The 57,671-nt window shown below is 41.1% G+C and carries 54 protein-coding genes (1 of these 54 running past the window's edge); 39 read left to right on the plus strand and 15 right to left on the minus strand.

Annotated features, from left to right (window positions below; translation table 11 throughout):
- Positions 1-317 precede the first annotated feature (317 nt).
- The 4 genes from ABMY41_RS09620 to ABMY41_RS09635 all read right to left on the minus strand — a co-directional run bounded on the left by ABMY41_RS09620 (position 318) and on the right by ABMY41_RS09635 (position 5,642).
- Entirely contained in the window at positions 318-614 is a 297-nt protein-coding gene (locus ABMY41_RS09620; RefSeq protein WP_063529932.1) for a hypothetical protein, read from the minus strand.
- A 118-nt stretch (positions 615-732) separates the two neighbouring features.
- On the minus strand, positions 733-1,572 hold the full coding sequence (locus tag ABMY41_RS09625; protein ID WP_287243503.1) for a ribonuclease E inhibitor RraB: 840 nt from the start codon (positions 1,570-1,572) through the stop codon (positions 733-735).
- A 193-nt stretch (positions 1,573-1,765) separates the two neighbouring features.
- Positions 1,766-4,177, minus strand: a complete 2,412-nt coding sequence (locus ABMY41_RS09630; RefSeq protein WP_349274563.1) for a TonB-dependent receptor — start codon at positions 4,175-4,177, stop codon at positions 1,766-1,768.
- Positions 4,178-4,373: 196 nt separating this feature from the next.
- Positions 4,374-5,642, minus strand: coding sequence for an amidohydrolase family protein (locus ABMY41_RS09635; RefSeq protein ID WP_349274564.1), 1,269 nt, complete (start codon positions 5,640-5,642; stop codon positions 4,374-4,376).
- Between the two features lie 147 nt (positions 5,643-5,789).
- Here ABMY41_RS09635 and ABMY41_RS09640 point away from each other — a divergent pair, with 147 nt between their 5' ends.
- From ABMY41_RS09640 to ABMY41_RS09650, 3 genes are all read left to right on the plus strand, one after another.
- Positions 5,790-7,613, plus strand: a complete 1,824-nt coding sequence (locus tag ABMY41_RS09640; RefSeq protein ID WP_130167588.1) for a DUF885 domain-containing protein — start codon at positions 5,790-5,792, stop codon at positions 7,611-7,613.
- Between the two features lie 79 nt (positions 7,614-7,692).
- Positions 7,693-8,190: a YcgN family cysteine cluster protein gene (locus tag ABMY41_RS09645; RefSeq protein WP_105173481.1), complete on the plus strand. Its 498-nt coding sequence runs from the start codon at positions 7,693-7,695 to the stop codon at positions 8,188-8,190.
- Complete coding sequence (locus tag ABMY41_RS09650; protein WP_054552060.1) at positions 8,190-8,714, plus strand: RNA methyltransferase; 525 nt, start codon at positions 8,190-8,192, stop codon at positions 8,712-8,714. The genes ABMY41_RS09645 and ABMY41_RS09650 overlap by 1 nt, the downstream gene beginning before the upstream one ends.
- 26 nt (positions 8,715-8,740) lie before the next feature.
- Here the strand turns inward: ABMY41_RS09650 and ABMY41_RS09655 are convergent, their stop codons facing one another.
- Together ABMY41_RS09655 and ABMY41_RS09660 are read right to left on the minus strand one after the other, a co-directional pair.
- A complete protein-coding gene (locus tag ABMY41_RS09655; protein WP_349274565.1) occupies positions 8,741-10,477 on the minus strand; it encodes a hypothetical protein in 1,737 nt (578 codons plus the stop codon).
- 75 nt (positions 10,478-10,552) lie between these two features.
- Complete coding sequence (locus tag ABMY41_RS09660) at positions 10,553-11,320, minus strand: hypothetical protein (RefSeq protein WP_349274566.1); 768 nt, start codon at positions 11,318-11,320, stop codon at positions 10,553-10,555.
- Between the two features lie 169 nt (positions 11,321-11,489).
- Between ABMY41_RS09660 and ABMY41_RS09665 the strand changes: the two genes are divergently transcribed.
- Complete coding sequence (locus ABMY41_RS09665; protein ID WP_349274567.1) at positions 11,490-13,175, plus strand: M1 family metallopeptidase; 1,686 nt, start codon at positions 11,490-11,492, stop codon at positions 13,173-13,175.
- A gap of 59 nt (positions 13,176-13,234) precedes the next feature.
- Here ABMY41_RS09665 and ABMY41_RS09670 read toward each other — a convergent pair whose 3' ends face one another.
- Together ABMY41_RS09670 and ABMY41_RS09675 are read right to left on the minus strand one after the other, a co-directional pair.
- The gene (locus tag ABMY41_RS09670; protein WP_349274568.1) at positions 13,235-14,188 is read right to left on the minus strand and encodes a carbohydrate kinase; all 954 of its coding nucleotides are present in this window, start codon (positions 14,186-14,188) and stop codon (positions 13,235-13,237) included.
- The gene (locus ABMY41_RS09675; protein ID WP_349274569.1) at positions 14,188-15,405 is read right to left on the minus strand and encodes an AGE family epimerase/isomerase; all 1,218 of its coding nucleotides are present in this window, start codon (positions 15,403-15,405) and stop codon (positions 14,188-14,190) included. Before ABMY41_RS09675 ends, ABMY41_RS09670 begins: the two co-directional genes overlap by 1 nt.
- A 137-nt stretch (positions 15,406-15,542) precedes the next feature.
- On the opposite strand from ABMY41_RS09675, the gene fucP reads away from it, so the two are divergent.
- The 20 genes from fucP to ABMY41_RS09775 all read left to right on the plus strand — a co-directional run bounded on the left by fucP (position 15,543) and on the right by ABMY41_RS09775 (position 41,654).
- Entirely contained in the window at positions 15,543-16,814 is a 1,272-nt protein-coding gene (gene fucP, locus ABMY41_RS09680) for an L-fucose:H+ symporter permease (protein WP_062565610.1), read from the plus strand.
- Between the two features lie 346 nt (positions 16,815-17,160).
- Entirely contained in the window at positions 17,161-19,050 is a 1,890-nt protein-coding gene (locus ABMY41_RS09685) for a methyl-accepting chemotaxis protein (RefSeq protein WP_304637769.1), read from the plus strand.
- A 19-nt stretch (positions 19,051-19,069) separates the two neighbouring features.
- Entirely contained in the window at positions 19,070-20,149 is a 1,080-nt protein-coding gene (locus ABMY41_RS09690; RefSeq protein ID WP_258535939.1) for a diguanylate cyclase, read from the plus strand.
- Positions 20,150-20,755: a DsbA family protein gene (locus ABMY41_RS09695; protein ID WP_349274570.1), complete on the plus strand. Its 606-nt coding sequence runs from the start codon at positions 20,150-20,152 to the stop codon at positions 20,753-20,755.
- 176 nt (positions 20,756-20,931) lie between these two features.
- Complete coding sequence (locus ABMY41_RS09700; RefSeq protein WP_054552068.1) at positions 20,932-21,684, plus strand: DUF3450 domain-containing protein; 753 nt, start codon at positions 20,932-20,934, stop codon at positions 21,682-21,684.
- Between the two features lie 10 nt (positions 21,685-21,694).
- Entirely contained in the window at positions 21,695-23,062 is a 1,368-nt protein-coding gene (locus tag ABMY41_RS09705; protein ID WP_349274571.1) for a MotA/TolQ/ExbB proton channel family protein, read from the plus strand.
- A 3-nt stretch (positions 23,063-23,065) separates the two neighbouring features.
- Positions 23,066-23,593, plus strand: a complete 528-nt coding sequence (locus tag ABMY41_RS09710) for a MotA/TolQ/ExbB proton channel family protein (protein ID WP_054552070.1) — start codon at positions 23,066-23,068, stop codon at positions 23,591-23,593.
- A gap of 45 nt (positions 23,594-23,638) precedes the next feature.
- Positions 23,639-24,052, plus strand: a complete 414-nt coding sequence (locus ABMY41_RS09715; protein ID WP_036971869.1) for a biopolymer transporter ExbD — start codon at positions 23,639-23,641, stop codon at positions 24,050-24,052.
- A gap of 12 nt (positions 24,053-24,064) precedes the next feature.
- The gene (locus ABMY41_RS09720; RefSeq protein ID WP_175080703.1) at positions 24,065-24,670 is read left to right on the plus strand and encodes an energy transducer TonB; all 606 of its coding nucleotides are present in this window, start codon (positions 24,065-24,067) and stop codon (positions 24,668-24,670) included.
- A 17-nt stretch (positions 24,671-24,687) separates the two neighbouring features.
- Entirely contained in the window at positions 24,688-25,995 is a 1,308-nt protein-coding gene (locus ABMY41_RS09725; RefSeq protein WP_251601907.1) for a hypothetical protein, read from the plus strand.
- Between the two features lie 290 nt (positions 25,996-26,285).
- On the plus strand, positions 26,286-30,386 hold the full coding sequence (locus tag ABMY41_RS09730; RefSeq protein ID WP_349274572.1) for a hypothetical protein: 4,101 nt from the start codon (positions 26,286-26,288) through the stop codon (positions 30,384-30,386).
- 65 nt (positions 30,387-30,451) lie between these two features.
- Entirely contained in the window at positions 30,452-33,142 is a 2,691-nt protein-coding gene (locus tag ABMY41_RS09735) for a TonB-dependent receptor (RefSeq protein WP_349274573.1), read from the plus strand.
- A 393-nt stretch (positions 33,143-33,535) separates the two neighbouring features.
- Positions 33,536-34,432, plus strand: a complete 897-nt coding sequence (gene yegS / locus ABMY41_RS09740; RefSeq protein ID WP_349274574.1) for a lipid kinase YegS — start codon at positions 33,536-33,538, stop codon at positions 34,430-34,432.
- Positions 34,433-34,551: 119 nt separating this feature from the next.
- The gene (gene asd, locus ABMY41_RS09745) at positions 34,552-35,694 is read left to right on the plus strand and encodes an aspartate-semialdehyde dehydrogenase (protein ID WP_349274575.1); all 1,143 of its coding nucleotides are present in this window, start codon (positions 34,552-34,554) and stop codon (positions 35,692-35,694) included.
- 61 nt (positions 35,695-35,755) lie between these two features.
- Positions 35,756-36,367: an FMN-binding negative transcriptional regulator gene (locus tag ABMY41_RS09750; protein WP_349274576.1), complete on the plus strand. Its 612-nt coding sequence runs from the start codon at positions 35,756-35,758 to the stop codon at positions 36,365-36,367.
- 285 nt (positions 36,368-36,652) lie between these two features.
- The gene (locus ABMY41_RS09755) at positions 36,653-38,611 is read left to right on the plus strand and encodes a methyl-accepting chemotaxis protein (protein ID WP_251601919.1); all 1,959 of its coding nucleotides are present in this window, start codon (positions 36,653-36,655) and stop codon (positions 38,609-38,611) included.
- Positions 38,612-38,768: 157 nt separating this feature from the next.
- Positions 38,769-40,307 (plus strand): EAL domain-containing protein, encoded by a 1,539-nt coding sequence (locus ABMY41_RS09760; RefSeq protein ID WP_251601921.1) that lies wholly within the window; start codon positions 38,769-38,771, stop codon positions 40,305-40,307.
- Positions 40,308-40,370: 63 nt separating this feature from the next.
- Positions 40,371-40,805 carry a GNAT family N-acetyltransferase gene (locus tag ABMY41_RS09765; RefSeq protein ID WP_349274577.1) on the plus strand — a complete coding sequence of 145 codons (435 nt, stop codon included), beginning with the start codon at positions 40,371-40,373 and terminating at the stop codon, positions 40,803-40,805.
- Between the two features lie 174 nt (positions 40,806-40,979).
- A complete protein-coding gene (locus ABMY41_RS09770) occupies positions 40,980-41,360 on the plus strand; it encodes a VOC family protein (protein WP_251601925.1) in 381 nt (126 codons plus the stop codon).
- Positions 41,361-41,366: 6 nt separating this feature from the next.
- Positions 41,367-41,654, plus strand: coding sequence for a hypothetical protein (locus ABMY41_RS09775; protein ID WP_349274578.1), 288 nt, complete (start codon positions 41,367-41,369; stop codon positions 41,652-41,654).
- Between the two features lie 291 nt (positions 41,655-41,945).
- On the opposite strand, the gene ABMY41_RS09780 is transcribed toward ABMY41_RS09775, so the two are convergent.
- A complete protein-coding gene (locus tag ABMY41_RS09780) occupies positions 41,946-42,752 on the minus strand; it encodes an ion transporter (protein WP_349274591.1) in 807 nt (268 codons plus the stop codon).
- 88 nt (positions 42,753-42,840) lie between these two features.
- On the opposite strand from ABMY41_RS09780, the gene ABMY41_RS09785 reads away from it, so the two are divergent.
- The 8 genes from ABMY41_RS09785 (at position 42,841) to ABMY41_RS09820 (ending at position 45,895) form a co-directional block, all read left to right on the plus strand.
- The gene (locus ABMY41_RS09785) at positions 42,841-43,047 is read left to right on the plus strand and encodes a hypothetical protein (protein ID WP_054563817.1); all 207 of its coding nucleotides are present in this window, start codon (positions 42,841-42,843) and stop codon (positions 43,045-43,047) included.
- Positions 43,040-43,312: a hypothetical protein gene (locus ABMY41_RS09790; protein ID WP_251601929.1), complete on the plus strand. Its 273-nt coding sequence runs from the start codon at positions 43,040-43,042 to the stop codon at positions 43,310-43,312. The genes ABMY41_RS09785 and ABMY41_RS09790 overlap by 8 nt, the downstream gene beginning before the upstream one ends.
- A 2-nt stretch (positions 43,313-43,314) precedes the next feature.
- Positions 43,315-43,761, plus strand: a complete 447-nt coding sequence (locus tag ABMY41_RS09795; protein WP_349274579.1) for a hypothetical protein — start codon at positions 43,315-43,317, stop codon at positions 43,759-43,761.
- 59 nt (positions 43,762-43,820) lie between these two features.
- On the plus strand, positions 43,821-44,015 hold the full coding sequence (locus tag ABMY41_RS09800; RefSeq protein ID WP_036971837.1) for a YwbE family protein: 195 nt from the start codon (positions 43,821-43,823) through the stop codon (positions 44,013-44,015).
- Positions 44,012-44,539, plus strand: coding sequence for a DUF4240 domain-containing protein (locus ABMY41_RS09805; protein WP_062565591.1), 528 nt, complete (start codon positions 44,012-44,014; stop codon positions 44,537-44,539). Before ABMY41_RS09800 ends, ABMY41_RS09805 begins: the two co-directional genes overlap by 4 nt.
- A 100-nt stretch (positions 44,540-44,639) precedes the next feature.
- Positions 44,640-44,882 carry a hypothetical protein gene (locus tag ABMY41_RS09810; RefSeq protein ID WP_349274580.1) on the plus strand — a complete coding sequence of 81 codons (243 nt, stop codon included), beginning with the start codon at positions 44,640-44,642 and terminating at the stop codon, positions 44,880-44,882.
- 154 nt (positions 44,883-45,036) lie between these two features.
- Positions 45,037-45,453 (plus strand): DUF805 domain-containing protein, encoded by a 417-nt coding sequence (locus ABMY41_RS09815; RefSeq protein WP_349274581.1) that lies wholly within the window; start codon positions 45,037-45,039, stop codon positions 45,451-45,453.
- A 49-nt stretch (positions 45,454-45,502) separates the two neighbouring features.
- Positions 45,503-45,895 carry a DoxX-like family protein gene (locus tag ABMY41_RS09820; RefSeq protein WP_349274582.1) on the plus strand — a complete coding sequence of 131 codons (393 nt, stop codon included), beginning with the start codon at positions 45,503-45,505 and terminating at the stop codon, positions 45,893-45,895.
- Here the strand turns inward: ABMY41_RS09820 and ABMY41_RS09825 are convergent.
- Entirely contained in the window at positions 45,873-46,769 is an 897-nt protein-coding gene (locus tag ABMY41_RS09825; protein ID WP_251601946.1) for a LysR family transcriptional regulator, read from the minus strand. The genes ABMY41_RS09820 and ABMY41_RS09825 overlap by 23 nt on opposite strands.
- Positions 46,770-46,889: 120 nt before the next feature.
- Here ABMY41_RS09825 and hutH point away from each other — a divergent pair, with 120 nt between their 5' ends.
- The 5 genes from hutH (at position 46,890) to ABMY41_RS09850 (ending at position 51,831) form a co-directional block, all read left to right on the plus strand.
- Complete coding sequence (gene hutH, locus ABMY41_RS09830) at positions 46,890-48,383, plus strand: histidine ammonia-lyase (protein ID WP_175081512.1); 1,494 nt, start codon at positions 46,890-46,892, stop codon at positions 48,381-48,383.
- Between the two features lie 11 nt (positions 48,384-48,394).
- Positions 48,395-50,395, plus strand: coding sequence for a urocanate hydratase (locus ABMY41_RS09835; RefSeq protein ID WP_054563828.1), 2,001 nt, complete (start codon positions 48,395-48,397; stop codon positions 50,393-50,395).
- Between the two features lie 121 nt (positions 50,396-50,516).
- Complete coding sequence (locus ABMY41_RS09840; RefSeq protein WP_349274583.1) at positions 50,517-50,927, plus strand: GFA family protein; 411 nt, start codon at positions 50,517-50,519, stop codon at positions 50,925-50,927.
- A gap of 122 nt (positions 50,928-51,049) precedes the next feature.
- Positions 51,050-51,442, plus strand: coding sequence for a hypothetical protein (locus ABMY41_RS09845; RefSeq protein WP_349274584.1), 393 nt, complete (start codon positions 51,050-51,052; stop codon positions 51,440-51,442).
- A 26-nt stretch (positions 51,443-51,468) separates the two neighbouring features.
- Complete coding sequence (locus tag ABMY41_RS09850) at positions 51,469-51,831, plus strand: hypothetical protein (protein WP_349274585.1); 363 nt, start codon at positions 51,469-51,471, stop codon at positions 51,829-51,831.
- 350 nt (positions 51,832-52,181) lie between these two features.
- Here ABMY41_RS09850 and ABMY41_RS09855 read toward each other — a convergent pair whose 3' ends face one another.
- The gene (locus ABMY41_RS09855) at positions 52,182-52,613 is read right to left on the minus strand and encodes a hypothetical protein (RefSeq protein ID WP_252949661.1); all 432 of its coding nucleotides are present in this window, start codon (positions 52,611-52,613) and stop codon (positions 52,182-52,184) included.
- Positions 52,614-52,797: 184 nt separating this feature from the next.
- Between ABMY41_RS09855 and ABMY41_RS09860 the strand changes: the two genes are divergently transcribed.
- Both ABMY41_RS09860 and ABMY41_RS09865 read left to right on the plus strand, forming a co-directional pair.
- Positions 52,798-53,253 carry a hypothetical protein gene (locus ABMY41_RS09860; RefSeq protein ID WP_349274586.1) on the plus strand — a complete coding sequence of 152 codons (456 nt, stop codon included), beginning with the start codon at positions 52,798-52,800 and terminating at the stop codon, positions 53,251-53,253.
- Between the two features lie 58 nt (positions 53,254-53,311).
- Positions 53,312-53,785, plus strand: coding sequence for a mechanosensitive ion channel domain-containing protein (locus ABMY41_RS09865; RefSeq protein ID WP_054552094.1), 474 nt, complete (start codon positions 53,312-53,314; stop codon positions 53,783-53,785).
- Positions 53,786-53,842: 57 nt separating this feature from the next.
- On the opposite strand, the gene bfr (ABMY41_RS09870) is transcribed toward ABMY41_RS09865, so the two are convergent.
- From bfr (ABMY41_RS09870) to ABMY41_RS09885, 4 genes are all read right to left on the minus strand, one after another.
- Complete coding sequence (bfr, locus tag ABMY41_RS09870) at positions 53,843-54,307, minus strand: bacterioferritin (protein ID WP_054552095.1); 465 nt, start codon at positions 54,305-54,307, stop codon at positions 53,843-53,845.
- Between the two features lie 11 nt (positions 54,308-54,318).
- Positions 54,319-54,792, minus strand: coding sequence for a bacterioferritin (bfr, locus tag ABMY41_RS09875; RefSeq protein ID WP_054552096.1), 474 nt, complete (start codon positions 54,790-54,792; stop codon positions 54,319-54,321).
- Between the two features lie 210 nt (positions 54,793-55,002).
- Positions 55,003-57,138 carry a TonB-dependent receptor gene (locus ABMY41_RS09880; RefSeq protein WP_349274587.1) on the minus strand — a complete coding sequence of 712 codons (2,136 nt, stop codon included), beginning with the start codon at positions 57,136-57,138 and terminating at the stop codon, positions 55,003-55,005.
- A 221-nt stretch (positions 57,139-57,359) separates the two neighbouring features.
- A protein-coding gene (locus ABMY41_RS09885) for a DUF3703 domain-containing protein (RefSeq protein WP_349274588.1) crosses the window boundary here: on the minus strand, positions 57,360-57,671 show its 3' portion. The gene runs 24 nt beyond the window's last position; only the last 312 of its 336 coding nucleotides appear in the window; its start codon lies off the right edge, out of view — the gene reads right to left on this strand; the stop codon is at positions 57,360-57,362.

A 57,671-nucleotide genomic window follows, 5' to 3' on the forward strand; every position in this document is an offset into this window, starting at 1 on the left:
TACAATCGCCAACTGGTTGAAGCGATGATCAAAGTGAAGGCGCTAAATAAGATCAACACCCTTGGTCTGCCTAAATATCAGTAAGTTAAGTGAATTTGTTAGAGAGCTGCATTTGATCAACAAGGCCATTCTTTGTTTTAAACAATCACAATAGGCTAAAAGTGGGTGCTAATCTTGAAATTGAAAAGGAATTTATTTTTAAATTCGACGATACTCGTTTCAAGCATATAAATGGAACACCAGTTTGAAACTAGCTAACCTGTCGGGTTAATTTTTAAATGAGACTAAACATACTCAAATTTATAAAACTTGAATGCTTACCAACCATCCAAATATGTACCTAGTTCTTTACCCTTTTCAATATCCTCTTTAGCTAAATAACTGATACGACTTTGTTCATTTCGCATACTAAATCGATGAAATGAAATACATAAAAGCAAATACATCAACCAGAAAAATAACAGAAACCCTGTGAATAATAAGGCTTTTTCAATGAGATCAAGTCCATCCCTAAAAAACACTATTGGAATACCGATTAATGCAACTAGCCAAGAGATATAAAAGAACGATGCTTTTGCTGCAGTCTTTATAATTGTCGAATTGTAGTATTTCAATGACAGACCTTTTGGTATTTCATAACATGTATAGCTAAAGTTTGGCTGTTATCCTATCAACTCTCATCAAAGTTACAGTTCAGACTGTAATAGCCTATCTAACTCTTGCAGTATTCCGCTAGTACTGCATTAACGTAATCTGCACCAAGCTCTTTTGCTTTTTCCAATTCTGACAAGCGGCTTCTAAATCGCCTAAGGCTTTGAAGGAGTTTGCCATATTAGCGTAAGCGCGCTGCAATGTAATTTCATCCTTCGGGATAATTTCAATTACAGTACCATAATCAGCAATTGCCCCCAGATGATCTCCGTTGTCATCTTTTAACGCTCCTCTATTTAATAATGCGCTCGAAAAGTTTGGTGCAATCTCTATCGCTTTATCATAATCAATCATTGCAGCATTAGAAGCATATAATTCATTCTTTGCTATCGCTCTCGAATAAAGAGCGTCTACGTCTTTGCTATTCACTTTAAGTGTATTTGTCCATTGCGCAATGGCAGCAGAAAGATTGCCTTGATTATAGTAATCAAAACCTTTGTTAAAAAATTCGTCTGCTGTTGTTGCCTCAAATTGCGGAAAAATTTGATTGTTTTTATCGAATGGCGCTCCAAACCCATCAAATTTTGCATCAAACTCGTATCCTCTTTTGTACATATCTAATGTCCAATACACCAAGTTATCTGCGGTTACAGGGAAGGGACTCGTTTTTCCTGATAAATCCCATACACCATTTTCGGTCTTAACTGGCCCTAAAACTTTATATCCGTAACTATTTTTCAGAAGTAAAGCCAAATTATTTAAATTGGCTTTACTGTCAGAAAGAAAATGAAAATCGAAAGCGAGCATCGAATATGGTGTTAAGCCATTCGACTCCATGCTGAAATAAACAGAATCTGCACTATTAATTTCATCGTTATAATTTTTAGAGAACGCCGCCCATGTGAAGTATGTGTTTTCCATTGTGATTCCTTTAAATGAAACTAGCGTTGTAACTAGAAAAATTGTCTTAAAATTCACAAAATCCCTGCAAAATCATCTTTCATCTTTCATCTTTCATCTTTCATCTAAAATCTATCATCTTATGTTTAATATCAAAAATCCAAACAAAAAAGCGCGACCCAAATAAGCCGCGCTTTTTGCACTTATTTCACAATTAAAGTGTGTAGCTAAAGGTTAATTTAGCATTACGCTCTTCACCTGGCATACCGCCTAAGAACATTGCTTTTGAGTAATAGGTTTTGTTAAACAAGTTATTTAAGTTTAACTGTAGTTTCCAATCATCTGTTTGGTACTGAATTGCGGCGTCGTACACCGTGTAGCTAGGTACGTAGCCATCAGGAATACCAAACGAGGTTGAGTTTGTACTGCGGTCATCAACATATTGCACGCCTGCGCTAATTGTCAGTGGCTCGGCTAAATCAAACCATTTAGCGTCATAGCTTAACCAGCTGCTTGCTGTTACATAAGGCACACCTTTTTGGCGAGTATCGAAAGATGATGAGTTAGGGTTTTTCTTATCGCGAGCGTCTTGATACACCGCGTTTACGTTTAGTTTCCATTGCTCGTTTAAATCGGCATTTAAATCAAGTTCAACACCTTTGGTTTGCTCTTCACCATCGTAAAAGCTTTTTGGTACTGAGGCATCAGATACGCCGGCTTCGTAATCTGGGTTGGCATATTCAAGGTTTGTACGGGCACTATCAAACACCACAAGTGATGCCAGTAGTTGGTCGTCAAAGGCTTTTACACGCATACCAATGTCGTTACTGACTGATTCGGCGTCATCGCGGTCAGCTTCGTTACCCGATACACTGCCAAGCACACTGTAAGCTGTACGGCCTTTAGAGTGGTTTACAAAGAACGAAATATCATCGCTCAGTTTGTAGGTTGCACCTAGGTTGTAGGTCATACCGCTGTCTGATGTATCTGCTTCTGGCGTTGGCTCGGCGGCACTTGCACGGTAGCGCGCATCAACACCAAAGTGTTCGTAGCTTTGTTTAATACGGTTAAAGGCAACGCCTACACGGGTAGTAAAAGTGTCATGAATATAGGCAACATGTTGAATACCTACACCCCAAGCTTGAACCTTTTTGTTGTAATCGCTGGTTTTTAGCGGGTCGTAATCAAAAAAGCTGCCTTCGCCCCAGTTCGGGTTACGAATATCAAAAATGTAAGGTAATTGACCTTGGTAAATAACCTCTCCATCTTTGTTTTTAATAACCTTGTCGGCATCGTAAATTGAGTATTGTTTAAAACGAATATCGCGGTCTTCGTAGTTGGCGTTTACCAGTAGCTCGTTATCGATTCCGGCAAAGCTAAAGTCATAACGCAAGTCAGCAAAGTATTGCCATGATTTTTCGTCTGCTTCTACTTGGCGGTATTCTTGGCGACGCGCTGCAAATGGGTAAAGTACGTCATCAACTACTAATGGAGCGCGTGGGTCGGCATTGATCACGCCTCTGCGGTTCCAATAAACATAGTTATAAGCACCCGTTTGGCGGGCAAAGCTTGATTCGTAATTACGGTATTGTAATTGCTGATTTAAAAATAAATTATCAGTAATAAAGTAGTTATGAGTTAACTTAAAGCGTAGCTCTTCGCCTTCGTTATCATTTGCCATTGGCGAGATAATACCGTTATGACCAAAGGTGTAAGGAGTTAAGCCATCATTTGCTGCCAGTGAGTCAGCTAGTTGCTGGCGTTGCTGATCGGTTAGTTGCAGGCCTTGTGCCGTTGCGTCGTTAATTAAATCGGCAGCGGTTACTTCACCTGCGGTTTTGCCATTCACTGAGTCGCTGTTAAAAATACGAATAGGGTGGCCAATTGAATCAACGGCAATGGCATCTTTGATATAAGCGGCAGAAATCATGATGTCTTGCTTGTCGCTTAATACGTATTTTAACGCGCCATAAATTTCATCGCGGTCGTCTTTTAAGTCGCGGTAGCCATCGCTGCGAGCGGTTTTTGCGTTAACGCGATAAGCAAGATTGTCGGTTAATGCTGCTGTGCTATCAAAGCCTAATGAGTAGCTATCCCATTGACCAAGCTCGGCATTAACGGTGTGCTGCTCAGTAAATTGCGGTTTCTTTTCGATTAGGTTGATAACACCGCCTGCGCTACCCATACCATATAAGCCCGTTGCAGGGCCTTTAAGAACTTCTACAGATTCAACGTTGGTCATTGATCGTGTTGGGTTAAAGGTGTTACCTAGGCCTGCACCGCCGTACATGCCATCGTAAGTATAGTTTGCACCTAAACCGCGGATCACTAAGTTATCGCCAATGCCGTAGTTGTTACCGGCTTGGGTTACACCACTGATGTTACGCACTAAGTCTTGTAAGTTTGTTGCGCCTTGCGAGTTGATAAGCTCTTGATCAACAACTACAACCGGGGCTGGCGTTTCCATTAGGGTCATATTTGATTTAGTGGCAAGGCCAGACTCAAGTACTACACGGTTTTGTTTGTCGTATACGGTAATACGTTCAACAGAGTCTAAATCGTTGGCGTTTGCATTGAATGCGCTTAAGCAGGCTAGGGCTAAAATTGAATATTTATATGTCGTCATTATAGGTAAATTGTCGAAATTTTTCGGCAATGATAATGCGAGCTATTTTCATTTCAAGTTTTATTTATCTGTTTTGGGTAATTTCTTTATTTAGATACAAGTTGCTAACAACTGGTTTTATGGTTGGTAATTTTGTTTACTATATAGATACAAAGGAAGATTGCTGACTTCACTAATGCAAAGCCAGCATAATAGCTTATTTAAAAACTTTACCGTCTTTCATAACAAATTGTACATCTTCAAGTACTGCAATGTTTTCAAGCGGGTTGCCTTTTACGGCGATAATATCGGCTAAGAAACCGCTTTTGATTTGGCCAAGTTGATCATCAGCTTTAAGTAGTTTGGCACTATTGATGGTGGCAGACTGCAATGCTTGCAGCGGTGTCATACCAAATTCAACCATACGCGAAAACTGCTTCGCGTTATCGCCATGAGGGTAAATGGCTGCATCGGTACCAAATACCATGTTTACGCCTGCTTTTACTGCACGGTTAAAGATATCGCGTTGCTTTTTAGATACTTGGCGTTCTTTATTGAGGTTTTCTTCTGCAACCCCGTTTTGTTCGCCAAAGGCAAGGGTGTACTCAGTGTTGTAAATATCCATTGAGAACCAAGTGCCGTGTTTTTTGGCAAGTTTAATGGCTTCGTCATCGACAAAACTAACGTGCTCAACACTGTCTACACCAGCAACAATGGCTGCTTTAATACCACTGGTACCGTGCGCATGGGCTGCAACGGTTAGGCCACGTAAATGAGCTTCGTCAACAATGGCGTTCATTTCGTCTTGGCTATATTGTTGAATACCCACTTTTGTGCCTTTTGAAAATACCCCGCCTGTAGCGCAAAGTTTAATGGCATTGGCACCGTACTTAATGTTTTCACGCACTTTAGCGCGCACAGCCCATGGGCCATCAGCAACGCCTTCGGCGGTGTATTTCATTTCTGGTGGTAAACGGTTGTTATCGCAGTGACCGCCAGTAACACCTAAAGACGGGCCAGCCGCCCAAATACGTGGGCCAACAATGTCGCCAGCGTTTATGCCATCGCGTACTGCAATCACGCTGTAGCCTTCTGCGCCTAAGTTACGCAGCGTTGTAAAACCTGCATACAGTGTTTTTTCGGCAAAGTGCGCTGCTTTAATTGCTTTACGCGGAATCGATTGACCAATTCGCTCACTGCGTGGCACGGTCGGATCGCTTGTTAAATGCACATGCATATCCATTAAACCAGGCACCAGAGTCAGTTCTAATAATTGAATGTGCTTATCGCCGTCTTTTAAGCTAGGCTGTTTATTGCTTTGTACGGCTGTAATTTGACCATTATCTATACTGATAAGTGGTGATTTAATCAGTTTACCTGAATTTACATCTACCATGGCTTTTGCCGATAAGTAGGTTGTTGCGTAGGTATTTAAAGAGGTTAGGCAAGCTAGGCCTAGGCTAATAGCAAGAGCAGTCTTTTTCATTTTTATTCAAAATTGGTAAGTCGAGCCGCCACTCTAGCAATCAGCTTGCAAAGTGTAAATAAACTGCGATAAGTTGCAGCGATACTTGCTAAATAGGGAACTAAACCCTCATAATTTACGCGTACTTAATATAAGGGCAGGGAAAGAATGAAAAACGTAAAACTAGCACTACTTAGTTCGGCAGTGATGTTTGCATTACTTGGTTGTAATGAATCAACGCCAAGCAACGAAAAACCAACTCAAGAAGTAAGCAAACAAGCACCAAGCGCAACGTCAGCCACAGAGCAACTTGATACATTACTAGCAGACTACTTTGAAGCAGGCTTAAAGTTTAATCCAATTGGTGGTACCTACATTGGCCGTAGCGAATATAACGACCAATTTATTGCACCTATTAGTAAAGCAAACCGCGATGAGCAGCTTAACTTTGTTAAAGAATACAAGAACAAACTAGCAAATATCGACAAAGCACAATTAACAGGTCAGTCATTATTGAGCTACGAAATTCTAGCCCGCGATTTAGATCTTGCGATTGAAGGCGCTCAGTTTCCAAGTTACTTAATGCCAATTAACCAAATGGGCGGGGCGCATAATACCTTTGCTGCGTTAGGTTCTGGGCAAAGCGCACAACCTTTTAACACGGTTGAAGATTATCAAGCATTTGAAAAACGTGCTGACGGTTTCATCGCTTGGTTAGACAGTGTTGAGCAGTCAATGCGCCAAGGCATGAAAGACAAAGTAGTTCTTCCTAAACCACTTGCTGAAAAACTATTACCGCAATTTCAAACTCATATTGTAGAAAAACCAGAAGAGTCATTATTCTGGGGGCCAATTGCTCAGTTACCTGAATCTTTCAGCGACGAGCAAAAAGCACAGCTAACAAGCGCGTACACGGCGATGATCAGCGAGCGTTTAGTGCCTGCGTATCAAAAAATGGCTGACTTTTTAGCGAATGAATATATTCCAAATGCCCGTGAAAGCATTGGTTACAGTGACCTACCAAATGGTAAAGCATGGTATGAGTACCAAATTAAACAGCATACAACGCTGAGCTTAAACGCCGATGAAATTCATGACATTGGCTTAAGCGAAGTATCGCGCATTTTATCTGAGATGAAAAAAGTCAAAGAGACTGTCGGTTTCGAAGGCGATTTAAAAGCGTTTTTTGAACACCTAAGAACCTCAGATGAGTTTTACTACGATACGCCTGAAGAGTTAATTGCTGCGTACGAAGCTGTAAAAGAAAAGATTGATGCTAAGCTGCCGCAAATGTTCGATATTGCGCCAAAAGCGCCATACGTTGTAAAAGCAGTTGAAGATTTTCGCGCTGAATCAGCTGCGGGTGCATCTTACCAGTCGCCAGCGCCAGATGGTTCGCGCCCAGGTATTTTCTATATCAATACCTTTAACCTAAAAGCACAGCCTAAGTTTTTACTAGAAACCTTGTCTATTCACGAAGCCGCACCGGGTCACCACTTTCAAATTGCCTTGCAACAAGAAATTGAAGGATTACCGCTGTTTCGTAAATTTGGTGGCTACACGGTATTTGCAGAAGGTTGGGCATTGTATGCAGAAAGCTTAGGTAAAGAGCTTGGCTTATTTACCGACCCTTACATGTGGTACGGCCGTTTATCAGATGAGCAATTACGTGCAATGCGCTTAGTGCTTGATACTGGTTTCCACGCAAAAGGTTGGACACGTCAACAAGGTATTGATTACATGTTGGCTAACTCATCAATGGCCGAAAGCGACATTATCGCCGAAGTTGAGCGTTACATTGCATGGCCGGGCCAAGCGCTGTCGTACAAGTTAGGTCAGTTCAAAATTCAAGAACTACGTGACTACGCGAGCAAAGAGCTGGGCGATAAGTTCGACATAAAAGCTTTCCATACGCAAGTTCTAATTGATGGCGCATTACCTATGCCAATTCTTGAAGAGAAAATTAAGCGTTGGGTTAACGAGCAAAAGTAATAGCTCAAACACGCTAAACTTTGCGCGCATGCTGGCTTTACGCTAGAATGCGCGCTGTTTAGGGGCTTTGAGTAATACCATGTTAGAAGATCAATTTTGGCTTAAGCGCTCGCTTGAGCAAATGTCACAACCCGAATGGGAAGCTATTTGTGACGGCTGTGGTAAATGTTGTTTAAACACATTTATCGACAGTGAAGACGAAGATGAATTTACCGCAACGGATCAACTTCGCGAGGGTGAAGAACTCATTTTCACTAATATCGTTTGCCAATACCTAGACAATGACACCTGTGGGTGTAGCGAATATGCGAACCGTCAAACCTTGGTGCCTTCATGTGTAAAGCTCACTAAAGAAAACCTCAAAGATATCTTTTTTATGCCACAAAGTTGTAGCTACCGACGCCTTTACGAAGGCCGTGGCCTTGCGTCTTGGCACCCGCTACTGAACGGTGGCAGTAAAGATTTGATGCATGAGTTGGGTATTTCTGTGCGTGACAAAACAGTGAAAGACTGTGATGTAGACTTAGATGACTTTGACCTTTACGTGGCCGAATGGCCAACCAGAGACATTGATTAATGAGCGCCCTTAAAGCCAGCATTGGCTTGTTAAACCCAAAAAGCCCAACCAATGTGGGTGGCGTATTACGTGCCGCGGGTTGCTACAATGCCAAGCAGGTGTTTTTTACTGGTAGCCGCTATTTACGTGCAAATAAGTACCATACCGATACCAAAAATGTGCTTGAGCACATTCCGCTAACGCAAGTCGAAAGCCTTGAGCAAGCAAAGCCTGAAGGTGCCACAACGGTGGTGATTGAGCTTGTTGAAGGTGCAACGCCGCTGCCTGAATTTAAGCACCCTGAAAACGCATTTTATGTGTTTGGCCCTGAAGATGGCTCGGTTAGTAAAGATGTGTTGAAATGGTGTGATGAAGTAGTGTATGTGCCAACCATAGGCTGTATGAACCTAGCCGCAACCTGCAATGTTGTGCTGTACGACCGACTTGCAAAGCTCGGTGGTATTGAGAGTTCAAACGACACCATTTGCAATAGTCGAGACACTAACAACTCACTTAAATGGCAACAAAAAAAGAGCGCTAAATAGCGCTCTTTTTAGATTCAAACTCAAAACTACTTTTTAGTAATTTGTACGTTACTTTCAAGGCCAATGCCGTTGTCTGTAATGTCTGTGGCAAAATAAACACCGACAGGTTGGTCGCGTAGGGAATCAAGCTCAGCCATTTCTTCATTAGTTAATTGACCCGTTGATGCAATCGTATCAAGTAAAGGTAATAAGATTTTTTGTACGTCGAATGCCATGTTCACAAAGCCATTTTTAGTGACACTTTGCGACTCTAAGGTCTCGGCAATTTGTGCAGATTTATCACCCGTGAAAGTCATAATATGATTGCCTTTAAGCGCCATATTTATATCAAAGTTAAGTGGCACAGGCGATGGAATGTATTCATTGATCAGTACTGCATCACCATTGGCTGGTAGTTTTATATTAGCAAGTGGCGGTACAAAACCTTGTGCAATTGAATACAAGCCATGGGCATCAGTCGCCGATAGGGTAACGATGGCATCAAGTTTGTCTATTTGTGGGCCATTGTAGTCATCGATAGTAAATGCAGCATCTTGAACGCTGACACTCATGCCTTGTACGCCATTTGCAAAGCCCGACATCATAGCAAGGCCAGCGGTACTCACTTCTTGCATTTCATTTTGTAGTGCGACAATTGGGCCACAGTTAAACTCAGCTGACTTAATTGCACCAGTTAGTGTATTGGCCAGTGGCAGTACTTTTGCTACATCAATACCATAAGCAACACTCATCATTTGCCCGTCAAGCCCAGTGGTATGTTTTGGCACAAAACCACGGACAGCTTGAAGCGTATTTAGTAAGTCTTGATCTGTGCTTTGCAGTACTGCTTTTACGTCAAAGTCGGCGTAGTCGGCGGTAATACGGGTTTTTGTTGTGCCTGATACGGTTGCAGGCCATTTAGCGGCAATGGCAGCAATATCATCTTGACACTCAGGTGTTGAAATCGCTGCTAATGCGTTTGATTGCTGGGCTTTATCAAGTAGCTCTTTGAGCATCTGGTGTAAGCGAGAGTCTTCTTTGCCAGTTACAGCATTGGCGATACGTTGATGATCAACAAAGCCAACCGAGTTGCCATCAAGCGAAAAAGTTTTAATAAGCTCAGGTAGTTTTTTAGTCTCAGCCAATGATTGAGCCGGTTTTTCTACGCCAAGGGCAATACGTAAATCTTGATCATTAGAAAGCGCTGTGGTTAGCGTGATGGTAGCCCAATTGTTGTGAGTTGATGCAATTAGGTTAAAGTTATCTAAGCCTTCAAGCTCAATGGCAAAGCGTGTGTAGCTTACGCCTTCAAGGCTTTCAGTTGTATAAGCAATACCGGCTTTATCAGCAGATTGCTTAATGCTATTGATAATGCTGCTTTGATCAGCGACCTGAAAACGCACAATCGGCATTAAACCTTGCGCATACATCATGCCTTTGTAGTCATCACCAAAGCCCCAAATCGATTTGAAGGCATCGTAAGAGCTCAGTGATTGTTGGTATTTTTCCATCAGTGATGCAAGGAATAGGGCATTCTTATCATCAACTGTTTTAAGCTCAGCAATAATGGGCGTTAAATCGCTCGTGCCTTTCATTGCATCTGGCATAAGCGCAAAGTATTTGCTGTACGGAAACGGTTTAAGTTGACCATAAAAAACCGCCGTGTCGGCAGGTACGTATGCAAGCTCAGGTAAATCTACATCAACACTGGCTTTATTTTGTGAGTACAACAACGCACCTGCAACAATAGCAATCGCGCCCCCAGCAAGAAGCTTATTATTCATAGGATGAATTCCTTTTTCTTTAATTAGTTAAAAAACATACCATGAAATAGAAACAAATTACTAGCGAGCGAACGACTAAAACTGATAGCTCACGCTTATTTGCGGGCCGTGGGTAAATGTATCATAACTAAAGAAGTTTTTATTTCCACGTTGGCCGGTTTGGTAATCTACATACGTGGTTTTATAGCTCATACTCAGATCCCAATGCGGGTTTATTTGATACACCGCACCTAATTTAAAGCTGCCGGTCAATTTAGCATTTAAGTTAAAACCACCGAGATCCCCTGCGGTTGTTAACTGCCAATGTTCGCTTAATTGTTTGTTAAAGTGAAAGCCAAAAATTAGGTCAATCCAATCTTCATCTCTGTCGACCACGGACACTTGTGACATAAAGTTAGGATCAAGATCGAATTCGTATGTGTTATCCCAACGACGAATACCCACATAGTTAACCCAATCACCCATCGAAGGACTAGAAAAACGGTACGCAACACTTAATTCGAGCACGGCTTGACGCACCCGAGCACTGAGCACGCCAAGTTTTGGGGCGCTATGAGATTTGCTTAAATCCATATAGCCCCAGTCAGCAATAAAACCCCAGTTTGATTGATGATATCCCTCAAGATGGAGCATAAATGCGCTGTCGAGGTTGTTTAAAATGGTATCAAATTCGACTTCAAGGGGGGCTTCTATAGTGCCGATTGCCGAGCTGCCATCAATCGCAGTGGCCATTAAATAAGGCTCTACAGAAAATTGCCATTGGTCGGCATAAACAGTTGGTGAGGCGAATACTAAACCGAAAGATAAAATCGTTAACATACGAGGTTGTTTTAAAGTGAGCATTATCAAATCCTTTTAAGTAAATCACAGTATTAATTATAGAAACGCTGGGGTTTTTTGCCTTGATTTGATGATGAAATATTTTCGTTTTGTTTTTCAACGCAAAGCGAAGTTTTAATCTTTCACCTATGTCATATTTTAATAACAATAATAACGACATGGAGTAGATGTTTTGCAGGTAACTCAATTTTTTAAAAGCGCTACAGCGATTGCTATAACCGCCATTTTAGCTGGCTGTAGTATTAAACCATTGCCACTTGATCCAAGCGTTGGTGATACCGGTCAACCATTATCGGCAGTTGCGTTAAAGAGCGATGTGCAATTTTACGACTTGTCACTGGAAGTGTTTCCTGATGATAAACGCATTAAAGGGGTGTCGAAAACGCAGTTTAAAATGCTATCTGCAAGCCAATTTGTTGAACTAAAACTTGATAGCCGGTTTTTGATCAGTGCCATAACCTCTGACGATAAAACACTTAACTATACCCGCAATGCAGGTGTGCTAAACATTGATTTAGGTAAGCAATACCCTGCGGGCAGCACAGTGAGTGTTGCTGTGGCCTATGAGGGCAACCCCCATATTGCTAAAAATGCGCCTTGGGATGGCGGGTTTGTATTTGCTGAAACAGAAAGCGGCGAGCCGTGGATAGCTACCGCAGTGCAGGGCGAAGGCTGTGATTTATTCTGGCCATGTAAAGACCATTTTGCTGACAAAGCTGATAGCATGCGCATAAGGCTCACAGTACCAAATGGCTTAAGTGCGGTAACCAACGGGGTATTGAAAAGCGTAAAACCAGTTGGAGCAAACAAACACCGATTTGATTGGCTGCTATCTGTACCTGCAAGCGACTATAACATTGCCCTGAACATAGGCCCGTATCAACGTATTGAGCGCAGTTATACCAGCATTAATGGTACTGAGGTTCCGATTGAATTTTGGGCACTTGCTAAACACACACAGCAAGCGTCGATGCTAATAGAGCAGGATTTACGTTCTCAAGTCGCGTTTTTTGAGCGCTTTTTAGGGCCTTATCCATGGGGGAATGACAAACTGGGCTTTGTTGAAACACCGCATTTAGGTATGGAACATCAAACGATCAATGCTTATGGTAAAAAATATAAGCGTGATGCAGGCGGTTATGATTGGTTATTACAGCATGAGTTAGCTCATGAGTGGTTTGGTAATTTAATGACCCATGAAAAACTCAACGATGCATGGCTACACGAAGGCTTTGGCAGTTACATGCAGCCAAGTTATAGCTTGTATAAATTCGGTGAAGCGGCCTATAACCACAGCATGTATAAGTCGTATTTAGGGCTTAAAAACTGTAAAGCCATTGTTCTTGATGGCGATATAACCTCAGATCAAGCATTCAACCCAGATATTTATGGCAAAGGCAGTTGGACTTTACATACCTTACGCTGGTTAATTGGTGATGAGTTATTTTGGCAAGCCACCCGTGAGCTGCTTTATGGGGTTAACGACACCAAGCAATTAGCTTACCCAATTTCACCACGATATCGAAATACCGATGAGTTTATTGCTATTGTTAACCGCTTAACGGCGAAAGATTATAGCTGGCTGTTTGATGTGTATTTAAAGCAGGCTCAATTACCGGAACTTGATGTTATTCAATCAGCTAACAGATTGACGCTGAAATGGAACAAAAACTCTTTGCAAGATAAGCCATTTCCTATGCCAGTTCCGGTGCAAATAAACGGTTCGTTGCAAACTTATTCTGTTGAAAATGGCGAGATTAGCATTGCTTTAAAAGCGGGGGATCATGTGGTGATCGATCCAAACATGAAGGTGTTTAGGTATTTACCAATTATCGATAAATGTAAAACTGAGCAATAGCGAAGAAGCCCGGCATAAACTACTTTATACCGGGCTTATTACTCAACCTAAACAAAGTTCTAGGCTAAATCGGTAGCGCTTGGTAAAGACGCAAATGCACCATAGCGGCTTACTGCAAAAGCGCCAGCTTTAGCTGCATAAGCAATGGTTTGTTCGATATTAGCTGGGTTTTGGCAAAACGCTTTAAAGCTTTGTTTGTTTTCACAGTGCTGACCAATCTTTGACAGCATTCCGCCAATAAATGCATCGCCTGCGGCTGTGGTATCAACCACTTTTGTAGCTGGTGGGTTAACTTGGCCTTTAAAGTCTGCGTGATAAAAGCTGATTGCTTCGCCGCCATTAGTAACTAGCAAACAGGTTACACCGGCCTTTAAAATGGCATCAATAGTATGCTCAAGTGGCATTTCTTGATGGCTTTTTTGATTTAAAAACTCAAGCTCTTCAAATGAGAGTTTTACGATATCTGCCAGTGAAATAACATGCCACATTCTATCTAGAGTATGGCGCATACTTGGCCATAGGTTTTCGCGTAGATTCATATCAAAGCTACAAATTGCACCGGCTTTTTTCGCCTGCGTTAAACCATAAATAGTGGTTTGATAAATGTTGTGCTCAGTCAGACTGTTGCTGCATACATGCATGATGGAGTGATTTGCAAACATTGCATGGTCAAAATCGTCTACGCGATACAGTAAATCGGCGGCTGGTGGGCGATAAAAGCTAAACGAGCGTTCGCCACTGTCATCAAGTGATACAAACGCCAATGCTGTTTTTGCCGCATCGGTGAATGTACAGTACTGGGTGTTTACCGCATGCTGGTCTAGCTCTTGTTTAATAAAGTGACCAAACATATCATCGCCTAACATTCCGCAAAAACTGGTGTTTAGGCCTAGTTTTGCTGCTGCAACAGCCACATTAGCTGGTGCGCCACCTGCGTATTTGGTAAATGATTCTGGTTGTTTACCATCTGATAAAAAGTCGATTAATGCTTCGCCAAAACACACTAAACTCATTATGCATTCCTCAAGGTTAAGGTTCTTAATACTTCGTAGCAGGCACCCATAGTATGGTAGTCGGTTTTACCTGCTGGCGATTTTTCGTCACTGTATGGTTGGTTTTGTGCTGATAAAATGCGATACCAAGCACCATATTGGTGATCTACCATATGTTGCCAACTGTACTGCCAAATTTTTTCGTACCACTGCCAATAGCTTTCGTCATTTGTGGCATCAGCGAGTAGGGCTGCTGCGGCTAATGATTCGGCCTGCACCCAAAAGTATTTATCGCTATCACAGATTTTTTTATCTGGTGCAAAGCCATAGAAAATGCCCCCATGTTGCTGATCCCACGCGATGCTCAGGGTTTCATCAAACAGGCTTTTAGCGCGTGTTACCAGCCAAGGTTCATCAATATGGCGGTTTAAAATAAGTAACAGTTTTGCCCACTCAGTTTGATGCCCTGGTTGAAATCCCCAAGGTCTAAATAAATGCTGCGGGTCATCTTTGTTGTAATCTAAATCGAGTTGCCAATTTTTAGAATAGTGCTCCCACACCAACTGCTGGCTTTGAGCTGCCAGTTTTACGGTAAAAGTTTCGGCAAGTTGTTTAGCGCGTTTTAAATAACGGGTCTCGTTAGTTGCTTCAAAACACATGAGTAAGGCTTCGCATAAATGCATATTGGCATTTTGACCGCGATAGTCACCTGCACAGCTAAAGTCGGTATTTTGCTCATCTAAATAGGCATTATGCTGTGGTTCAAAGTAGTGCTGTTCTAATAAATTCCATACCTGTGAAATAGTTTTTTTGCAGTCGTTCACCCCTGCTTTTAAAGCAACCGCGTTTGCAAGCATTACAAAAGCAAGCCCGTAGCAATGATTGGTGTCGTCTAACACGGTTACTTTGCCGTTATCACCTTGCTCAATAAGCCAAGCATAACCACCAGATGCTTGTTTATGCGCATATTCAAGGTGAGCTAAACCATGTTTAGTGAGGCTTAAATATTCTGGGTCTTTAAACTCTATGTACGCCATTGCATAGTTAAAAACAAAGCGGGTGCTCGAGACTAAATGGCGAGTGTGTTTATCGTAAATCGCGCCATTATTTTTAAAGAACTGATAAAAGCCCGCTAAGCCATGGGCTGAATGATCAACACAATGGGGGTGATAAAAAGCAAGGGTATCTTGAATATGCTGCTTAAGAAAATAAGGGCTTTTAAAGTCAACTTTGGCCATGGGTTATTAATAAATCTGTGTACATCTTGCAACTATAGCAGGAAATAAAAATATTGGAACGTTCCTAGTAAATCTTTGTGCTATTTTTACTTCAATGTGTAGAATCAAAGGTAACTTGTTAACGGAGTGAAAACCACGTGAGTGAAATAAATACAAACCAATCGTTTGTCGCCGATGGTTCGCAGCAAAATAAAAACTACCTGCTACCACTGACAGCAATGACAACCCTGTTCTTTTTATGGGGTTTCATTACAGTTTTAAATGACGTGTTGATCCCGCGCTTAAAAGGGGTATTCGATTTAACCTACACAGAGGCAATGCTGGTTCAGTTTTGTTTCTTTGGTGCTTACTTTATTGTTTCGCTACCTGCGGGTATGTTGGTTAAAAAAATGGGCTACAAAAATGGCGTACTAACCGGCTTAGTCGTGGCATCAATTGGCTGTATGTTATTTTACCCAGCGGTTGTTGTGCATGAGTACTGGTTATTCTTAGGTGCGTTATTTGTTCTAGCAGCAGGTATTACCGTATTACAGGTATCTGCTAACCCGTATGTTGTGGCGTTAGGTCCTGAAAAAACGGCGTCGTCACGTTTAAATTTAGCACAAGCACTTAACTCACTAGGTACCACAGTTGGTCCATATGTGGGTGGTATATTATTCTTTGGTACAGCAGGCACATTAGCTGCAAACGCAGCAACTGCAGAATCTGTAAAAGTGCCTTACCTTATGCTTGCAGCAGCACTACTGACCATTGCTGTAGTATTTGCTTTCTTTAAATTACCAGTGATTGCAGAGCATACAGAAGAGCAAGACTGTAAAGCGAAAGGCCACAGCCTTGCCGAAGCACCTCATTTAATGATGGGTGTTATAGGTATCTTCTGTTACGTAGGTGCAGAGGTTTCAATTGGTAGCTTCTTAGTAAACTACTTTGGTGAAGAACACATCGCTGGCCTTGAAGAGCATGCGGCTGCAAGCCTAATTGCTTATTATTGGGGTGGTGCAATGGTGGGTCGTTTCATTGGCTCTGCAGCTCTGCAAAAGATTGCGCCTTCAAAAGCGTTATTCTTTAATGCCATGATGGTTATTGTATTGCTGTTAGTGACTATATTCACTGAAGGTGATGTCGCGCTTTACTCAGTACTTGCAATTGGTTTATTCAACTCAATTATGTTCCCGACTATTTTCTCTGTTGCTATTGAAGGTTTAGGCTCACTAACCAGTAAAGGTTCTGGTTGGTTATGTTTAGCAATTGTAGGTGGTGCCTTAGTACCATTAGTACAAGGTGTAGTCGCTGATACAGTAAACATCCAACAAAGCTTCTTTGTACCAGTGATTTGTTATGCATTTATCGCTTGGTATGGCTTAAATGTTGTACGTTTAGCTGATAGCTGGAAAAAACGCATCGGCTAAAATTACTATCAATAAAAACCCCGCACTGAGTTGCGGGGTTTTTTTGTGCCATTTTTTTGCTATACCGAAAAAAACTAAATGACAAAATGATTTAATGAATACGTATTCAGGGACGGTTTAAGTAACAATTTATAGGAACGTTCCAAAGGGTTTTTGCTGCTTTTTTATTAATACAACTTAAGAAGTGAAATTGGCTGCCGTTAACAAAGTAATTGATTTTCAAAGAAAGCGTACTTTAATAAAAGGAACGTTTTTCTAGTTTTAGCTTAATTTTATAAGACAAAGAGCTTTAAATTTGTTAAATATAAAGAGGCTAACAACGAAAAAAATAACAAACAGGTTTGTCATGCAAAGCACTCTTAAATTTACCACCAAGGTAACTGTGGCTGCATCACTGGTTTTAGTGATAGTGCTCGGTTTATTCACCATTAATAACTTCATCTCTATGCGCAGCCAAACGCAGGAGCAGCTTTCGCTTGTTCTTCAAGAGATTTCTCAGTCAGTGTCGCAAAACATAGCTAACTGGTTAAATGCTAAATTAGCCATTGTTTCGTCAGTTGCTGATACCTATCAACTTGGTGATAGCAAAGAGCTTACGCTCACACAGCTGAACACAGCCGACAAAGCGGGGAGTTTTAAAAATACCTACATCGGTATCACGGATGGCACCTTTGTATTAAACGACCAATCTGTTGTCTTACCGCCAGACTACGATGCAACAACACGTCCGTGGTACAAGCTTGTTGAAAACAAAACAAACACAGCATTTACTGCCCCGTATATTGACGTAACCACCAATGAACTGACTATTTCAGCTGTAGCACCTATGCAAGCAAATGGTGTATTTAGTGGGGTTGCAGGTGCCGACATCGACATGAAAACCATTACTAAAATCGTCAACGAAATTGACTTTTTAGGGTTCGGTTATGGCTTTTTACTAGATAGTGAAGGCCGCATTTTAAGCCACCCAGAAACTAAATTTAACGACAAAAACATGAGTGACTTATTCGGTAAAAGCTTGTCGTTACAATCTGAGTTTGTTGAAGTACAGGTAGGTGGCTTAGACAAATTAGTATCGTTTACCAAAATCAAAGGAATTCAAAACGTTGATTGGTATTTAGGTGTGGTGATCAACGAAGAAATTGCTTACTCATCAGTTGCCTCATTTAGAAATATGGCAGCTATTTACATGCTAATGGGTATAGTGGCGATTGTATTAATGATGCAGTTTTTACTTCGCTATTTAATGCGCCCAATGCAACGCTTAAACGATGCAATTAAAGATATTGCAGAGGGTGAGGGGGATTTAACCCGCCGACTTGAGGTTGAAAATAATGACGAGTTTGGTGAGCTAAGCCATTACTTTAATGCGTTCATCGAGAAAATTCATACATCAATTGAGCAAGTTAAAAATACCACCGTTGAGCTTGAGCGCTTAGTTGAGAGTTTAGTTAATCAAACTCAAGGCACGCTCGACATGTATGCTGACCAAACAAAACGTACTGATAACGTTGCAACTGCAATCAATGAGCTGACATCGAGTGCGGTAGAAATCTCAAATAGTGCAAGTAATGCGTCAACATTAGCAACCAGTGCTAACAGCCAATCATTACAAAGCCAATCTGCATTAGCTGACAACTTATCAGCTATTAATGCCTTGTCTCGCAATATGGAGCAGGCGCAAAAAACCATAAACAGTTTAGATGCGCACACTGTAAGCATCGGCCAAGTGCTTGAAGTGATCAAAGGTGTGAGTGAGCAAACTAACTTGCTAGCACTTAATGCAGCGATAGAGGCAGCCCGTGCAGGTGAAGCAGGTCGTGGTTTTGCGGTTGTAGCCGACGAGGTACGCCAACTTGCGCACCGTACACAACAATCAACACAAGAAATCGAAGACACTATTTCTCAGTTACAACAAGGTTCTGCGTCTGCCGTTGAAGTTATGACGGCCAGTATTCGCGACAGTGAAAAGAGTGTTGAGCAAGCTCATGTAGCTGGCGATAAAATGGCAGAGGTAACCCGTGCCATTGAGTCAATTGATGAGGTGAACCACAGTGTTGCCAATGCCACGACTGAGCAAAATCAAGTGATTCAAAGTTTAGACAGTGACATACACTCAATTAGTGAGCTTTCAAATCAAGGTCAAAGTAATCTTAATAACACCTTGAATGAGTGCACTAAATTGAAAGCCCAGTTCTATGAGCTTGAACAATTGGTACTTAAATTTAAAGTTTAGTTGTTAAGAGACTGCAATTTTGGATCAAAATTGGCTTAATGCCATTACGTTAAACAGTGTCGACACGGCGGATAAACAGCGTCGTGCCTTCACGTTATTTGCCATGGCTTTTTTTGCCATCGTATTAATCACTTCGTTAGTGTTATCTAACTATCAAATTTACGCCTTACCGCTCACTATTATGTTAGTGGTGAGCGATGTCACTATTGTGCTGTGTATGCTCTATTACTTTCGCACTGGTGCTTTAGTCTCTGTAAGCTGCATTATTTTATCGATCATTTTGCTGCTCTGTGTAGCTTTGGTGTACACCGGCGGCAAAGAAAACACCGCTTTATATTGGCTTATGTTTTACCCTATTGTGGCTTATGTCACCTTAGGGTTAAAAGTGGGCAGTGTGTTGGTTGGGATTATGTATGCTAGTGCAGTTGCACTGCTGTTTAGCCCCAACTTTGGCCAAGCGCATTACGGGCAAGTTGAAACTTCACGCTTTTTAGCCTCTTTCACTATGGTGATTTTGTTTTCTGGGATCAGTGAATACTTTAGACAAAAAAGCCATCAAAAAATTGCTGATATTACCTTAATAGAAAAACGCGATGCATTAACAGACCCACTAACAGGCCTTGCCAATCGTCGTTACATTTATGAGCATATTCAGCCGCGCCTTGAAGCTGAAGCGGCTAATTATTTACCTATGTCGGTATTATTAATTGATTTAGATAACTTTAAATCACTTAACGATACTTATGGTCATGACTTTGGCGATCAGGCATTAATAGCCTTTACCTCTATGCTGCACGATAAATTACGTGGTACAGATATAAAAGCCCGTTATGGCGGTGAAGAGTTTATTATTTTGCTGCCAAAAGCTGGGCTTAACATTGCCCATGCTGTGGCTGAAAAACTGCGTAGTTATGTCGCCGAAAAACAGATCCCTTATGATGTGGGGCAGTCTGTGACTATTACCTGTAGTATCGGTATTGCCAGCCTAGAACGTGGTAGCCAATTTAGTAAAGCGATTAAACAAGCTGACGACAACCTCTATAAAGCCAAAGCTAAAGGGCGTAATGTAGTGGTCTCTGATTTAACTGAGATAAGCTAAATGGCAAAGCTAATTTATGTATATGACCCAATGTGTAGTTGGTGTTGGGGCTACAGAGAAACCTGGTTAAAACTAAAAGCTGCCCTTGGTGATAAACTTGCTATTGAATATAAAGTAGGTGGCCTTGCGCCTGATTCAGATGAGCCAATGCCTAAAGAGATGCAGCAGTTTTTACAGCAAACATGGCAACGTATTGAACAGCAACTTGGCACGCCATTCAATCATGAGTTTTGGCATACCGCGCAACCACGCCGCTCTACTTACCCTGCATGCCGTGCAGTGCTTGTTGCAAGGCAGCACAATAAAGAGCACGAGATGCTACTCGCCATTCAAAAAGCCTACTACTTAGATGCACAAAATCCATCTGACATCAGCACCCTTGCAAGCCTTGCTGAGCAAATAGGGTTAGAAAAAAATGCATTTATTAACGAAATTGAAGGTGAAAGAATAAATTCGTTACTTTTGGCCGAAATAAACCAGGCGAGAAGTTTACCTATTCAAGGTTTTCCTTCTTTAGTCCTTGAAAATAAAGGCCTCTACGCTGCTGTCCCTGTTAATTACCTAGACTGGCAAAGCACTTATCAGCAAATCCTATCCCATATTTAGTCCCCGAAAGCCTGCAACTTTTGCCTTATCTTTGCGCAATATAAACTAATTGTTACAGCTGTCATATTTTTGTATTTTTTGCGCAACATGCTTGTCATTTTTCATCGTTATCCTTTCGCACAATAAAACAACCCAACTAGCAAATTAAGCTAACTTAACGAGTAAAGGTGTATGCGATGAAAGGCGTTAAACCACTGATTTTAGCAGGTATTGTAGCGGCATCTGCAGCAGTACATGCAAACGATCTAGATAAAGTAATTGATAAAAGCAGCGAGATAAACAAATCTGCAGCGCAATCACAAACTAAAATCGACAAGATTGCAGATTCAATGCAAGGTCGTTTACAACAATTCAAAGCCCTTAATAAAGAAATTGACGGCTTAACTGTTTATAACGCGCAACTTACTAAGCAATTAAACAACCAAATTGCAGAAATGGACGCGTTAAACGAGTCAATGGATCAGGTATCAGTTATTGAGCGTCAAATTACGCCGTTAATGATGCGTATGATCACAGGTCTTGAGCAATTTGTTGCACTAGACGTGCCTTTCTTAACTGAAGAACGTAGCAAGCGTATTGCATCATTAAAAGAAATGATGGACCGCGCAGACATCACTTCTAGTGAAAAATTCCGCCGCTTACTTGAAGCTTACCAAGTAGAAGTTGATTACGGTCGCACTATCGAAGCGTACACATCATTACTGAATGTAGATGGCCAAGAGCGCGAAGTGGATTTCTTACGTATCGGTCGTTTAGAACTTATTTATTTAACACGCGACGGCAAAAAAGCAGGTAGCTGGGATAAAGAAACAAAATCGTTTGTTGAATTACCAGATTCTGCAATCAGCCAAATCAACAAAGGTTTACGCATTGCACGTAAGCAACTTGCCCCAGATATGTTAACACTGCCAGTCCACGCTGCTGAATAAGAGGTTTGAGATGAAATTATTAACGAAAATGACAAAAATGGCCGTGTTTGCAGCTGGCCTTGGTTTTGCTGGTAGCAGCCTAGCGGCTGAGCCAATGGATTTAGACTCATTACTAAGAACATTAGAGCAAGGTAAAGCACAGCAAAGCGCTGAAAATAAACAACGTGAACAAGAGTTCATGGCGCGTCAAAACGAACAAGTACAAATGCTTAAAGATACACAAGCAAAACGTACAGCAATGCTAAACGAATCAGAGCGTTTAGAAACTCAGTTTGAAGAAAACGAAGTAAAGCTTGCTAACTTAACAGACACACTTTCAAACCGTATGGGTTCACTTAAAGAGCTATTCGGTGTGTTACAACAAGTAGCGGGCGATTCAAGCAATAAATTCATGACGTCAGTTGTTTCTGCAGAGCTTCCTGGTCGTAGTAACTTCATGGATGAGCTAGCACAAAAAATGGGTTCAACGTCAAAGCTTGCTTCTATCGATGATATCGAAAAAGTATGGTTTGAATTACAACGCGAAATGACTGAGCAAGGTAAAGTATCTCGCTTTACAACAGATGTAATCGTTGAAGGTGGCAGCAAAGCACAAAAAGAAGTGGTGCGTGTTGGTGCATTTAACTTAATCGCAGATGGTAAATACCTTGAGTACACACCGGCTACAGATACAATCAGCCAGCTTACGCGTCAGCCAAGCAGCCGTTACACAGCAACTGCAGCTGATTTACAGCAAGCAAATTCAGGTGTTGTACCGTTCGCACTTGACCCTACAGGTGGTTCAATCTTAGGCCTTTTAGTACAAGCACCAGACACTGAAGAGCAAGTTCACCAAGGTGGTACGGTTGGTTACATCATCTTAGGTGTTGGCTTAATCGCTTTACTAATTGCACTTGAGCGTTTTGTATCTCTGATGATTATGGGTAGCAAAATCCGTCGTCAGCTTAAAGACACAGTGGCACGTGATGACAACCCACTTGGTCGCGTAATGAAAGTGAAAGACCAGTACCCAGATGTAGCGTACGACACGCTTGAGCTTAAATTAAGTGAAGCTATCATTCGTGAAATGCCAAAAATTACTCGTAACCTGACACTAATTAAGATTATCTCTGTAGTAGCACCACTACTTGGTCTACTAGGTACGGTAACCGGTATGATTAACACCTTCCAAGCAATTACCTTGTTCGGTACAGGTGACCCTAAACTAATGGCGGGTGGTATTTCTCAGGCACTTGTAACAACGGTACTTGGTCTGGTTGTGGCTATCCCAACAGTATTCTTATACACACTTCTTAACACGCGTTCTAAAAATATGCTGTTGATTTTACAAGAGCAAAGCGCAGGTATCATCGCAGAGCGAAGCGAGAAAGGAGCATAAATCATGGTGCTATTGATTGATGCAATCAATGCTCTACGTGATTTCCTCGACACAGGTGGCCAAGTTCTCTTGGTCATCGGGGTCCTCATCTTCGCGATGTGGTTATTGATACTTGAGCGTTTTATGTATTTCTTTGGTGGCTTTAAACGCTACAAGAAAGACGTAAAAAGCACTTGGAGCAATAGAGCAGAGCGTAACAGCTGGAACGCAGAGCAAATTCGCCAAGCGATGATTTCACGCGCTGGCATGCAACTAAATAATAACCTTGCGCTAATCAACGTAATGGTTGCGTTATGTCCACTTTTAGGTCTGTTAGGTACCGTAACCGGCATGATCGAAGTATTTGATGTAATGGCAATTACAGGCACAGGCAGTGCACGTTCGATGGCATCAGGGGTGTCTAAAGCCACTATCCCAACAATGGCCGGCATGGTGGGTGCACTTTCAGGGGTTTTCGCATCAACGTTCTTACAACGTCGTGCAAAACGCGAAGTGCAATTACTTGAAGACAACATGGTCTTAGACCACTAAACGAATTTTAGGGTGATGTGAGTATCACCCATTAGGAGACTAACAATGAGAGCGCCACTAGGTAACTTATTTCAAGAAGACGACGCTGAAGAAATCAACATGACGCCAATGCTAGACGTTGTTTTCATCATGCTTATCTTCTTTATCGTAACAGCATCATTCGTAAAAGAAGCCGGTATTGATGTAAACCGCCCAGAAGCAGCAACGGCAGTGAAAAAAGAGCGTGCCAACATCTTAGTTGCTATTTCTGACAAAGGTGAGATTTGGATCAACAAACGCCAAGTAGATGTTCGTGCAGTACAAGCAAATATCGAGCGCTTAAAAGCTGAAAATCCACAAGGTAGCGTGGTTATTCAAGCTGATAAAAAAGCCACAACCGATGTACTTATTAAAGTAATGGATGCATCGCGTGCTGCAGGCGCATTTGATGTGTCGATTGCTGCGCAAGAAGCATCATAAGGAATGTGAGCGATGCGTTATATAGTTGCATTAATCATCGCTGGTATCGTGACTGTTATGCTGTTTTTAGGCATGCAGGCACTGATCACCGGTGGTGAAGGGGCCATGTCTGAGCCCGTAAAAGGAAACGTACTTGATTTTGTTCGTCTGAAAAAAGAAGAGACAGTGCAAAAGAAAGAACGTAAACCGCAAAAGCCACCAACGCCAAAAGAGCCGCCTCCGCCAATGGAATCACCGCAAATGCAAAACAGTGATCCTAACGCGAGCAATGCCAACTTTGACTTTGGTGCCAGTGTTGAAGCCGACGTTAACTTAGCTGGCGGCTTAGCCCTTGAATCAAGCGACGGTGAATACTTACCGATTGTAAAAGTAGCGCCTGTTTATCCGCGCCGAGCTTTATCGCGTGGGATCGAAGGCTATGTGATTGTTGAGTTTACAGTAACCAGGCAAGGCACAGTACGTGACCCGAAAGTTATTAAAGCAGAACCAGAGTCACTGTTTGACCGCGCTGCGATGGATGCAGCACTTAAATTTAAATATAAACCGCGCGTTGTTAACGGTGAAGCTGTTGAAGTAGCGGGCGTACAGAACAAAATTTCTTTCCAAATTAACGGTTAGAAAAGAGGAATGCGATTATGAAACCTTTAAAAGTTGCCGTGATTTGCGCGGCTGCTTTCACAAGCAGCCTTGTAGTCCCAAGCGTTGTTAGCATGTTACCAGGTGTCACACTGGCAACGGCTTACGCACAAGAACAAAAAACTAAACGAGTACCTGCACTGCGCGAAAAAGTGTATAGCCAATTAGCACGAGCACAAAAGCTGGCTGATGATGGTGATGCAAAAGCAGGGCTAGAAGCTCTTGATAGTATTCAAGAGCGCTCTTCGAGCATGAACTCGTATGAAATTGCCATGATGCATAATTTCTATGGTTTTATTTACTACAACGAAAACGACCTTGATAAAGCAATTGCGTCGTTTGAAAAAGTAGTAAACGAAGATGCGATTCCTGAAACATTACGTGTAAGCACCACCTTTAGCTTAGCGCAACTTGCCATGGCTAATAGCGATTACGAAAAGGTAATCAAATATTTAGCACAGTGGGATGTGATTAACGACAAGCCTAAAACAGATGCTTATTATGTATTGAAATCTCAAGCGTATTATCAGCTTAAAGATTACCAAAAAGGCATTGAGAACATTAACTTAGCTATCGCACAAGCCGACAGCAAAGGTGAGATGCCGAAAGAAAACTGGTTAATCTTACAACGTGCAATGTACTACTCACTTAATCAGTCTGACAAAGTGGTCGAGGTACTTGAGCGTTTAGTTAAGCTTTACAACAAGCCAGAGTATTGGGTTCAGTTAGGTGGCATGTACGGTGAAACAGGCGCAGAGAAAAAGCAATTAGCGATTTTAGAAGCGGCATATCAACAAGGTTTCATGAAATCTAAATCAGATTTACGTCAATTATCACAAGTGTATTTATACAACGGCCTGGCTTTTAAAGCGGCGAACGTGATGAGTAAAGCTATGCAAGACGGTGTCGCTGAAAAATCAGCGAAAAACTATGCCTTTGTTGCAGAAGCAATGGTACAAGCAAAAGAAGCTGAAAAGTCACTTGCTTACTTTGCAAAAGCCGCTGATTTAGTAACGCATGGTCAGTACGAACAACGTATTGCAGAGGTAAGCATTAACCTTGAAAAATACGAAGAAGCAGCGGATGCAGCACGTAAAGCCCTTGATAAAGGCGGCTTAGAGTTTGAATCAAATGTATATGTTGCCTTAGGTATGGCGCAGTACAATTTACAAAACTTTGATGCCTCGATTTTAGCGTTTGAGCAAGCGGAAAAACACAAAAAGTCGCAGCGTTTAGCTGAGCAATGGATCAAGTATGTGAAGCGTGAAAAAGTGCACGCCGAAACATTACGTACCGCTTTACTCTAAATCGTATTCAACAGGTAAGCGTACAAAAGAACTAATTTATAATCGCAACACCAAAGCTGCCTTCGGGCGGCTTTTTTCCGTTCCTAAAATTAACTAACTTACTCTTTTTTATATAATTAATATTGTCATTTTATGTTTATTAAAGTGTAACTAGTTTGTCATACAGCTCCCGTAAGGTAGTCGCAGTTTAAAACTCAAGTGACCCAAAAGCATTAAGTGCCAGTGCTTTTTGGTGACTTGAGTTTATGCGCTAACACAATAATTAAATATCTATCTTAACGGAGTGAACAATGAAATTATCTGACTTATTCAAAGTTAGTTTGGTAGCTGCAGCAGTTTCTTTAGCTGGTTGTGGTGGTGATTTAGTCGTTAAAGAAGGCGACACCACTGTCAACGAAGGCGATAACGTCACAAACATCATCGATAATGGTGGTGACAATGGTGATAACGGCGGCGACCAATCAGGTCGTGATGATTCTCAAAACGCAACGACTGGTTTCCCAACTGACATCGAAAATGCTTTAACACAAGGTTTAGCAACAGATGTTTCTTCAGAATTCCCAGCGATTACAGATAAACCAGTTTACCGTTTATCAGCAGACACTACATTCACAGCTGATGTAACACTAACAAACGATGCTCACTGGATTTTAAATGGTCGTACAGCTGTAGGTAATGACCGCGCTGATAACGCTGTTTTATATATCCAACAAGGTACTACATTAATCGGTGAATCGGGTGATGACTTCTTGGTTGTTCGTCGTGGTTCACAAATCGAATCAGTAGGTACTGTAAGCCAGCCAATCACAATGACTTCGATTCAAGATGTGACTAATGTTGAGACGTCTATCGGTCAGTGGGGCGGTTTAGTACTTCTTGGTAATGCACCTGCAAACTCATGTGGTGACCAAGAAGGCGAAGCAACTGCAGACGAACTTGCAAACTGTGGTGTTGCTGCAGAAGGTGATGCAGGTCAATTTGGTGGTAACGTTGCAGATGATAACTCTGGTACATTGAAATACTTAGTTGTTAAACATGCAGGTAAAACACTGGGTAATGGTGACGAATTAAACGGTATTTCATTTGCTGGTGTTGGTTCTGCAACGACTGTTGATTACATTCAAGTACACGAAAACTTAGATGATGGTATCGAGTTCTTTGGTGGTACAGTAAACGTAAGTAACGTGGTACTTACAAGCATTGGCGATGACTCACTAGATTGGTCATTTGGTTGGACTGGTACGGCGAAAAACGTATACATTCAACAAGCTGCGAACTTAGGTGACAACGCTATTGAAGCGGATAACTCAGAGTTTGATTCAGACGCTACACCACTGACTAACCCTACCATTGAAAATGTAACAATCGTGGGTGCTGAAGGTAACAATGGTATTCGTCTACGTGCAGGTACTGCAGGTATGCTGAAAAACGTTTTCGTTACAGGCCCTGCAACGTATGAAAACTGTTTACGTGTTGGTTCTGATTCAGTGCCTCGTGCAGAAGATGGCTCTCTAACTATCACTAACTCAGTTGTTGCTTGTCAAACAGCTGCTAATAACTTCGGTAGCGAAACAATTAATGGTGGTACTGTACAAGCATGGTTTGAAGGCCAAGACGGTAACCAAACTCTTACTCCAGCAGATTTAATGCTAGATGATAATGGGTATATGCCTTTAGCGGGTTCACCATTATTAGCGAATGGTCAAATCGGTGCATTTAGCGCAACAAATAACTGGATGGAAGGTTGGACTGTTGCTATCAATGGCGGTTTCCCAACGGATATCGAAAATGCAATGGCGCAAGGTCTTGCGACAGACGTTTCATCTGAATTCCCACAAATTACTGACAAACCAGTGTATCGCTTAGCTGAAGATACAACCTTCACTGCAGATGTAACATTAACAAATGACGCTCACTGGATCTTAAATGGTCGTACAGCAGTAGGTGGTGACCGTACTGATAGCGCAACATTATATGTTCAAGCGGGTACTACATTAATTGGTGAAACAGGTGATGACTTCTTAGTTGTTCGTCGTGGCTCACAAATTAACGCAAATGGTAATGCAACAGCACCAATCACTATGACATCTATCCAAGATATGACAGGTGCAGAGACAGGCATCGGCCAATGGGGTGGTTTAGTATTACTTGGTAATGCACCGGCTAACTCATGTGGTGATCAACAAGGTGAAACAACACCTGAAGAGCTAGCAAACTGTGGTGTTGCAGCTGAAGGTGATGCAGGTCAATTCGGTGGTGATGATGCAGAAGACAACTCGGGTGTTGTTCGTTATGTTGTTGTTAAACACGCAGGTAAAACACTGGGTAATGGCGATGAGCTAAATGGTATCTCATTCGCAGGTGTTGGTTCTAAAACAAAAGTTGAATACATCCAGGTTCACCAAAACCTTGACGATGGTATCGAGTTCTTCGGTGGTACTGTCAACGTTCGTAACGTTGTACTAACTGATATTGGTGATGACGCGTTTGACTGGTCATTTGGTTGGACAGGTCGCGCACAGAACGTTTATATCCAACAATCATCTGTTGAAGGTGACAATGCAATCGAAGCAGATAACTCAGAATTCGATTCAAACGCTACACCATTAACTAAGCCACTACTTTCAAACGTAACGATTGTTGGTGCTGACGATAAAAACGGTGTTCGTCTTCGTGCAGGTACTGCGGGTGTTATCCGTAACATGGTTGTGACAGGCCCAGAAGGTTACAAAAACTGTTTACGTGTAGGTTCTGACTCTGTAGCAAATGCTGAATCTGGTGAGCTTTCTATCGAGAATTCAGTGGTAGCATGTAGTGCAGACAATAACTTCGGTTCTGAAGCAATCGGTTCTGGTAATGTTCAGTCTTGGTTCGAAGGTCAAACTGGTAACCAAACACTTACTGCAGCGACATTAAACCTTGCTACAGATGGTTTCACGCCTAAATCAAGCTCGCCGCTATTAGGTGCAGGTGTTGATGCGTCAGACCTTGACCCATTCTTCACTAAAACAAGCTACATTGGTGCATTTGACGGTGACAACAACTGGATGGAAGGTTGGACAGTTGCTGTTAACCCTAGCTTCCCTGCTGATATCACAAACGCAATGGAGCAAGGTTTAGCAACTGATGTTTCTGCAAGCTTCCCACAAATTACCGATAAGCCAGTTTATCAGTTAGCACAAGATGTTGTTTTCACATCTGACGTGACATTAACTAACGATGCTCACTGGATCCTTAAAGGCCGCACGGCAGTGGGTGGTGACCGTACAGATAGTGCAACGCTTTATGTTCAATTTGGTACAACGCTAATCGGTGAAAGCGGTGATGACTTCTTAGTTGTTCGTCGTGACTCGAAGATTGAAGCGGTAGGTACTGCAACTCAACCAATCGTTATGACATCTATCCAAGATATGACAGGTGCTGAAACAGGCATTGGTCAATGGGGTGGTGTAGTGCTTCTTGGTAACGCACCAGCTAACTCTTGTGGTGACCAAGTGGGTGAAACAACGGCTGATGAACTAGCAAACTGTGGTGTTGCTGCAGAAGGTGATGCTGGTCAATTCGGTGGTAATCAACCAGAAGATAACTCAGGTACACTTAAGTATGTTGTTGTAAAACAAGCAGGTAAAACACTTGGTAACGGTGATGAGCTTAACGGTATTTCACTTGCAGGTGTTGGTAGCCAAACTGAACTTGATTATATCCACGTTCACGAAAACCTTGATGACGGTGTTGAGTTCTTCGGTGGTACTGCAAGCATCAGCCACTTAGTACTAACAAACATTGGTGATGACTCGCTAGATTGGTCATTCGGTTGGACTGGTAATGCACAATACGTATTAATCAAGCAGTCTTCATCTGAAGGTGACAATGCAATTGAAGCTGATAACTCAGAGTTTGATTCAGATGCATCACCTTTAACAACTCCTACTATCTCTAACGTAACTATCATCGGTGCAGATGGTGTAAACGGTATCCGTTTACGTGCAGGTACTGCAGGTATGCTGAAAAACGTAGTAGTAACAGGTGGCGAAGGTTATAAAAACTGCTTACGAGTTGGCGCAGATTCAGCACCTCGCGCTGAAGATGGTTCACTTACTATCAGCCACTCAGTAGTTGCATGTGCAACAGATAACAACTTCTCAAGCCAAGCAATTGGTACGGGTAATGTTCAATCTTGGTTCGAAGGCCAAGAAGGTAACTCTATCATGGACGCAGCAATGTTAGGTCTAAGCTCTAACGGCTATCAACCAAGTGCAGAATCAGCACTACTTGGTAACGGTTTTGATGCTTCAAGCCTAAATAGCTTCTTCGACCAAGTAGATTACATAGGTGCAATGGATGCGCAAACAGACTGGACAGCAGGTTGGGTAAAAGTAGGTCTTAACTAAGCCCTTCTAATCCATGGTCGGGGGCAACCCCGGCCAGCTTCTAGTTTTGTTTTCGGAGTATAATAATGAAATCTTTTACCCCCTCTAAACTTGTGCGTTCAAAGATAAATCACGCAGTGCTTGCAGCATTAGTTGGCTTATCAGTGAGCACTGCCTATGCAGCAGATGAAGCACAAGAAATTGAAGAAGTGGTTGCTGTAGGACAGCGTTTAAAAGGGAGTGCCGGCGCGGTTCTTCAAGAGCGTCAAAATCAAGCTTTCGTTGCCGATATCATGGGTGCAGAGCAAATCTCTCGTACTGGTGATGGCGATGCTGCATCGGCACTTCGTCGTGTAACAGGTTTGACACTTGTTGATGGCAAGTTCATTTATGTTCGTGGTCTAGGTGAGCGATATTCGAGTACTCAGCTTAATAGCATGTATGTACCAAGTCCTGATCCAACTCGCTCAGTTGTACCGCTTGACTTATTTCCATCAGATATTATTGAAAGTTTAAGTGTTCAAAAATCGTTTTCACCCGATATGCCTGCGCATTTTGGTGGTGGTAACGTAAATATTAGAACTAAATCAATTCCGACTGATTTTTTATTTAAAGTCGATATCGGTACTTCTTATAACACCAATAACAGTGATACAGGCTACTTCTATGAAGGTGGTGATGATGACTGGATGGGGCGTGATGATGGTACTCGTGCGTTACCAAGTGAGTTCATCGATGCCTTTTATGGGGCGGGCCTTGAAGGCGATATAAACACAACACTGGCTGAACGCCAAGCATTGATGTCGGCGCTTGATTGGAACATTTCAGCAACTGAAAAAGACGTTGATCCTGAAATGAGCTTTTCAGTTTCACTAGGCGATCGCTTTGAAAGTGAAATGGGTACATTTGGTGTGTTAGCTGCGGTTTCTTACGAAAATGAGTGGGAAGTAGCACAAGAAAAAAGTGGTACAAACCTCGGCAGCTTAGGGTGTGAAGACAAGTGTTTTGCTCAGTATTACGATGGTACATCGACTGAACAAAATGTGCGTTGGAGCGGTACCTTCAATATTGGTTATGAGTTTAATTCAAACCATAAAATTGAACTGACTAATATTGCCCTGCATGACATGCGTGACCGTGTTCGTAATCGTAATTTCTATGATGCCAACGAAACGGAAGAAGGTGTACGTGACCTTCGCCGTGTTGATGTTGTGTATGAAGAGCGTGAAATGTTCTCTAGCCAACTAAAAGGTACACACAACTTTATCGACTTTAACAACTTGTTTGTTGATTGGTACGCCGGTACAAGCCGTGCAAACCGTGATGCACCAGGTGGTGTAGACGCTGTTCTCCAACGTAACTACGACGATGGTGTGTTTGTTTCTGAGCAATTACAAGACGTTTCAGCAACTAACGTAACACGTGAATTCCAAGTGCTTCATGACGAAGTTGATACCTGGGGTTGGAACATGGGTATGCCATTTTATGGTGAAGGCTATGAGCTTGAGCTAAAAGTGGGTGGCGATTTCTCAGAGAAAACCCGTACAGCAAACAACACCACATTCGGTATTACACACCGCGGTATTTCAGATGATTATTCATTTGGTTCACGTTTAGATGAGATTTTTGCTTACGATAACATCAATAATGATGCTTTCTATGCAAGCTCAACGGGTTCTGGCATTTTTGATGACAGAACAACAGACGGTGATAAATACAGTGCGGCACATAAGTTAGATGCTTATTACTTTATGGCTGATTACTTCCTAGACAACACGTGGCGTATTACCGGTGGTGTTCGTTGGGAAGATTTTGCCCAAGTATCAGTACCATTTAAGGCGCATAGTAACTTATTTGATGCAACAACGGATGAACTCGCTGAAGTAGCAATTAAAGAAGACGATTTTTATCCTTCTTTAGCTGTGACTTATATCATGGATGAAGAAATGCAATTTCGTTTAAATTTAAGCGAAACAACTATTCGCCCAGATATGCGTGATGTAAGTTCTACGTTCTTCGTTGACCCATTAACAGAGTTCTTAGTTCGTGGTTCACCGACACTACAAAGTTCAAAACTGAAAAATGCTGACTTCCGTTTTGAATGGTATATGGCATCAGGTAATAACCTATCAGTTGCACTGTTCTACAAAGACATTACAAACCCTATTGAAATGGTAGAGCTTGCAGGTGTAGGTGGTGCTGCGCCACAGTTATTAACTGCAAACGCTGAATCTGGTGAGTTAACTGGTATTGAAGTTGATTTCTTGACTGACTTTAGCTTTATCAGTGCAGATTGGTCGAGTGTGTTCTTGTCGGGTAACGTTACGCTATCTGATTCAACTGTGAAACTAGGTATTGATGATTCTGACGGCGCTGATTCGTTGTTTGAGCAGCAATTAAAAGATGCACTTGATGCAGATACAGTGTCTAACATTGTTACTAACGATGAGCGCCGTTTAGTGGGTCACTCTGAGTGGGTAGCAAACTTACAGATGGGTTATGACTCTGCTGATGGTTTCCATTCGACATCACTTGTATATAACGTGTTTGGTCCACGTATTATTGTACCGGGTACTCGCGGTAATGAAGATGCTGAAGAAAAGCCATTTCATTCGCTTGATCTAGTTTACTCTTACTTCCCGAACTTCAACACAAAAGTTAAGTTCAAAATTGAAAACATCCTTGGTCAAGATAAAGAAATTGAACAAGAAGGTTTATCGCTTTGGAAGAAAGAAGAAGGCACTAAGTTTAGCTTAGGCTTCAGCTACGAGTTTTAATTAAACTCCCCAAGGAAGGATACAATAATAAATCCTAACGTTGATTTAGCCCTGCACTAGCAGGGCTTTTTTGTTTCTATACCCAAACCACCTCAAGATGCAGAATTCAGCGTTTCACAGGTGCTTATTATCAAGGCGTTACTTTGCAAGAATGGCAGTCCCTTTTAAGAAGTAACAACGATGAGAGTAAGTGCCTGTGAAGCGCCCAAAGGGTTGGTTTAAAAGCGATTTATACTGCGTTATTGATTTTAACAATAGAACCACTATTACTTGCAATCAATGCCTTGCCTAAATCGCTTTTAATTCCAACTGAAACTCGCATCTTGAGGTAGTTTGGGTATATTAAACCATTGCGTGTTATGGTAGTTCAACGTGTTTAAACAGGGATTAAAAATGGACTTACGGTTAATTATAAATGGTAAAAAAGCGGCTGATGAGCAGCTTCGTGGTGCCATCGGTCAATTTCGAACTCGTCAGCCACTTGCAGTGCGAGTTACCTATGAAGGCGGTGACATTGAGCGCTTTATTAATGAAGCCGTGGCAGAGGGTGTAAAACGTGTTGTCGTAGCTGGTGGTGATGGCACCGTTAATGAAGCCGTTAATGCATTAATGAAACTGGAAAAGTCACAACGTTTAGAGCTTGCTATTTTACCTATGGGCACAGCGAATGATTTTGCTACAGCCGCTAATATTCCTCATGAGTACTTGCCAGCACTGAAGCTTGCCGCACAGGGGCAGCCGCATGCAATTGATACGGTAGAGGTTGATAAGCGTTATTTCGTAAATGTAGCCAGTGCTGGCTTTGGGGCAAAAATTACCGCAACCACACCGCCTGCACTGAAAAACTTACTCGGTGGTGGCGCGTATACCTTGGCTGGGCTTGTACAAGCGCTAAGTTTTGTGCCTTACAGTGGCGAGTTAACGCTGCCTGATGGTGAACGTACTTCGGGCGATATTATTGCCGCTGCCGTATGTAATGGCCGCCAAGCGGGCGGTGGTCAGCCACTTGCGCCACATGCCTACATAAATGATGGCTTGGTTGACCTAGTGGCGTTTACATCATTTACAATTTCAGATGTACCAGCGGTTATCGAAGAGCTAAGCAATTATCCTAATTCATCACAACAGTGGGTAAAACGCTTTCAAGTGCCATGGCTTGAATGGCAAACACAAACAGAAATGCCAATAAACTTAGATGGCGAGCCAATCACTTCAAAACAACAGCGTTTTGAAGTGCATGTTGGTGCGCTTAACTTCGTGCTGCCAGAGGCTTGCCCGATGCTAAGATGAAAAATTTTGATGTTACTCGGTTTGCGCTGGTTTTGCTTTGGCCGCAATGCTAGATTACTCCTGTAAAAATTAAATTCTCACGCAATGGACTTTAATTTTTAACAGTTTAGGTAATTTGAATGAATCAAACAGTGGAACAAACAATGAAAAAAGTAGGATTAGTCGGTTGGCGGGGCATGGTTGGCTCTGTGTTATTAGAACGTATGCAGCAAGAAAATGATTTTTCTAATATCGACACGACTTTTTTCACCACCTCACAAACCGGTCAATTAGGCCCTGATCTTGCGGGTCCTGCTAAACCGCTTTTAGATGCCAATGATATCGCTGAGCTTGCGAAGATGGATATTATTGTTACTTGCCAAGGCGGTGACTACACCAAAGCCGTTTACCCGCAATTACGTGAATCAGGTTGGCAAGGTTACTGGATTGATGCGGCATCGGCACTGCGTATGAGTGACGACAGTATTATTGTGCTAGACCCAGTAAACAAAGACGTTATCAGTGCAGGCTTAGAGCAAGGTGTTAAAACCTATGTGGGCGGTAACTGTACCGTATCACTTATGCTATTAGCCCTAGGCGGTTTATTTGAACAAGACTTGATTGAATGGGTAAGCCCTATGACATATCAAGCGGCTTCTGGTGCAGGCGCACGCAACATGAAAGAGTTAATTGCGCAAATGGGTGCAATTCACGAAACAGTGGCAGACAAGCTTGCAGATCCAAATGCTGCGATTCTTGAGATTGATAAGTTAGTCACCGAAAAAATTGCCTCAAGCGATTTACCACAAGACCAGTTTGGTGTTCCTCTAGCTGGTAGCCTTATCCCTTGGATTGATGTACCAATGCCAAGCGGTCAAAGTAAAGAAGAGTGGAAAGCGCAAGTTGAAGCAAACAAAATTTTAGGTAGCAGCGAGCAACCAGTACCCGTTGATGGCTTATGTGTTCGCATTGGCGCAATGCGTTGTCACTCACAAGCAATGACAATTAAGCTGCGCAAAGACATTAGCGTTGAGCAAATTGAAGAAATTCTTGCTTCTCACAATGAGTGGGTAAAAGTGATCCCGAATGATCGTGATATTACTGCTACAGACTTAACACCTGTAAAAGTAACTGGCACGCTGTCTATTCCGGTAGGTCGTATTCGTAAATTAGCGATGGGCCCAGAGTATATCAGTGCGTTTACGGTTGGTGATCAACTGTTATGGGGTGCAGCTGAGCCACTTCGTCGCATGTTACGCATTATTGTTGATGGCCAACATTAATCACACAACTCAATATTAAGGCTAGCATTTTGCTGGCCTTTTTTAGCACTAAAGGAAAGTAATGCACACCCCTAATAAATGGAAAATGACACCAGAGCGAGTGTCGCAGTTCATTAAAACCTACAGCTTTGCACTGATGGTTGATAGTGAGTTTGAGGCAACTCATTTACCTTTAGTTTATAAGCCCGATGAGGGCGAGTTTGGTACCTTATATGGTCATGTGTCACGGGCTAATAGTCACGGCAAAAGCTTGCAAGGTACCCGTGTATTAGTGGTTTTTAACGGCCCTCATAGTTATATTTCACCGACTTGGTATAGTGAGAAGCCAGCTGTATCGACATGGAACTACGCTGCGGTGCATGCCCAGGGCAAAGTAGAATACCTCAATGATGACAACACCTTAGCCTGCCTAGATGAGCTAATTAGCCAATACGAGCCGAGTATTTTAAACGACACCTGTTTGTTGCCAGCTGATTATCAAGCCAAGTTACTTCGTGGCATTGTTGGTATTAAAATCGAACTTGATTCAATTCAAGCAAAAGAGAAGTTAGGCCAGCATAAATCGGCAGCGGATCAACAAGGTGTTGTAACAGGGTTAAAATCAGATAAACACCCAGATGCCCAAGCCTTACTTAGCTATATGCTTAAACATGAAGTAGGAATAGGCAGCTAATTTGCATCCCGCAAATGCTGCCAATTGGTTGGAAAGTATCAAGCACTGCTTTGTTAAAAGCATGTTAACTACTAAAACTAAAGTTAGTACATTCCGTGTATCTGTCAACTAAATGTCATATTTAGAGAAGGTAAGTTTCGAGTTAAAGCAATCTTAGAAGATATTTAAAACTCATTGATTTTATTTACCCTAATCTACTTTGCACCGAAAAAATAAACACTTAATTATTTGCCGAACTTCCAAGCCCTCACTATATTTTCTTAACTGCTTAGTTGGAAGTTGGCTATGAACATTTCAAAAAAATTAAAACTCGCCTTTGCGTCAGCCATTGCGCTGCCGCTCATCATCATTGCTGTGCTTGTAATTACACAAACAAGACAGCAAGCCCTCGATAGTTTTGCCGAACTTAGTGAAAGAGAAGCAAGACAAGTCGATAATGGTATCAGTATGTTTTTTGCCGAAATCGAGAAAAACGTCGATTACCTTGCTTCCCATGCCGCTATCTTAGATGCCAAGCAAGGCGTTAAAGCCCATTTGCAGTCACCTAATGCAGAGATGCTTGATCATTTAAGTGGTAGTAACACCGAACAAAACGCCTTTAGTTTGTTTGATCACTTTGGCGCCACCCACCCGGGACTTGCATATATTTATATGGGTAATGAGCAAGGCGGTTATATTCAATGGCCAGAGGGTGAAGTTACAGCGAATTATGATCCAAGAGTAAGGCCTTGGTACGAAACAGGCAAAGCAGCAGGTGGTAAAACGGTAAGAACCAATGCCTATTATTGGGCAGCCGATGACATGGTCATTGTTTCTACTGTTAAAGCGATTAAACAAGCAGGAGAGTTTATTGGTGTGCAGGGCATGGATGTATCCTTGCAGGGCCTTACCGATATTATTGCGAACATTAAACTTGGTGAAACTGGCTATTTAATGTTGATTGAAGATAGTGGCAACGTACTGGTTGACGTTAAAAATGCTGATTACAGGTTTAAGCAGCTAGCACAAGTCAATAACGGAAAATACAAACAGCTCGCTGATAATAATCAGGGGCAATTTGAAATTGACATTAATGGCAAAGATTACTTAGCGAATATTTACACCTCGCAAAAACTAGGCTGGAAATTTATAGGTTTAGTTGAAAAATCTGAAGTGATGAGTGCTGCAAACGCAATGACGATTACTATTTTAGTTATCAGTGCAATCTTGATTGCTGTGTTCATTTTAGTTGCTAGCTATATTTCTAAATTAATTTCTGCACCTATTGTTGAAGTAAGTGATGGTCTTACCGAGATATCGCAAGGTGGTGGTGATTTAACTAAACGTTTAGTGATTAAAACACGTGATGAAACGGCCAAACTGGCTAACAGCTTTAACTTATTTTTGAACCTAATATCGGATTTAGTCACGCAAATTAATGATTGTGCGCAAAATGTAAGTGATACCTCAGCGCAAACATCATCACAGGCGGCGCAATTATCTGGCTCAACATCACAGCAACAACAAGCCCTTGAAATGGCGGCCACAGCGATTAATGAAATGGCAGCGACTGCTAATGAAGTATCTGCTAGTTGTGCCAATGCAGCCGAACTTGCATCGCAAACACAGCAGGCCTCTGAGCTTGGGCAAAGTGTTATATCTGAAACGGTTGATAGTGTTGTGTCTTTGTCTGAGGTGATAACTAAAGCAACTCAAGATATAAACCAACTCGACGCTGAAAGCGAAAACATCATGTCGATATTAAGCGTGATAAGAGGCATTGCAGAGCAAACCAATTTGTTAGCCTTAAATGCAGCAATTGAAGCGGCGAGGGCAGGCGACCATGGTCGAGGTTTTGCGGTAGTTGCAGATGAGGTACGTGCGTTATCACAAAGGACCTCAGAATCGACAGAAGAAATAGCAAGTCAGTTAGATACGTTACGTAAGATGTCTGATCAAGTGTCAAAAGAGATGACAACCAGCTTAAACCGTACAAATAAAGCGGTTGATCTAGCTCATTCAGCACAGCAACAATTTAGTGAAATAACCGCGTCTATCGTCAATATTAGCGATTTAAATACACAAATTGCCACTGCAGCCGAAGAGCAACAGCATGTAGCCGAAGACATTAACCGCAATGTTGTTGAAATTAAAAATGCGGCTGATGATGTAAGCGAAATTGCCGATAGTGCAAGAGGTAATGGAGAGAAACTAAACCTGTTATCGAATACCCTGACTGATTTAGTGGGTAAGTTTAAGGTGTAAGTGAGGCATTATTGAAACTTTGTTGTTATTTTTTTAAGTAGACTTACGAGCTGGATCAATTTATCAAAAAATAATTACCCATTTTAGGTTCTAGGACTTGATTTGATAATACAATATGATTAAGTTTTAACAGCAACCAACAACACAGTAATGAGCTATGCAGGGAAGAACACCAAACTTTAACAAATTGCCACTTATTGTTTGTTTATTAATGTTCTTTCTAACCTGCGTTTTTCATGTGTCTGTAAGTTATTTTCAGGTAAGACACCAAAAGCAATTTTCGAACGTTTTATTAAATAAGGCTGAGCATATCTCTGCAGATATCTCATCAGCAATAAATGCCGCTTCACAGATCTCATCTCGTCAATGTAACACTCAAACCATTAATAAATTACGGGTGATCTTGGCCAATTATGAATACGTCCATGATCTAGGTTTAATTAGAAAAGGTAAGGTTAAGTGCACTGCAAATTGGGGTAAGTTAGATAATACAACTTTACTTACTCAGCAATTATATAATTCATCTTCAGGGTATGATTTTGCAGCAGAGGTTGCAGGTGTTTTTCCGGTAGAAACAAAGTATGACGTCACTAAACGTGACGATATCATCGCATTCACTGTAAACAAGCCTTTTAAACATATTGATGAATTAAACAAGCACTTTGCATTTAAAATTATTTCTAAAAATAAAGAGTATGTTTTCCATCACTATGAAACCCAATATCAATTTAACAGCAAAACATTTTTGCCAACGCAACAGGTAGAAACGTGTAGTACACAATTTTCTTATTGTGTTGTCACTGAGAATAATCGCCCAGGCATTTTGTATTTCCCTTTGTACATATCTGTATTGACCATATGTATGCTTGGTTTAATTAGCTTTTTAATAGCCTATTCTGTTAGCTCATATTTTGATATGCAAAACTCCATGGAATTCAGACTTCGAAGTGCCATCAAGAGTGCGCAGTTGTATCTTGAGTATCAACCCATCATAGATGTTAAAACTAACAAAATAATTGGTGTTGAGAGTTTAGTCCGCTGGAAAGACGAAATACATGGCCAGGTTTCACCGGAACTATTTTTAGGTGTTGCTGAGCAGTTATCTTTGTATCCTATGTTAGCCTATGAATGCGCGACGAAAGCCCTTCAAGAATTAGCACCAATTATGAAAACCGATCATGGTTTTTCTGTCGCAATTAATGTTAATGCATATGAAATTGAAAACCCCGAGTTTTTAGATTACTTACATCAGCTTTGTAGTAAGTATGAGCTAAGGAATGAGCAAGTAAAGATAGAAATAACAGAGCGCATAGGCCTGCCTTTAACGTTATTAGCTTGCTTCGCTTTAAAGGCTAAAAAATATGGCTTTAAAATAGCGCTCGATGATTTTGGAACCGGGGTATCTAACCTTGTGTGGCTTACAGAAATCAACTTTGATGTAATCAAGATAGATAAGGTATTTACCCAATCAATTACAGATGGTGTTAAGCAAAAAATGATTTTGGCGATAATGTCATTAGTCTCAGAGCTGAACCGAACTGTTATCTTTGAAGGGGTTGAAACTGAGGACGAGTACAATTTTATCGAGAGTCATAACGAGGATTACCAAATACAAGGTTGGTATTTTTATAAATCATTGTCTTTGCAAGAGTTACAAAATGCTTTGGTTGGTAATGACAATGCTCAAACGCTCTAGACTTATTTTGCTGCTACACATTAGTATGTAACTGGCAATCGCTGTAGAACAAAATGGAAAACAATGAAAGTAGACAATGTTAACGCTCAAGATTACCCAGAGCTACTTGCTGTATGGGAAAACTCAGTTAGAGCAACTCATGATTTTATAACAGAAGACGACATCGCTTTTTTTAAGCCAATCATTATTGAGCAGGCGTTTCCTAATGTGACTTTAAAGTGCATTAAGGATGAAAATAAAACAATTTTAGGATTCGTTGGCGTACATGAGTGCAAAATAGAAATGTTGTTCATTTTAGATGCCGCAAGAGGTAAGGGGATAGGTAAAGCACTCTTGAACTATGCGGTTGAGCAATTAGCTGCCAACAAAGTGGATGTTAATGAGCAAAACCCACTTGCAGTTGGGTTTTATCAGCATATGGGCTTTAAAGTTGCCTCACGCTCACCTTTTGATGATATGGGTAAACCATTTCCAATATTGCACATGGAACTCGTGTAGGAACGGCTTCAGCCGTGAATTTAGATGTTCGCCGTTGAAACGTCTCCTAGAAACTTTACTCTTGTAACTTGTAACTTGTAACTCGCTAACTTTATTTTCGTCACTTATCTTTTGCTTAATTTAATGAACGCGATATGCTGAAGCAACGAATAAAGCATTACATGGGAGTAGCAAATGAATCTCAATCAGGTGACGTTAGCTGTAAAGGATATGAATGAAGCAGTGGCTTTTTACTTAACACTGGGAATGATTCAGATTGTGGATACCCCGCATTACGCACGCTTTCAATGCCCAGATGGTGATGCCACATTTTCGCTGTCATTAGAAACTGAAGAGTTTAGTAATAGTGCGGTCATTTATTTTGAACATGAGCAGCTCGATGAGCTCTATGCAAGCCTTGTTGAAAAAGGCATTAGCTTTGAACAGCCGCCAACAGCCCAGCGTTATTTATGGACAGAAGCCATTCTAAAAGACCCATCAGGGAATAAGATTAAATTGTATTGGGCGGGAGAAAACCGCTTAAACCCACCATGGAAGGTAGAAAAGCGAGGGTAATGTGTAATGAATATTACAGCAAAAGTTACATTTTTATTCTTAGAGCGCCCCCCTCATGCATTTAGATATACTGGAAGTGGTTGTTACACTCGAATTTCGTATTTGAACCGTGTTGATACCAGCTGTAGACTTATTTTTGAAGAGGGTAAAGAGTTCTTTGATGGAGAAACTGCTGATATATTTATAGAAGTGTTGGATTCATCTGCTCATCAAGGTATGTATATTGGTATGCCTTTTGAATTGTTTGTATGTCATACAAAAATAGCAGAAGGCCAGATATCAAGCTTAATTTGAGAGTAATTAATGAATTTAAATAAATGCTTTGAGGTTAAATGAAGGGCTAGATAAAATTTATAAATAAATGCACAGGCATTATTGAATTAGGTTTGCTAGAGCATCCAGCTGCACAAGAGCAAGTGAAAGCTATAAAAGAAGAAATTCTCGAGTTGGATCGTAAATTTTCAGGTTGAGTTCGATTGCAAAAAGCTGCTTCATTTTTATAAATTTAAAGTAGAGGCGCTAGGGTCTAGGTCCTAGCGCCTAATAGCTAAAAACTATTATCTAAAAAGCTTAGCTCCAAAAACGTCACTGCTTTTCTTTCAGTAGTTGTTTTAGTTCAGCCATTTCAGCTTGTAGCTGATCAATTTGCCCTTTGGTTGCAGGCATGTCGGCATCAGATGTTTGCTCTTCACGGGCGTTACGGTGCTCCTCAGACATAACTTCTAAAATTGCACCAACCATCATGTTTAAAAATACAAAGGCCGTTAAGAAGATGAACGTTAGGTAGAAAATCCAGCTGAGTTCATACACAGCCATCGTTTCATACATAACATCGGTCCAATCTTCGAACGTGGCGATTCTGAACAGGGTGAGCATAGAAATAGACACATCACCCCACAGTACTGGATTTATATCAGCAAACAGCATGCTACCCATGGCGGCATAAATATAGAAGATCACGAACATGAGCAGGGCAATATAGCCCATTTGTGGAATGGCTTTTAAAAGTGAGTTAACCAGCAGTCTGAGCTCTGGGATCATAGATACAAGTCGCAACACGCGGAAAATACGCAGTAATCGAGCGATAAAAATCGTAGAGCCAGCTGCAGGGTAAAGGCTTCCCACCACGATTATAAAATCGAAGATATTCCAGCCTTTGGTGAAAAAGTCTTTAAAACCACGGCTTGCGATAAACCGTATCACGAGCTCAACTAAAAAGAATACCGTGATACCTAAGTCCATCCAATGTAAGGCAAGCTCAGCAGTTGGGTGTAAAGAGTAGGTGTGTGCACCCACTGTTAGCGCTGAAATAACAATGACAGCAATAACAAATGATTGAAAAATTTTACTTTTATCGATACGCTGAAACAGCTGTTGTAACTGCGACAACATCATATAGAACCCTTTGGTAATAATATTTAAACCCACGCAATATACAGGAAAACGCAGCACCAATGTATAACTACATAAAGGAAATTTAATGTTTTTAAATGCCTTAAAATTGGCCGTGATTGCGACCCTTGCAATACTTTTATCAGCTTGTAGCTCAGATGCCCGTTATCATGAAATTCAATCGGCGCGCTTAAGTGAATGCAATCATATGGCAGATAAAGAGTACCATGAGTGTGTAAAGCGCCAGCAAGATAGCTACGAAGAATTTAAAAAACAACAAGCAGAACATGACTAAAACTGAAAAACGTCTAGATAAGGCTATTCGAGTTGCATTAACGCAAGCGTGCGAACAAGCAAAAGAGCACGTACACGAATTTTCATGGTTAACGCATACTGCTGACCTAAAAAAGCTACCGCAATCACTAAAAGTAAGTTGTTATTGTAAAGAGCTGCCTATAACCGCTGAGCAAACCCAGTTAATTTCCAGTTTAATTATCAAAGAATTGAGCGCTATAGATTTCGCTATCAATGCAAAAGCAATTGCGTTTTTAAAGGAATAATAATGTACGTAAATTTAACCCCTAAACAGATGGTTAGGTTAAATCTAGCCCTTGCTATGTTATTTATTTGTATAGGTGTGTACAGCTTGCAATCAGACTCATTACCTATATCAAGTTTTACCGGTTTTATATTTGCTATCGGTTTTATGATACAGGCCTACCGCTCAACAGAGAAATTTGCTGCCAAATCAGCGCTTAGTAAAACACTCACGGCAACAGACACAAGCTTAACGGTTAAGCAGGTTTATTATGGCGATAAAGAAGAGACTCTTGAATTATGCCGTATTACGCAACTGAAAGTTGCTGATAACTATTTAGCCGTCATATTAGATGGCAACGGTCAAGGTTATGACTTTCAAATAAAAGGCAAAGCTGAAGCTATCATTGAACGTTTAAATGAGATATTGCCAAAGGAGCTGCTTAAAAACAGCCCAATCAAACAGGTTTAATTTGGTAAGCCAGCTGCAAATGGCTATAATCGGCAAAAATTATTGAAAGAGATATAGCAATGGCAGTGCCTACGCGTTCACAAATTTCAATTGGCTGCGAAGTCAACATTGTATTAAAACAAGATCAACGAACAGGTCAGTTAACTCAAGGTGTGGTGTCACGTATTTTAACTAAATCACCAAACCACCCGCATGGTATTAAAGTTCAGCTTGATGATGGTCAAGTAGGGCGCGTGAAAGAGATTTTATCATGAGTGTTTTAAGCGAAAGTGAATTTTGGCAACTCGTGACCGCCGAAGATAAAACTGCCGAGCCTGAGTCTGTTTGTAATGCATTAAAAGCAAAGCTGACGGATTTATCTGACCAGCAGCTGATGGAATTTGATAAGCAGTTTAACCTACGTATGCGCAAAGCCTATACCTGGGACTTATTTGGTGCCGCTTATGTAATGGCCGGTTGTAACGATGATTATGGTTTTTCTGAGTTTTTATGTTGGCTTATTTCACGTGGTGAACAGGCTTTTTTAAAGGCGCTTGAAAACCCGGACTCAATTGCCGAGTGTACGCCAGTTTATCATTTAAACGAACAGCCTTACCCGTATTTAGATGAGTACGATTTAATTGCCGGTATGCTTTACGAAGAACGTAATGATGATGAATTACCCTTTGTGCCATCAGGCCTTGAGCAACCAAAAGGTAAACGCTTTAAAGATAAAGCCAAGTTTTTAAAACAAACCTACCCAAATTTATACGCCAAATATTGGCAACAACCGAGTTAATTAAAAGCACCCAAGGGTGCTTTTTATGACTTTAGGTTTCTTGCTTTTACCATGACAACTCAGTAAGTTATTAAATAATATTAATAATATGAATGCTAACATGCGTCAGGAGCTTTTTGAGCTAAAGCAGTATTTAATAAATAAAGGCATCAGAAGAGAGGCCTATGCAATTGATACTTTACCAAGAGTTGAAGGGCATTGTATTTACGACGCAAAGAGTCATATTGAGGTCTTTTACTTCGAACGAGGGGTTAAGTTTCAGCAAAAAACATTCTCTGATGTTGAAGATGCGATAAGTTATTTTAAAGCAGAGTTACTTTCAGACCCATTTTCTAAATTATAACGTTCATAGGCATAAAGTTTACCAACAATTTCTTAGTACCCAAATCCAATCATTTTGTGTTATCTTATTCATGCTTAATTCAGCACTATTAACAACATAAATCAGCAGACTAGATTAAAACAGTTTGCTACAACACATATCAAAGGAAATGACAGTGTCAGAAAACGTATATCAAGCCCCAGAATCAAACCTTGCTACATCATCAACAGAAACAACCACTTTAAGCATGAAAGAAATTTTGTTTTCTTTTAAAGGTCGTATTCCTCGTAAGACCTATTGGTATTCTTTCTTAGGTATTATTGTAGCTTCATTTGTTTTTATGTTCGTAGTTGCATTATTAACAGGTGGTAATGAAACAGCAATCTCTGTGATCACACTGATCTTTTATATCCCACTTATGTGGGTTTCGCTTGCGGTTCAAGTAAAGCGCTGGCATGACCGTAATAAATCAGGTTGGTGGGTACTGATTGGCTTAGTTCCAGTTATTGGTGGTATCTGGGCGTTAATCGAAAATGGCTTTTTAGCAGGTGATGAAGCTGAGAACCGTTTCGGTCAACCTACTAGCTTATAAGCTATACTGTGTGCTCTGAATATCAGAGCACACAGACTAAACTTACCCGATGAAGCATTTAACTACAATTCAAATCGCTCGATTTATTATTAGCTTTAGTTGGCTTTATCATGGGCTGATGCCAAAACTTATCCATATTGCCCCCTTAGAACAACAAATGACGGCAAGTTTTGGTTTTAATGCTGAAATCTCAACGCTCATTACCCGAGCAGCTGGCATAAGTGAAATTATATTTGCCGTGCTGTTTTTTATTTTCTATCGTTCAATGTTAATCAATATTCTCAATATAGCTGCTTTAGTTGGGCTAATGCTGTTTGTTGCTGTTTTGCAGCCCGCACTGTTAGTCGAAGCGTTTAATCCTGTAACTACAAACCTTGCCATGATCGCGTTTAGTCTCGTGCTAATTAAAGAACTTAAAACTAAACCGAATAACAACGCTTAATTTCATCAATCATGGCATTTGCTAAAGGCGAGCTGGCATTTGTTTTTGAGGTGATCAATACCACAGGAATATCGTAGTGATATTTGTTTGGCTGGATAGCTTTAAAAATACCTTTTTCGACCCAGAACTGTGCGTAGTGATCGGGTAAATAACCAATAAATTCACCCGATAAAATTAAATGTGCGATACCTTCATCGTGATAAGCAACAGCACTGTTTTGATAGTTTAAACCGTCGTTTCGGCTTTCTTTATCGCGCATGTAGTTACTGGTAATGACTTCGGCTTCTTTAATGAGCTCATTGATTTGTTTGTCATCACACTCAAATAATGGGTGACCGACTGCGCAATACAAAAAGTTAGTTTCGTTGTGTAAGGCGGTGTAATTTAATCCGCGAATATGATGGCGGCTAACACCAATCCCCACTAACGAGCGGCCATTGGCTACTGCGGTTTCTACCTCTCGTGCCTCGCACACATTAATATCAAACTGAATGTTTTTACCTTTGCCTTTTAATCTTGCTATCGCGCGGGGAATGGCACAGCGTGGGTCGCTGACCATGGTATCTATCATGGCAATACTTAAACGTCCCGATAACTCGTTTTTAGAGCTGGCTACGGTATTAGCAAAGGCTTCGCATTGCTGAAGCAGTTCAATCGATGCCTGATAAGTGATGGCGCCAGCGTCTGTAATTTCAAAACCACTGCGGCCACGTTTACATAATTTAATACCAAGCCTTACTTCTAAATCTGATAAATGCGCACTGATGGTGGAGCGGCCAATATTCAAACGTGACTCAGCTGCTGAAAGCCCGCCACATTCAACAATTGCTACAAAAACGCGCAATAAGCGCAGGTCTACGTCATGAACTTGCATAGCTCTTCTTTTAGTTCGATAAATCTGGAATGAATAACGATAATTATGCATTTGTAAAACAACTAGAGCAAGCTAGACTCCATCTAAATAAAACTTAATCCTGTTCTTTAGGAGTTATAAATGACATTTAAGTATGGTGTTGACCAATTAACGTTAGACAGCGTTAATGCTATTGCAGCCGGTACGTTACAGGCAGAGCTTTGCCAAGAAGCAATTGATAAAATTAATAAAAGCCGCCAAAACGTAGACAAAATGGCTGCCTCAGATAAAGCCATTTATGGTATCAATACGGGCTTTGGTCCATTGTGTGATACACAAATTTCTCCAGAAGAAACTAACTTATTACAAAAGAACTTATTGATCACACACGCTGTTGGTGTGGGTGAGCCAATCGCTAAACCTATTTCAAAGCTGATGCTAATCACCAAAGTACATGCATTAAGCCAAGGTTTTTCGGGTATTCGTTTAACCGTAGTTGAGCGTATGCTTAAGTTTATTGAACTTGATATTATCCCTGTTGTACCAGAGCAAGGCTCAGTTGGCGCATCGGGCGACTTAGCACCGTTATCGCACTTATTCTTACCTCTTTTAGGTGAAGGTGAGTTTTGGGTAAACGACACAATCAAACCAGCAGCAGAGGTATTAAAAGAGCACGGTTTAGCGCCTTTAGAATTACATGCTAAAGAAGGCCTAGCGTTAATTAACGGTACTCAGTTTATTTTATCGCATGCCATTACTGCACTTACTAAAATGCGTTACTTATTAGACCTTGCAGATATCGCAGGTGCTATGAGTATTGAAGGTATGCAAGGTAGCGAATCGCCGTTCCGTGAAGAGTTACACGCAATTCGTGCTTTTAAAGGTAACGTAGAAGTTGCAGCGCGCATGCGTAGCTTTTTTGCAGGCTCTGAAAACATGGCTTCACATACTGATTGTGACCGTGTTCAAGACCCTTACTCACTGCGTTGTATTCCACAAGTTCATGGAGCATCACGTAACGCGTACTACCATTTAAAAGAGCTTGCTGAAACAGAAATGAACTCTGTAACAGATAACCCAATTGTGATCAGCGAAGAAGAAGCAATTTCGGGTGGTGGCTTCCACGGCCAACCACTTGCTATGGTTTTAGATTACGCTTCAATCGCAGCGGCAGAGCTTGGTAACATTGCAGATCGTCGTTGTTATTTATTGCTTGAGGGCTTACACGGCTTACCACGCTTGTTAACGACATCGGGTGGCTTAAACTCTGGCATGATGATCCCGCAGTATGTGACTGCGGCATTGGTAACAGAAAATAAATCATTGTGTTTCCCGCCATCAGCAGACAGCGTACCAACATCAATGGGCCAAGAAGATCACGTATCTATGGGTAGTATCTCTGGTCGTAAGTTAAACCAGATTTTAGGTAACCTTGATAAAATCTTTGCTATTGAGCTGATGTATGCAGCGCAAGCAATCGAATTTAGACGTCCTAACAAGTGTTCAGACATCATTGAAGAAAACTTTGCGCTAATTCGTAGCAAAGTTACCAAACTAGAAGAAGACCGCTTACTTAAGCCAGACATTGATGCCATGGTAGAACTTGTTAAATCGCAAGCGTTTAAAGTTAACTAAGGGAGCAAACAATGACTTTTCAAGAACAAATTAAGCAAGGTATCCCGAGCGTATTACCAGAGCCAAAACCGTACCCAAGTGATGCAAACCGTGCTCCAAAACGTAAAGACATTTTATCGGCTGACGAAAAGCAATTAGCGATTCGTAACGCATTGCGTTATTTCCCTAAAGAATGGCACAAAGAATTAGCCGCTGAATTTGCCGCTGAGCTTAAGCAATTTGGCCGTATTTATATGTATCGCTTTAAGCCTAACTATGAACTTAAAGCGCGCTCAATCAGCGATTACCCAGCTAAATGCGAACAAGCTGCCGCTATCATGTTAATGATCGACAATAACCTTGATCCTGCAGTAGCACAGCACCCTGAAGAGCTAATCACTTACGGTGGTAACGGTGCGGTATTCCAAAACTGGGCGCAGTACTTATTAACCATGAAGTACTTAAGCGAAATGGAAGAAGACCAAACGCTACACATGTACTCGGGTCACCCTATGGGGTTATTTCCATCATCAGTTGAAGCACCGCGCGTGGTTGTGACAAACGGTATGATGATCCCGAACTATTCAAAGCCGGATGATTGGGAAAAATTCAATGCACTAGGTGTAACTCAATACGGTCAAATGACTGCGGGTTCATTTATGTACATTGGCCCGCAAGGTATTGTTCACGGTACAACCATTACGGTCATGAATGCATTCCGTAAAGTGCTCGAAAAAGGCGAATCACCAAAAGGTAAGATCTTCTTAACTGCTGGTTTAGGCGGTATGAGTGGTGCGCAGCCTAAAGCGGGTAACATTGCTAATTGTATTACTGTGTGTGCTGAGGTTAACCCTAAGGCGGCTATTAAGCGTCATCAACAAGGTTGGGTTGATGAGCTAATTGATAACATGCCAGAGCTTGTTGAGCGTGTACGTACGGCCCAGCAAAATGAAGAAGTGGTTTCAATTGCTTTTATCGGTAACGTGGTTGATGTATGGGAAAGCTTCTTAGCAGAAGATATTTTCATTCACTTAGGTTCAGACCAAACTTCACTTCATAACCCTTGGTCAGGCGGTTACTACCCGGTTGATATCAGCTATGAAGAGTCAAATCGTTTAATTCGTGAAGAGCCAGAAGTATTTAAAGAAAAAGTACAAGCGACGCTTAAGCGCCACGCCGATGCTGTTAACAAGCACACGGCAAAAGGTACTTACTTCTTTGATTATGGTAATGCGTTCTTGCTAGAAGCATCACGCGCTGGTGGCGATGTAATGGCTGAAAACGGAATTGATTTTAAATACCCATCGTACGTACAAGATATTCTTGGCCCAATGTGTTTTGACTACGGTTTTGGTCCGTTCCGCTGGGTATGTACGTCAGGTAAACCAGAAGATCTTGATAAAACAGATGCGATTGCTGCAGACGTTTTAAATAAAATCATGGCGGACTCGCCTGAAGAGATCCAACAGCAAATGCAAGACAACATCACGTGGATCAAAGATGCGAAGCAAAACAAACTGGTTGTTGGTTCGCAAGCTCGTATTCTTTATGCAGACGCACAAGGCCGCGCTGAAATCGCTAAAGCCTTTAATGATGCCATTAATCGTGGCGAAATTGGTCCGGTTGTACTTGGCCGTGACCACCATGATGTAAGTGGCACTGATTCACCTTTCCGTGAAACATCAAACATCTATGATGGTAGCCGCTTCACAGCAGACATGGCGATTCACAATGTAATTGGTGATGGTTTCCGTGGTGCTACTTGGGTATCTATTCACAATGGTGGCGGTGTTGGCTGGGGTGAAGTGATCAACGGTGGTTTTGGTATGCTACTAGATGGTAGTGAAGCTGCCGAGCGTCGTTTGAAATCTATGCTATTATTTGATGTAAACAACGGTATTGCTCGTCGTAGTTGGGCGCGTAACGAAGAAGCTAATTTTGCGATTAAACGTGAAATGGCTCGTACCCCTAAACTTAAAGTGACCTTGTCTAATAACGTTGATGATGAAGTTTTATCAAACTTAGATTTCTAAGTTGTGTCAATGCAAAAAGGCCATGTTGTAAGTGCAACATGGCCTTTTTTATTGCCAAAAATTATTAAATAGCGCATCGTTTAGGGTATAAATTTTTAGCTTGGCGAATAAGGAGATAGATATGACTAAAACACTTACTGGTGGATGCTGCTGCGGCGAAGTCAGCTTTAAAGTCGCTGATAACTTTAGGCGTTTTTTCTTCTGCCATTGCGAACAATGCCGCAAACTAACCGGCACAGCCCATGCTGCAAACTTGTTTACTTCACCTGATGCTATCGAATGGGTAAAAGGCCAACTGCATATAACACGGTTTAATTACCCTGGCCGTGCATTATCTAGGGCGTTTTGTAAAACCTGTGGCTCTGCGCTGCCATTTGAATCACAAGACAGTAAATACCTACTTGTGCCTGCAGGCAGTTTAAATGAAGAGCCAAGTAAAGAATTAGACGCGCAAATATTCTGCGAAGAGCAAACCGAATGGCATAAAAAAGGATTAAATGGCAAAAAGCTGATTGGTTTTGGTCGCGATTAAGCCCGATTAAAGAGTAAAGTTAGCGAGACTCAAGGGGAAAGTTAGCGAGATACGAGAGTAAAGTTTGACCAGTTGGTCGAGTTTGATTAATCTGTAAAGCACATTTTAAAAGGAGGTTTTATATGTTTAAAGTTTTAACCTTAGCAGCTTTAGTCTCGTTAGCAGTACCTACCAACGCAAATGAAATTACAGCTGAGTTTCTTAAAAAAGAGCTAAAACTTGCTCATTCTCAGTACATCAAAGGTTCGAGCGATAGTGCGCTCTATGCGTTAAATGCACTTTCAAGAATTCTTGAGCTTGATAGCGCTAAAACGTTGCAAACAGAGTTAGGCCCAAATAACCTTGCTTTTACTTATCTTCGAATTGGACTCATTCATGAGCATGCTGGTGATCAGCAGCAAGCCAACAGCTATTTTGCCAAAGCGATGAATGCTCACCAAGGCGAAAAACTTCAGCTTGCAGAGCTCAAAGCTTATATAACTAAATTTGATATATCAGCTGCTCACTTAATTTAAATATAATTGGAAATACAAGGAAGACGATGATCAAATGGCACGAACTAAATAAATATCAAAAAGCTGCATTTTGGTGCTTGATAGCTATTGTTGGTTGGTTCTCACCTGAGATTGCACTGTTATTTCATTTTGGTGGAATAGAAGTTGTATTTGCTTTTTTAGCAATGTACAGCTTGCCTATCATCAGAGTAGTGCGTTCTTATTTTCAAAAAATTAGAGAAAACATGTTACTTGCCTATGTGTCATTTCAAAAAAGTGCCTCTGGTAAACCCAACGTATTTTTAATGCAAACGGCATTTTGCTGTCTTGCAATTGCACTCACCGGATCATTCTCTTTTGCAATGGTATTTTTAATGCCAGGAATGATGTTAAACAATATGCTTGTTTAATTGGGTTAAAGTTAGCGAGATACGAGAGTAAAGTTAGCGACATACAAGGGTAAAGTTTGCGAGTTACAAGTTGGTAGGAGGCGCTTTAACGCCGAACATCTAAGGTTCACGGCTGAAGCCGTTCTTACGAGAAAATCTCCACGGTTTTTGTCGCCATAAATGACGACCTACAAGGGCACCATCGTAGGCATAAAACGTGTTTCTCTGGTTTGTTTTTTAAATAGTCGCGGCGCAAAGGCGCCGCTGCTTGTGAAACTGTATAGGCTCTAACATCCTGACTCGCATCTCGCATCTCGCATCTCGCATCTCGCATCTCGCATCTCGCATCTCGCATCTCGCATCTCGCAATTTTAATCTTCTTTCTTAGATTTTTTCGCGAGAATTTCAACTTCGGCTTTTTCGGTTACGCCTGCCATACTGAGGGCTGTGCTGCCTACTGATTCATATTCAAGTTTGATTTTATCGAGTTTAGCGTCGTTTTTGTCTGGCAAATTTAAGCTACGTGATGACATTCCTTTAGTTAAAACACCTAGGTTATCAAATACTTTTTCTTCACCGTTGTTCATAACGACTTTAATTTTCTTAAGATTCACAGTGCCGTGGGTGCACTTAACTTTAATATGGCTGTAGTGGCTGCTGGTGATAGGATTAACGGTATCGGTTTCGCTTTTGTAGCTAACCTTTTTCTCTGCAATTGTTTTCCAGTCGTCATCACTAGCTAGGCTTTGAGTACTGGTTAAGGCCAAAAATGTGGTTAAAGCGATGAGTTTGACTATTTTCATTTGATTCCCTCCAAAAATTATCATCATTAAAATTTATAGCATATAAACAGATTGGTTGCCTATGCAAAGTTCATAAAATAGAACCAAAAACATTTTTTAATCGTATTAACTAATACGTTATAAATTCACCAACCTTAATCAGCATGCTATGCTAGTAAAGTGTCTATAAGTTTATGGATTTTCAATGAGATATTACTTTTGTTTAGTGGCTTTTTTACTATCAACCTCATCAATTGCCAGCGCTCTGCTGGATGTAAAGCCGAGCAATAAAACGCAGTTTTTGGCACTGATAAAAGACAAGCAAGGTGATTACAAAACAAAAGAGGGCAGTGATGCGGTTTGTCAAAACGCATCTTTTTCATTGATAAAAGACCCAACGCAAGGCTTTAGCTTAGGGACGTTAATCGATTTTAGTGACTTACATAACGGCACGCAGGTAAAGAAGGTACCTAACTTTTGTGTTGTCAGTTCGAAGTTAAAATACTTTGTAAATGGCATTGTTAGAACCAAGCGATATTTTCGCTGTGATAATGAAGACGACAACGGTTCAACAACAGAAGACCTGCGTTTTAAAGATAATGGCAATATTACTTATACACTGAGTAAACCTGACGTTTCTTGTGTGTTTGAAAAGCAATAATTGTATGCCTCGCGCAATTTTAAGCCTATGATGGGCTTTATTTTTAATTGAAAATCTTATGACTAGCCAATTTATTCAAGCATTTTTAGTACTTGCTGCTTTTTACATAGCAAGCCTTATTATTGACCGTGCTATTAAACAATTTCAACGTCGCTTTGATTCAACCGCTCTTGAAACTTTCCGGCTGATTTCTAACTCGCAGCGCGCTATTTTATTATTCATTGGTATTGTGCTGGCGTTATCGAAACTGGGTTTTGACGTAGCCGCGTTAGTTGCCGGCTTAGGCCTAACAGGCTTTGCTTTGGGTTTTGCGTTGAAGGATGCTATTTCAAACCTAGTAGCAGGTGTCATGATTGTGCTTTATAAACCCATTAAGCTTGGTAATTACATTGAAGTGAGTAATTCAAAGGGCACTGTGATTGACCTTAATTTGCGCTATATCACAATTAAAGGCGAGGGAGCGGTGCATTTAATTCCTAACTCTTTAATTTTAAGTAATAAAGTGTCAATCATTGATCGCGAAGACGATTAATCACAAATCTTAGCCATAAAAAAAGCAGCCTAGGCTGCTTTTTTAAGTTTTAGCAAATTACATTTGAGATTGCAGGTAATTCTCAAGCCCTGCGGTTTTGATTAACTGCTGCTGTGTTTCAAGCCAATCAATCTGTTCTTCTTGCTCATTTAAGATGTTATCTAGCGCTTCACGGCTGATGTAATCTTTTTTCTCTTCAGCAAGTTTAATTGCCGCTTTAAGATCAGGTAGAGAATCAAGTTCAAAGCTCATGTTAGCTTCGATCATTTCTTCAGAGTTTTCACCAATACGTAGGCGACCTAAATCTTGTAGGTTTGGTAAACCTTCTAAAAACAAAATACGCTCAATTAAACGGTCGGCGTTTTTCATTTTTTGAATAGATACTTTGTAATCAGCTTTGTCTAATTTTGAAAAGCCAAAATCTTTAAACATACGAGCGTGTAAAAAGTATTGGTTAATACCTACTAATTCATTCGCTAATACTTTATTAAGTGCAGCAATGACGCTTTTATCGCCTTTCATACCATTAGCCTCTATTCGCCCATTTGAGATTGATGGTAGTTTTGGCTACCAATTTTGTCGATTAGACCAAGCTGCTGTTCTAACCAGTAAACATGATCTTCTTCTGTATCAAATAATAACTTTTCAAGCACTTCGCGTGATTGATAGTCTTTTTCTTGCTCACAGATGGCAATTGCTTCTTTAACACAGTCAACCACTTCTAGTTCAAGTGTTAAATCGTTTTGCATCATGCTTTTAACGTCTGAGCCAATTAATAGATCACGACGTTTAGTCATGTTTGGTACGCCTTCTAAAAACAGAATACGTTTGATCAACCAATCAGCGTGATCTTTTTCTTCTTCCATTTCGTGGTTAAGACGCTCATACAGCTTATTTAGGCCCCAATCATCGTACATACGAGAATGAATAAAGTATTGATCTATAGCGGCTAATTCGTTTGCGAGTAGTTTGTTAAAACTATCGATGACTTTTTGGTTACCTTTCATAATGCTGTCCTCGAATTCCAAGTTGCGGTAATTGTAGTATATAAAAACAAGATTGCAAACTTTTTCCTTTGTAAATCAGTTGTTTACTATTGAGTGTGATTCTCGTTTAAGTTTGCGTTAATGGTTGATAAATGAACAATTTATCGTTTCTATTCTTAAATAAAAAAAGCCCTTACTAAGAAGGGCTTGTTGTTCTAAACAAAATTTAATTTAGAAACTATAGGTTGCACCAAGTGTAACAGTGGTACCTAAACCTTTAATGTTATAGCCACCATAGGTGTATGACTGGGCACGGGCAGGGTAGTAATCATTGTTAAATAGGTTTTCTACACCCATAAACGCTTGCCAGTTCTCGCTAAAGTTATAACGACCGCTTAGGTTAAATAGGTTGTAACTGCTAATTGGCCCTTGGTCGCCAACATAGTCGCCGTCTGCATTTGGTTCAAAGCGTTTGCGTGAACCCACATATAAATAACTCACCGTAAGTGATAACTCATCATTAGGCTGCCAGTTTAAATTAGCAGTGCCTTTTGGTGGGCTTATTTGGCGCGAACCTAAGTAAATGTCGTCTTCGGTGTTTTTACCTTCAACATAGCTGTAAGTTGCAACCAGTTTTAGAGTTGGGTTAATTTTATAATCAACTAATGTTTCGTAACCCCAAATCTCTTGCGGTGCACGTACCGGCTCATAAACACCGGTTACTTCATTAAAGCTATTCGTGGTGCCAAACTCTGATGTACTGCGGTAAGCTGCAAATTCAAAACGTAAGTTATCAAACTGTGAGGTAAAACCAATTTCATAGTTATCGATGATTGATGCTTCTGTTTGAATTAGACCAATATCATTCACCGTTGCTGAACGTAGTAGGCGGCCAATATCTGAGATATCAGACCCTTGTGAATAATTGGCAAATGGGCTGAAAGCCTCAAGTAAATTGTATTTAACACCTACATTATAAGTGGTTGCATCGTAATCAATGGTGTCGCCTTTTACGCTAAGTGGCACAGAGCACTGTGTTTCTGAACGGCAAAGCTTTAAGGTATTGTAATCATCAACGTTTAAATCAATGCTCTCTTGGCGCACACCCGCTTTAATGACTAAATCATTATTGATAACCCATTTTGTTTGTAAAAAGCCAGCAAGGCTTTCCATATCCATTTCTGGTACCCAAACACGGCCATCTACAAGTGGCTGAGACGTCACATCATTCAGTGCATCAAGGCCATAAATGAAGGTGGCTTCAACATTGTCAAAATCAACAAGGATATTAAAGGTAGCGCGTGCACCTTTCTTTTCAGAGCGAATAATTGATTGGCCGCCTTCGTAGCCTTCGTCTGGGTTAGCTAGGTTGGTAGAAAAGAAAAACACATTCTCGATATCCTGCATGTAAAGGTCGAGTGTCATTTGTGTATTAGTAAACAGGGCGTAGTCTGTGTATTTTAAGGTAATGTTTTCGTTACCATCTGGGCCTTGTGGTTTACCTTGCTTTTGTAGCTCTTTAGGTACATGAATAGCATAAGTTTTTTCGCCATCGTTTAGGTTACCAACAACATCACCTAAATCGGTTTTTTGTTGAGAGCTAAAGTAGTTATAGCTAAATTGCAGTTGCTTCTCATCGTCAAAATCATAACCAAGTTTGGTGAAGTAGTTTTCTGTTACTGCATCAGATAAACCATACTGTAAGCCAAGAATATCGCCTTCGGCGTCACGTTGAACACCATTTTCTTCGTAACTTGCGGTAAATAAATAGCTAAGTTTATCTGCTCGGCCATTAACCGCAGCAGAGACTCGCGCACCAGCGCTTTCTTCTAGTTTTACTGCACTAAAACGTGACGATAGGCTGATCTCACCTTCTGGCTGACCATCACTTGTAGCCTGTTTTGTGATGTAGTTAATAATACCGCCCGATGCACCATTACCATAAACAGAGGTAGCACCTTTGATCACTTCGATACGCGCAATGGCACTTGGGTCGAGTGTTTTAACTCCCAAAGAGCCGTTTCTGAGTGGTGTAGATTGTGGCACACCATCAATCATCACAAGTGGTGCACGGCCACGTAAACTCTGACCAGTATTACTCGAGCTACCCGTATCTGGTGCAAGGCCTGGTACCATTTGCGCAAGTAAGCTTTGTAGCTCTGGATTAACTTTTAAATGCTCTTCAATTTGCTTTTGGCTAATAATCGTTACAGAAGCGGGTACTTCATCAATGCTTTCAAATACACGGCTGCCTGATACAACAACGTGTTCCATTTCTTCTGCGGTAAGTTTTTTATTGATGGCATCATCAGCAAATGCTTGGCTGCTAATTGCAATAGCGACCAGAGTCAGTGAAGTTTTTAACATGTTTATCCTTGTTAAATCGGTATTTATTATGTGATTGTGCGGCAGTCTAAATGTAAAGAAGTGTAAAGGCAAGGCTAATGATAATTATTTGCAATAAATTGTTGGGTTATTTTAGTCATTTGTATCTGCTTGCTTAAGCCAAAGGGCTTAAATGGAGAGTCATGATAAATAGGGGATTGTCGTGTTTAATAGTTACCAAGTAACTGCAGATTAAAGCGGCTTTAGCTTAAAAAACGTTTTAAGTCGTCTGGAATAGGCATTGGTTTGAAAGGGCTAACATTAGTGCCGCCGGTGTTACCGAGAGGGACCCAAATACGCGAAAATACAATTGAAGCTGCCATGCGAGCAAACTGACCAATTATTTCCTTGGCATTATGGGTTTTAAAAGCAATTTTACACATCCACCAATGAGAGTAAGTATGCGCAATGATATAGCTTTGACCCAGTATATGAGCCCGCTCTAGGTGATAAAAAGCGGTTTTGTAATCTGCTTTCTTATAACTCGTTTCAGCCAATATCATTTCGGTGTTAAA

The sequence above is a fragment of the Pseudoalteromonas sp. BZA4 genome (genome assembly GCF_040104395.1).
Classification (GTDB): Bacteria; Pseudomonadota; Gammaproteobacteria; order Enterobacterales; family Alteromonadaceae; genus Pseudoalteromonas.

Excerpts from the sequence above, each read along its gene's own strand:
- ABMY41_RS09630 (WP_349274563.1), bottom strand. The coding sequence starts at position 4,177 with ATGACGACATATAAATATTCAATTTTAGCCCTAGCCTGCTTAAGCGCA.
- ABMY41_RS09660 (WP_349274566.1), bottom strand. The coding sequence starts at position 11,320 with ATGCTCACTTTAAAACAACCTCGTATGTTAACGATTTTATCTTTCGGT.
- ABMY41_RS09780 (WP_349274591.1), bottom strand. The coding sequence starts at position 42,752 with ATGTTGTCGCAGTTACAACAGCTGTTTCAGCGTATCGATAAAAGTAAA.
- ABMY41_RS09760 (WP_251601921.1), top strand. The coding sequence starts at position 38,769 with ATGCAGGGAAGAACACCAAACTTTAACAAATTGCCACTTATTGTTTGT.
- ABMY41_RS09715 (WP_036971869.1), top strand. The coding sequence starts at position 23,639 with ATGAGAGCGCCACTAGGTAACTTATTTCAAGAAGACGACGCTGAAGAA.
- ABMY41_RS09655 (WP_349274565.1), bottom strand. The coding sequence starts at position 10,477 with ATGAATAATAAGCTTCTTGCTGGGGGCGCGATTGCTATTGTTGCAGGT.
- yegS (WP_349274574.1), top strand. The coding sequence starts at position 33,536 with ATGGACTTACGGTTAATTATAAATGGTAAAAAAGCGGCTGATGAGCAG.
- ABMY41_RS09765 (WP_349274577.1), top strand. The coding sequence starts at position 40,371 with ATGAAAGTAGACAATGTTAACGCTCAAGATTACCCAGAGCTACTTGCT.
- ABMY41_RS09750 (WP_349274576.1), top strand. The coding sequence starts at position 35,756 with ATGCACACCCCTAATAAATGGAAAATGACACCAGAGCGAGTGTCGCAG.
- ABMY41_RS09810 (WP_349274580.1), top strand. The coding sequence starts at position 44,640 with ATGCGTCAGGAGCTTTTTGAGCTAAAGCAGTATTTAATAAATAAAGGC.
- ABMY41_RS09770 (WP_251601925.1), top strand. The coding sequence starts at position 40,980 with ATGAATCTCAATCAGGTGACGTTAGCTGTAAAGGATATGAATGAAGCA.
- ABMY41_RS09695 (WP_349274570.1), top strand. The coding sequence starts at position 20,150 with ATGGCAAAGCTAATTTATGTATATGACCCAATGTGTAGTTGGTGTTGG.
- ABMY41_RS09785 (WP_054563817.1), top strand. The coding sequence starts at position 42,841 with ATGTTTTTAAATGCCTTAAAATTGGCCGTGATTGCGACCCTTGCAATA.
- ABMY41_RS09755 (WP_251601919.1), top strand. The coding sequence starts at position 36,653 with ATGAACATTTCAAAAAAATTAAAACTCGCCTTTGCGTCAGCCATTGCG.
- ABMY41_RS09720 (WP_175080703.1), top strand. The coding sequence starts at position 24,065 with ATGCGTTATATAGTTGCATTAATCATCGCTGGTATCGTGACTGTTATG.
- asd (WP_349274575.1), top strand. The coding sequence starts at position 34,552 with ATGAATCAAACAGTGGAACAAACAATGAAAAAAGTAGGATTAGTCGGT.
- ABMY41_RS09730 (WP_349274572.1), top strand. The coding sequence starts at position 26,286 with ATGAAATTATCTGACTTATTCAAAGTTAGTTTGGTAGCTGCAGCAGTT.
- ABMY41_RS09775 (WP_349274578.1), top strand. The coding sequence starts at position 41,367 with ATGAATATTACAGCAAAAGTTACATTTTTATTCTTAGAGCGCCCCCCT.
- ABMY41_RS09650 (WP_054552060.1), top strand. The coding sequence starts at position 8,190 with ATGAGCGCCCTTAAAGCCAGCATTGGCTTGTTAAACCCAAAAAGCCCA.
- ABMY41_RS09800 (WP_036971837.1), top strand. The coding sequence starts at position 43,821 with ATGGCAGTGCCTACGCGTTCACAAATTTCAATTGGCTGCGAAGTCAAC.
- ABMY41_RS09820 (WP_349274582.1), top strand. The coding sequence starts at position 45,503 with ATGAAGCATTTAACTACAATTCAAATCGCTCGATTTATTATTAGCTTT.
- ABMY41_RS09670 (WP_349274568.1), bottom strand. The coding sequence starts at position 14,188 with ATGAGTTTAGTGTGTTTTGGCGAAGCATTAATCGACTTTTTATCAGAT.
- ABMY41_RS09825 (WP_251601946.1), bottom strand. The coding sequence starts at position 46,769 with ATGCAAGTTCATGACGTAGACCTGCGCTTATTGCGCGTTTTTGTAGCA.
- ABMY41_RS09790 (WP_251601929.1), top strand. The coding sequence starts at position 43,040 with ATGACTAAAACTGAAAAACGTCTAGATAAGGCTATTCGAGTTGCATTA.
- ABMY41_RS09625 (WP_287243503.1), bottom strand. The coding sequence starts at position 1,572 with ATGGAAAACACATACTTCACATGGGCGGCGTTCTCTAAAAATTATAAC.
- ABMY41_RS09705 (WP_349274571.1), top strand. The coding sequence starts at position 21,695 with ATGAAATTATTAACGAAAATGACAAAAATGGCCGTGTTTGCAGCTGGC.
- ABMY41_RS09685 (WP_304637769.1), top strand. The coding sequence starts at position 17,161 with ATGCAAAGCACTCTTAAATTTACCACCAAGGTAACTGTGGCTGCATCA.
- ABMY41_RS09880 (WP_349274587.1), bottom strand. The coding sequence starts at position 57,138 with ATGTTAAAAACTTCACTGACTCTGGTCGCTATTGCAATTAGCAGCCAA.
- bfr (WP_054552096.1), bottom strand. The coding sequence starts at position 54,792 with ATGAAAGGTAACCAAAAAGTCATCGATAGTTTTAACAAACTACTCGCA.
- ABMY41_RS09845 (WP_349274584.1), top strand. The coding sequence starts at position 51,050 with ATGTTTAAAGTTTTAACCTTAGCAGCTTTAGTCTCGTTAGCAGTACCT.
- ABMY41_RS09850 (WP_349274585.1), top strand. The coding sequence starts at position 51,469 with ATGATCAAATGGCACGAACTAAATAAATATCAAAAAGCTGCATTTTGG.
- ABMY41_RS09645 (WP_105173481.1), top strand. The coding sequence starts at position 7,693 with ATGTTAGAAGATCAATTTTGGCTTAAGCGCTCGCTTGAGCAAATGTCA.
- ABMY41_RS09635 (WP_349274564.1), bottom strand. The coding sequence starts at position 5,642 with ATGAAAAAGACTGCTCTTGCTATTAGCCTAGGCCTAGCTTGCCTAACC.
- ABMY41_RS09795 (WP_349274579.1), top strand. The coding sequence starts at position 43,315 with ATGTACGTAAATTTAACCCCTAAACAGATGGTTAGGTTAAATCTAGCC.
- ABMY41_RS09835 (WP_054563828.1), top strand. The coding sequence starts at position 48,395 with ATGACTTTTCAAGAACAAATTAAGCAAGGTATCCCGAGCGTATTACCA.
- ABMY41_RS09725 (WP_251601907.1), top strand. The coding sequence starts at position 24,688 with ATGAAACCTTTAAAAGTTGCCGTGATTTGCGCGGCTGCTTTCACAAGC.
- bfr (WP_054552095.1), bottom strand. The coding sequence starts at position 54,307 with ATGAAAGGCGATAAAAGCGTCATTGCTGCACTTAATAAAGTATTAGCG.
- ABMY41_RS09675 (WP_349274569.1), bottom strand. The coding sequence starts at position 15,405 with ATGGCCAAAGTTGACTTTAAAAGCCCTTATTTTCTTAAGCAGCATATT.
- ABMY41_RS09710 (WP_054552070.1), top strand. The coding sequence starts at position 23,066 with ATGGTGCTATTGATTGATGCAATCAATGCTCTACGTGATTTCCTCGAC.
- ABMY41_RS09805 (WP_062565591.1), top strand. The coding sequence starts at position 44,012 with ATGAGTGTTTTAAGCGAAAGTGAATTTTGGCAACTCGTGACCGCCGAA.
- ABMY41_RS09735 (WP_349274573.1), top strand. The coding sequence starts at position 30,452 with ATGAAATCTTTTACCCCCTCTAAACTTGTGCGTTCAAAGATAAATCAC.
- ABMY41_RS09865 (WP_054552094.1), top strand. The coding sequence starts at position 53,312 with ATGACTAGCCAATTTATTCAAGCATTTTTAGTACTTGCTGCTTTTTAC.
- ABMY41_RS09860 (WP_349274586.1), top strand. The coding sequence starts at position 52,798 with ATGAGATATTACTTTTGTTTAGTGGCTTTTTTACTATCAACCTCATCA.
- ABMY41_RS09855 (WP_252949661.1), bottom strand. The coding sequence starts at position 52,613 with ATGAAAATAGTCAAACTCATCGCTTTAACCACATTTTTGGCCTTAACC.
- ABMY41_RS09640 (WP_130167588.1), top strand. The coding sequence starts at position 5,790 with ATGAAAAACGTAAAACTAGCACTACTTAGTTCGGCAGTGATGTTTGCA.
- hutH (WP_175081512.1), top strand. The coding sequence starts at position 46,890 with ATGACATTTAAGTATGGTGTTGACCAATTAACGTTAGACAGCGTTAAT.
- ABMY41_RS09840 (WP_349274583.1), top strand. The coding sequence starts at position 50,517 with ATGACTAAAACACTTACTGGTGGATGCTGCTGCGGCGAAGTCAGCTTT.
- ABMY41_RS09700 (WP_054552068.1), top strand. The coding sequence starts at position 20,932 with ATGAAAGGCGTTAAACCACTGATTTTAGCAGGTATTGTAGCGGCATCT.